Annotated in this window: 36 protein-coding genes; 20 read left to right on the plus strand and 16 right to left on the minus strand. The window is 67.4% G+C overall.

Translation table 11 applies throughout. The features are described 5' to 3' along the window. Positions 1-270 precede the first annotated feature (270 nt). Positions 271-1,122, minus strand: a complete 852-nt coding sequence (locus tag AC5P9F_RS19030) for a LysR family transcriptional regulator (protein WP_005413728.1) — start codon at positions 1,120-1,122, stop codon at positions 271-273. Positions 1,123-1,282: 160 nt separating this feature from the next. Here AC5P9F_RS19030 and AC5P9F_RS19035 point away from each other — a divergent pair, with 160 nt between their 5' ends. Next, entirely contained in the window at positions 1,283-1,636 is a 354-nt protein-coding gene (locus tag AC5P9F_RS19035; RefSeq protein ID WP_005409979.1) for an SMR family transporter, read from the plus strand. Further along, positions 1,636-1,959, plus strand: a complete 324-nt coding sequence (locus AC5P9F_RS19040; RefSeq protein ID WP_005409978.1) for a DMT family transporter — start codon at positions 1,636-1,638, stop codon at positions 1,957-1,959. The genes AC5P9F_RS19035 and AC5P9F_RS19040 overlap by 1 nt, the downstream gene beginning before the upstream one ends. A gap of 140 nt (positions 1,960-2,099) precedes the next feature. Here AC5P9F_RS19040 and AC5P9F_RS19045 read toward each other — a convergent pair whose 3' ends face one another. The 3 genes from AC5P9F_RS19045 to AC5P9F_RS19055 all read right to left on the minus strand — a co-directional run bounded on the left by AC5P9F_RS19045 (position 2,100) and on the right by AC5P9F_RS19055 (position 6,577). Beyond that, complete coding sequence (locus AC5P9F_RS19045; protein WP_005413727.1) at positions 2,100-5,048, minus strand: TonB-dependent receptor; 2,949 nt, start codon at positions 5,046-5,048, stop codon at positions 2,100-2,102. A 69-nt stretch (positions 5,049-5,117) separates the two neighbouring features. After that, positions 5,118-6,062, minus strand: a complete 945-nt coding sequence (locus AC5P9F_RS19050) for a FecR family protein (RefSeq protein WP_005413726.1) — start codon at positions 6,060-6,062, stop codon at positions 5,118-5,120. Further along, positions 6,059-6,577: a sigma-70 family RNA polymerase sigma factor gene (locus tag AC5P9F_RS19055; RefSeq protein ID WP_005409975.1), complete on the minus strand. Its 519-nt coding sequence runs from the start codon at positions 6,575-6,577 to the stop codon at positions 6,059-6,061. Before AC5P9F_RS19055 ends, AC5P9F_RS19050 begins: the two co-directional genes overlap by 4 nt. A 150-nt stretch (positions 6,578-6,727) precedes the next feature. Here AC5P9F_RS19055 and AC5P9F_RS19060 point away from each other — a divergent pair, with 150 nt between their 5' ends. Continuing rightward, positions 6,728-7,117, plus strand: a complete 390-nt coding sequence (locus AC5P9F_RS19060; protein ID WP_005413725.1) for a VOC family protein — start codon at positions 6,728-6,730, stop codon at positions 7,115-7,117. 195 nt (positions 7,118-7,312) lie between these two features. Continuing rightward, entirely contained in the window at positions 7,313-9,292 is a 1,980-nt protein-coding gene (gene betT / locus AC5P9F_RS19065; RefSeq protein WP_049471666.1) for a choline BCCT transporter BetT, read from the plus strand. A gap of 73 nt (positions 9,293-9,365) precedes the next feature. Here the strand turns inward: betT and AC5P9F_RS19070 are convergent, their stop codons facing one another. Both AC5P9F_RS19070 and AC5P9F_RS19075 read right to left on the minus strand, forming a co-directional pair. Further along, a complete protein-coding gene (locus tag AC5P9F_RS19070) occupies positions 9,366-11,993 on the minus strand; it encodes a TonB-dependent receptor (protein WP_164225621.1) in 2,628 nt (875 codons plus the stop codon). 333 nt (positions 11,994-12,326) lie between these two features. Further along, positions 12,327-13,304 (minus strand): zinc-binding dehydrogenase, encoded by a 978-nt coding sequence (locus AC5P9F_RS19075; RefSeq protein WP_005413721.1) that lies wholly within the window; start codon positions 13,302-13,304, stop codon positions 12,327-12,329. 431 nt (positions 13,305-13,735) lie between these two features. On the opposite strand from AC5P9F_RS19075, the gene AC5P9F_RS19080 reads away from it, so the two are divergent. The 4 genes from AC5P9F_RS19080 (at position 13,736) to AC5P9F_RS19095 (ending at position 18,078) form a co-directional block, all read left to right on the plus strand. Continuing rightward, positions 13,736-16,099 (plus strand): ribonucleoside-diphosphate reductase subunit alpha, encoded by a 2,364-nt coding sequence (locus AC5P9F_RS19080; RefSeq protein ID WP_005413720.1) that lies wholly within the window; start codon positions 13,736-13,738, stop codon positions 16,097-16,099. Positions 16,100-16,246: 147 nt separating this feature from the next. Next, on the plus strand, positions 16,247-17,287 hold the full coding sequence (locus AC5P9F_RS19085) for a ribonucleotide-diphosphate reductase subunit beta (RefSeq protein WP_099498068.1): 1,041 nt from the start codon (positions 16,247-16,249) through the stop codon (positions 17,285-17,287). 25 nt (positions 17,288-17,312) lie between these two features. Beyond that, a complete protein-coding gene (locus AC5P9F_RS19090) occupies positions 17,313-17,780 on the plus strand; it encodes a flavodoxin (protein WP_005413718.1) in 468 nt (155 codons plus the stop codon). After that, the gene (locus tag AC5P9F_RS19095) at positions 17,752-18,078 is read left to right on the plus strand and encodes a thioredoxin family protein (protein WP_005409967.1); all 327 of its coding nucleotides are present in this window, start codon (positions 17,752-17,754) and stop codon (positions 18,076-18,078) included. The genes AC5P9F_RS19090 and AC5P9F_RS19095 overlap by 29 nt, the downstream gene beginning before the upstream one ends. 113 nt (positions 18,079-18,191) lie before the next feature. Here AC5P9F_RS19095 and AC5P9F_RS19100 read toward each other — a convergent pair whose 3' ends face one another. Continuing rightward, on the minus strand, positions 18,192-19,523 hold the full coding sequence (locus AC5P9F_RS19100; protein WP_099498067.1) for an Nramp family divalent metal transporter: 1,332 nt from the start codon (positions 19,521-19,523) through the stop codon (positions 18,192-18,194). Positions 19,524-19,640: 117 nt separating this feature from the next. On the opposite strand from AC5P9F_RS19100, the gene mntR reads away from it, so the two are divergent. After that, on the plus strand, positions 19,641-20,111 hold the full coding sequence (mntR, locus tag AC5P9F_RS19105) for a manganese-binding transcriptional regulator MntR (RefSeq protein ID WP_005413716.1): 471 nt from the start codon (positions 19,641-19,643) through the stop codon (positions 20,109-20,111). 40 nt (positions 20,112-20,151) lie between these two features. Here the strand turns inward: mntR and AC5P9F_RS19110 are convergent, their stop codons facing one another. The 4 genes from AC5P9F_RS19110 to fabR all read right to left on the minus strand — a co-directional run bounded on the left by AC5P9F_RS19110 (position 20,152) and on the right by fabR (position 26,532). After that, positions 20,152-20,700 (minus strand): thioredoxin-like domain-containing protein, encoded by a 549-nt coding sequence (locus AC5P9F_RS19110; RefSeq protein ID WP_005413715.1) that lies wholly within the window; start codon positions 20,698-20,700, stop codon positions 20,152-20,154. Next, the gene (locus AC5P9F_RS19115; RefSeq protein ID WP_099498066.1) at positions 20,690-22,849 is read right to left on the minus strand and encodes a TonB-dependent receptor plug domain-containing protein; all 2,160 of its coding nucleotides are present in this window, start codon (positions 22,847-22,849) and stop codon (positions 20,690-20,692) included. The genes AC5P9F_RS19110 and AC5P9F_RS19115 overlap by 11 nt, the downstream gene beginning before the upstream one ends. Positions 22,850-23,109: 260 nt before the next feature. Further along, on the minus strand, positions 23,110-25,089 hold the full coding sequence (locus tag AC5P9F_RS19120; RefSeq protein WP_239502353.1) for an autotransporter family protein: 1,980 nt from the start codon (positions 25,087-25,089) through the stop codon (positions 23,110-23,112). 786 nt (positions 25,090-25,875) lie between these two features. Continuing rightward, the gene (fabR, locus tag AC5P9F_RS19125; protein ID WP_005409961.1) at positions 25,876-26,532 is read right to left on the minus strand and encodes an HTH-type transcriptional repressor FabR; all 657 of its coding nucleotides are present in this window, start codon (positions 26,530-26,532) and stop codon (positions 25,876-25,878) included. 92 nt (positions 26,533-26,624) lie between these two features. On the opposite strand from fabR, the gene AC5P9F_RS19130 reads away from it, so the two are divergent. Further along, positions 26,625-27,695, plus strand: a complete 1,071-nt coding sequence (locus AC5P9F_RS19130) for a ferredoxin reductase (RefSeq protein ID WP_033833196.1) — start codon at positions 26,625-26,627, stop codon at positions 27,693-27,695. Positions 27,696-27,706: 11 nt separating this feature from the next. Continuing rightward, entirely contained in the window at positions 27,707-28,855 is a 1,149-nt protein-coding gene (locus tag AC5P9F_RS19135; protein WP_005413710.1) for a fatty acid desaturase family protein, read from the plus strand. Positions 28,856-28,860: 5 nt separating this feature from the next. On the opposite strand, the gene AC5P9F_RS19140 is transcribed toward AC5P9F_RS19135, so the two are convergent. The 5 genes from AC5P9F_RS19140 to AC5P9F_RS19160 all read right to left on the minus strand — a co-directional run bounded on the left by AC5P9F_RS19140 (position 28,861) and on the right by AC5P9F_RS19160 (position 33,083). Then, positions 28,861-29,196, minus strand: a complete 336-nt coding sequence (locus tag AC5P9F_RS19140) for a tetratricopeptide repeat protein (protein WP_005409958.1) — start codon at positions 29,194-29,196, stop codon at positions 28,861-28,863. Beyond that, positions 29,196-29,771, minus strand: coding sequence for a flavin reductase family protein (locus AC5P9F_RS19145; RefSeq protein WP_005413709.1), 576 nt, complete (start codon positions 29,769-29,771; stop codon positions 29,196-29,198). Before AC5P9F_RS19145 ends, AC5P9F_RS19140 begins: the two co-directional genes overlap by 1 nt. After that, entirely contained in the window at positions 29,768-30,397 is a 630-nt protein-coding gene (locus AC5P9F_RS19150; protein ID WP_109337297.1) for a superoxide dismutase, read from the minus strand. The genes AC5P9F_RS19145 and AC5P9F_RS19150 overlap by 4 nt, the downstream gene beginning before the upstream one ends. A gap of 586 nt (positions 30,398-30,983) precedes the next feature. Next, positions 30,984-32,504, minus strand: coding sequence for a thioredoxin family protein (locus AC5P9F_RS19155; RefSeq protein WP_100438597.1), 1,521 nt, complete (start codon positions 32,502-32,504; stop codon positions 30,984-30,986). Positions 32,505-32,633: 129 nt separating this feature from the next. After that, positions 32,634-33,083: a GNAT family N-acetyltransferase gene (locus tag AC5P9F_RS19160; protein WP_049451603.1), complete on the minus strand. Its 450-nt coding sequence runs from the start codon at positions 33,081-33,083 to the stop codon at positions 32,634-32,636. Positions 33,084-33,149: 66 nt separating this feature from the next. On the opposite strand from AC5P9F_RS19160, the gene AC5P9F_RS19165 reads away from it, so the two are divergent. The 9 genes from AC5P9F_RS19165 to AC5P9F_RS19205 all read left to right on the plus strand — a co-directional run bounded on the left by AC5P9F_RS19165 (position 33,150) and on the right by AC5P9F_RS19205 (position 44,236). Further along, on the plus strand, positions 33,150-34,085 hold the full coding sequence (locus AC5P9F_RS19165; protein WP_099473584.1) for a TIGR03571 family LLM class oxidoreductase: 936 nt from the start codon (positions 33,150-33,152) through the stop codon (positions 34,083-34,085). A 125-nt stretch (positions 34,086-34,210) separates the two neighbouring features. Next, complete coding sequence (locus AC5P9F_RS19170) at positions 34,211-34,522, plus strand: DUF3817 domain-containing protein (RefSeq protein WP_005413704.1); 312 nt, start codon at positions 34,211-34,213, stop codon at positions 34,520-34,522. A gap of 153 nt (positions 34,523-34,675) precedes the next feature. Beyond that, complete coding sequence (locus tag AC5P9F_RS19175) at positions 34,676-35,872, plus strand: MFS transporter (RefSeq protein WP_062606205.1); 1,197 nt, start codon at positions 34,676-34,678, stop codon at positions 35,870-35,872. Continuing rightward, positions 35,869-37,062, plus strand: coding sequence for an isochorismate synthase (locus AC5P9F_RS19180; RefSeq protein ID WP_099596456.1), 1,194 nt, complete (start codon positions 35,869-35,871; stop codon positions 37,060-37,062). The genes AC5P9F_RS19175 and AC5P9F_RS19180 overlap by 4 nt, the downstream gene beginning before the upstream one ends. Next, positions 37,059-38,711, plus strand: a complete 1,653-nt coding sequence (locus AC5P9F_RS19185; RefSeq protein ID WP_261728387.1) for a (2,3-dihydroxybenzoyl)adenylate synthase — start codon at positions 37,059-37,061, stop codon at positions 38,709-38,711. Before AC5P9F_RS19180 ends, AC5P9F_RS19185 begins: the two co-directional genes overlap by 4 nt. Continuing rightward, entirely contained in the window at positions 38,711-39,343 is a 633-nt protein-coding gene (locus AC5P9F_RS19190; RefSeq protein WP_043035251.1) for an isochorismatase family protein, read from the plus strand. Before AC5P9F_RS19185 ends, AC5P9F_RS19190 begins: the two co-directional genes overlap by 1 nt. Further along, positions 39,343-39,600, plus strand: a complete 258-nt coding sequence (locus AC5P9F_RS19195; protein WP_005409947.1) for a phosphopantetheine-binding protein — start codon at positions 39,343-39,345, stop codon at positions 39,598-39,600. The genes AC5P9F_RS19190 and AC5P9F_RS19195 overlap by 1 nt, the downstream gene beginning before the upstream one ends. Continuing rightward, positions 39,597-43,487 carry an enterobactin synthase subunit F gene (locus AC5P9F_RS19200; RefSeq protein ID WP_164225735.1) on the plus strand — a complete coding sequence of 1,297 codons (3,891 nt, stop codon included), beginning with the start codon at positions 39,597-39,599 and terminating at the stop codon, positions 43,485-43,487. Before AC5P9F_RS19195 ends, AC5P9F_RS19200 begins: the two co-directional genes overlap by 4 nt. Next, on the plus strand, positions 43,478-44,236 hold the full coding sequence (locus tag AC5P9F_RS19205) for a 2,3-dihydro-2,3-dihydroxybenzoate dehydrogenase (protein WP_164225736.1): 759 nt from the start codon (positions 43,478-43,480) through the stop codon (positions 44,234-44,236). Before AC5P9F_RS19200 ends, AC5P9F_RS19205 begins: the two co-directional genes overlap by 10 nt. The last annotated feature ends 378 nt before the right edge of the window (positions 44,237-44,614 follow it).

Here is a 44,614-nt window from a genome sequence, read left to right on the forward strand (position 1 = left end):
ATTGATCGGTAGTGCCGGCCGCTGGCCGGCAACCACGGGACACTGGGATTGCCGGCCAGCGGCCGGCACTACCTCATCCAAGCGCGTCGGCCCACCACAGTGCGGCCGGTCCCGGCGGGGTGTCGCGACGCCACAGCAGTGCAATGACGCACAGGTGGCGGCGGTGTGCTCGGCGCTGGATTACGCGCTCGCCCATCATTGATCGGTAGTGCCGGCCGCTGGCCGGCAACCACGGGACACTGGGATTGCCGGCCAGCGGCCGGCACTACCTCATCCAAGCGCGTCGGCCCACCACAGTGCGGCCGGTCCGGGAGGCGTGTCGCGGCGCCACAGCAGGTCGCTGTGGATGCGCCGCGGCCACCCGGGCAGGGTCAGTTCCACCAGTTGCCCACGGTCGTAGCGCTGCACCAGCGCCCGCGGCAGTTCAGCCCAGCCGATGCCGTCCTCGGCCATCTCCATCACCATCAGGTAGTCGGTGGCGGTCCAGGCCAGGCCGGTGACCACGCGGGACTGATCGACTTCCGCGCTCAAGCGAACCTGCCGGTGCCGCGCCAGCTGTGCGGCGGCGCGTCGCCCGGCGCGGGCCAGCGGATGGTCGCGCGCCACGTATACCGACAGTTCGCTGTGATGGGCCAGCGGCCGGGCCATCAGGCCATCTGGATAGTGTTCCTGTCGCGGCAGCAGGCCCAGTGCGGCGCGACCACTGCCGACCAGCTCCAGCACGTCCTCACCCTCGGCATCCAGCCATTCCAGTTCGATCTCCGGGAACGCCTCGGCGAAGCGTTGCAGGATTCGTTGCTCTGGATCAAGCTGGTAGACATCGGAGAACACCACGGTCAGTCGCGCTTCGACCGGTGCGGCCAGGCGCACGCTCAACTGTTGCAGGCGCGCATCGGCAGCCAGGATCTCCTGCGCGTGGCCCAGTACCTGGCGCCCGGCCTCGGTCAGCTGCGGGTAGCGCCCGCTGCGATCGAACAGGCTCACGCCCAGGTCGGTTTCCAGGTGGGCAATGGCGGTACTGACCGTCGACTGGGTCTTGCGCAGCCGTCGCGCGGCGGCCGAGAACGAGCCCAGCGCCGCGGCTTCCACGAAGGCCTGCAGGGATTCAGGGGAGTAGGGCATATATCCATCGCTCCTGTCGATGGAATCCATTTTGATTCCACCGTAAAAGGCGATGATACTGGCCGCCGTCGCCCCTGTCTGCGGGGCGTTCCGGACCCTCCACGCTCGGCGTGGATCCATTGATGAGGCGGCGTGGTCCCCGCCCTGCAAGGAGCTTCACATGTCCCGTACTGTTCCCGCCCGTGGCGCGCTGGTCGCCTGGGCCTGCCTGACCGTGGCGATCGTCGCCGAAGTGGTCGGCACCTCGTTCATGGCCCACGCCGCCCGCGATGGCGGCTGGACCGGCTATCTGGTCATGGCCGGCGCGCTGGCGCTGTCCTACTTCTTCCTGGCGCAGTCGGTGCGCCGCATCGCGGTGGGCGTGGCCTACGCGGTATGGGAAGGCCTGGGCCTGACCCTGCTGACCGTGGTCGGCCTCACCGTCTTCGGTGAAAGCCTGTCGCTGCAGCAGCTGGCCGGCCTGGTGCTGGCGGTGGTCGGCATCGTCTGCGTCACTCTCGGGGAGGCACACTGATGAACACCCTGGCCCTGTTTTTCGTGATCTGTTCGGCGCTGATCGACGTCGCCGCCAACATGATGGTGGCCAAGTCGGAGGGCTTCCGCCGCTGGCGCTGGGGCGTTGGAGCGATCGTCATGGTCTGGATCGCCTTTGCCCTGCTGGGCCAGGCTGTGCGCTACATGGACCTGGCCACCGCCTATGCAATGTGGGGGGCGATCGGCGTGATCGGTACCGCCACCTGCGGCCGCCTGCTGTTCGGCAATCGCCTGCGTCCGATCGGTTGGGTCGGCATCGCATTGGTGACCGTCGCGGTACTGCTGCTGAGTACCGCGAAGTAACGCGTCGCCGTGCCAACCAAGGCTGGCATCTACCGGTGCGGAAGCGCTGTGCCAACCCAGGTTGGCACCTGCCAGAGCGTGAGCCGCCGCAGGCAAGCGCCCCGAAGGATCTCTCCGGGGCGTTGCTGTTTCTGCAGCAGTTAGAACCGTGCGGTGAAGTTCAGCCGCGTGGTGCGGCCCGGGCCCGGCATCAGGCTCATCGCCAGCGTGTCCATGTAGTAGGTGTTGCGCAGGTTGCTGACCACCAGTTCCACTTCGGCCTTCGGGGTGAACTGCCAGCGCGCATAGAAGTCATAGATCGCGGTCGGCAGGTAGATGTTCTGCAGGCCGGTCGAGCCGGTGGTGTTCCAGGGCTTGTCCAGTTCATGGGTGGGGCCGCTGTTGTAGGTGCGGCGGATGCCGGTATCCAATCGCTTGTCGAACAGGCGGACGCCCAGCGTGCTGTGGATCGAGTACTTCGGCGGGTTCTGCGCGTTGACGAACGAGGTGCCGAAGCCGCCGTCCACGCAGTCCGGTGTGGTGTCCAGCTTGCTCCACTTCGCATACGGGTCTTCGCGCAGGCGTTTGGCAGTGGCCGCATCGCAGGTGCGCGCGCGCTGGTAATAGCTGGCCGACAGGTCCAGGTAGGCAATGCCGGCGTCATAACCGGACTGCAGCTCGTAGCCCGACACCGTGTAGTTGTCGACATTGTCGACGTAGAAGGCCCAGTTGCTGGAATCGAAGCGGCGGGTGATGGCGTTGTCGATATCGTTCTTGAACCAGGCCACCTTGAACGCCAGCCGGTCACCGTCGCGCCACAGGTCCTGCTTCAGCAGGCTGAAGCCGATGTCCCAGGAGCGGTTCTTTTCCGGCTTCAGGTCGGCCACCGGCGCCGAGGTGCTGTTGCCCAGCGTCGATTCGAACAGGCTGGGCATCTTCCAGCCCTGCGCGTACTTCACGTAGAAGAACGTGTCTGCGTCGAGGTTGAAGCGCGCCTCGGCATAGGGAGCGAAGCCGTGGCCCGAGCGCCGGATCGCCGGCTTGTAGCCCCAGGCGGTGGGAATCTGCTTGGTATGGAAGCCATTGGCACCCCGCGGATCGCGGATGAATCCGTCGAAATCGTAGCTCTGGCCCAGCGTGCTGTCGCCGTACGGCGTGGCCCGCAGCGAGTCGTAGGTGTAGTTGCCCTGTGCATCCGGGTACCACTCCTTGTACCAGCCTGGCAGCAGCTGGCCGCCCTTGCTCAGGCGCGCGAAGGTATAGCGCAGGTCGCGCGATTCACTGACGAAGGCGACGCGGTTGCGGTCGCGGGTGCGGTAGTCGATGAAGCGGCCGCCTGCGGTCAGCGACAGCCAGTCCCACGGCTGCCATTGCAACGACGCCACCACGCTGGCCTCGCGGCGCGTGCCCGATCGCAGGTAACGGTTGTTGTTGTAGTCCACCGGCAGCACCGGCGAGTTCGGTGCGGTGTCTTCGTGCTGCAAGGACGCGCCATAGCGCAGCGTCCAGTCGCCCAGATCATTGCTGAAACGCGTGGTGTTGCTGCTGTCCACGCCCCAGCGCCGGGTTTTCACGTCCGACTGCAGCCCAGGGCCGTAGGTCTCGCCCAGCGTGTCGGGCATCTGGTCGTTGGGCACGTCCTTGAACAGCGGCGTGTTGGCGATATTGCTGTTGAACATGCGGCTGGTGGCCGTGGTGAACCACAGCGTGCTGCTCAGGTCCAGCCACGGGTGCGCCTCGGGGCGGTAACGATGGCGCAGCGAAGTGGCGTTGACCCGCATCTTCCCGGGCTCGAACTGGAACATGGTGTTGGCCTTGTCCACGTAGGTCACCCATTCGTTGGACTCGCCCACGCGGCCGATCGCCGACGGCATGATTTCGCCGAAGCTGGAGTTGAAGAAGCGGTGGCTCAGCTCCAGGCGCTGGTCGGGGTTGGGTGCCCAGGTGAATTTCAGCAGCGCCGATTCGTTGTCGGTGTGCGTGTTCAGGACTTCATCGCCCGGGTGGTACAGCTTGGAAACGGCCTGGCTGGACATGCCGGTACCGCCGCTGGACAGGTGCTGGTCGTCGTAGCGGTGGGCCCCGTTGCTGCCGGCGAAGTAGTTGCCCTGGCGGCGCCGTGCATAGGCCGCGACCAGCTGCCAGTCTTCGCCGCGCTGGGCGAAGGCCACGCTGCCGTTCCAGTCGCGCGGGTCGCGCAGGCTGTTGCGGTTGTCGCTGCCGCGCGCGATCTGCCTGAAGGTGCGGGTGCGGTCGATGCTGTTGTCGGCCACGCCGCCGCGCACGCGCAGTCCCCAGGCCTGGCCGTCATCGAGTATGTCCTCGGCCTTCAGCGTTTCCATGTAGACCACGCCACCGATCGCGCTGGCGGCATTGGCGGCCAGGCTCGGTCCCTTTTCGATGCTGATCGCGCTGATCAGGTCCGGGTCGAGGTAGCTGCGCTGCTGCACGCCGGCATAGCCGCGGTACACGTCGATGGCCTGCTGGCCGCCGTCGATGATCACCGGCACCCGGTTCTGACCTTGCAGGCCGCGGATGTTGACGTCCAGCGCACCACCATTGCGTACGTCTCCGGTGTGCACGCCGACTGCGCCGGCCAGCACATCGCCGATCGACTGGCCGCGGAAGCGTTCCAGCTGCTGGTGGTCCAGATGCACGCGCGAGCCGCTGTCGCGGTAGACGGCGTCGGCATCGGCCAGCCCCCACGGCGAAGCACCTTCGCTGGCCTGGCCGGCCACGCGCAGGGTGCCGATCTGGCGTACGCCGGCGTCGGTGGCCGGGGCGGCCTGCAGCACCACGCCGCTGGCATCACGCTGGAACGAAAGGCCGGTGCCGGTGAGCAGCTGTGCCAGCGCGGCCTCGGTGTTGAGCGAGGCCTGCACGCCACCGCTGTGCCGGCCGCGGGTCAGGCGCGCATCGGCAGCGATGGACAGGCCGGACTGCTGACCGAACGCGGTCAAGGCCTGGTCGAGCGGACCGGCCGGGATCTGCCAGCGAACGGCGGCGGCAGCATCCTGTGCGTGGGCGGCGGCCGGCAACAGGCACGGCGTGGCCAGGGCCAGGCACAGCGCGATGGCAAGCGGGCGAGGGGAAGGGCAGGGTAGTTTCATGGGGGCGGCGACATCCGCAATGGGTTCCCTTGTAGTGCCCGCCGAGCGCGCAGAAAGGGAACCGCGATTTCAACGCGGACGCACAACGGTCCACCATGGCCAGCGCTGCTCGATGCGGATCGGCAGGGCGCGCGCCAGCAGTTTCAGGGCCTGCAGGCTGTCCAGGCGCGGCAATACCGCGGTGACATTCAATGCGGACAGTGCCGGATCACAGCCCAGATAGCCCCGATGGTGACGGGCCAGTTCGTCGATCACCCGGATCAGTTGCGTGTCCTGCACCTGCAGGCGTCCGTCCTGCCAGTCGCCGCGCAGAGGATCGGCAGCGACCGTTGTGAGTCCCCCCATCGGTCCGATCTGCAGCGCACTTCCCGCAGGCACATCCAGCGCCGCGCCGAACATCGGCAGGCACCGCACCACGCCTTCGAACACGTCCAAGCGGCTGTGCTGGGCTTCGCGGCCGACCGCGAAGCGGGTGCCGATCGGCTGCAGGCGCGCGCCGGGTACATGCACGCTCAGGGGCAACCCGGTGAATGCTGGGTGGTGGCCGGTCTGCAGCAGCAGTTCGCCGCGCAGCAGATGCAGGGCGCGGTTGCCGTTGCCGATGTCGACGGTCACTTCGCTACCGGCGTTGAGCCACAACTGGCTGCCATCGGCCAGCGTCCAATGACCGGTGCGCCCGGCAGCGGTGCGTTGCGTCTGCAGGTGGCGCTGCGCCTGCAGCCCGTGCAGGCCGAGAAGCGAGACCGCACCGATGCCGAGCGCGCCGCCGAGACTGCGAAGTGCGCGGCGGCGGCGATGGCCGGCGGCATCGAGCGCCGTTGCTGCCGCCGGTGCCGACAGCGGTGCGAACGACTGCCAGACCGCCTCGACCCGGCGCCAGGCGTCGGCGTGACCGGCGTCGGCCTGCAGCCACGCACGCCAGTGTTGCTGGTCGTCGTCGCTCCAGCCCTGTTGGCGCAGCGCGAACCACTCTGCCGCCTGCTCCAGCACCGGGCCGGCCACTGCCGCGCTCATGCCGCCGCGTCGCCGGACAGGCGCAGGCAATGCAGCATCGCCTGCGCCATGTACTTCTTGACCATGCGCTCGGATACGCCCAGCTGTTGGCCGATCTCCGCATAGCCCAGTCCGGACAGCCGGGCCAGCAGGAAGGCACGCCGTGGCCGCTCGGCCAGGCCGGACAGCATGTCAGCGATGGCATGCAGGAGCTGCAGCGCCTGCGTGCGCTCCTCCGCAGAGGGATGCACCGGCTCCGGTTGTGCGGCCAGCGCGGTCAGATAGGCGCGCTCCAGGTCCGCGCGCTGCCAGTGGTTGACCAGCAGCGCGTGCGCGATGGTGCTGAGATAGGCGCGCGGCAGGCGCAGTTCGGACGGATCGACGCGCCGGCTGAGCAGGCGCAGGAAGGTGTCCTGGGTCAGATCGGCGGCGCAGTCGGCGTTGTGGGTGCGGCGGCGCAGCCAGCCCAGCAGCCAGCCATGGTGTTCGCGGTAGAACCCCGCCAGCGCGGTGCTGGAGGCGGCGGGCACGGCCATCGGCACGGGTCATTAATGAGAATGATTCCCATTATAGGGTGATCGGGCGGCGCACGACAAATCCTGCGCATGCCGCAGTAGGAGAGATCGCCGGATTTGCGATGCCCGGCGTGCTCGCCGACACTGCGGCTTTCCACAAGGAGTGCCCGCATGTTCAGCCACATCACCGTAGGAACGAACGACATGGATGCCGCGCGCCGCTTCTACGATGCCCTGTTCGCGGCGATGGGGGCACGTCCGGGTGTGTTCGACGAAAAGGGTCGGCTGCTGTACTTCAAGGATGGGCGGATGTTCGGCGTCACCGCGCCCATCGATGGGCAGCCTGCATGCCATGCCAACGGCGGCACCATTGGTTTCACCCTCGACAGTGCCGAGGCCGTGCGCGGTTGGCAGGATGCTGGCGTGGCCCATGGCGGTACGGCCATCGAAGACCCGGCTGGCATCCGCAGCATGGCCGGGCGCCAGCTGTTCCTGGCCTACCTGCGCGACCCGGACGGCAACAAGCTGTGCGCGGTGCATGTGGTGCATGTGATGTCGTGATTGGACAGTACGCGCGTGGCCGCGATGTACGCGGTCCGCGCGCGGCTGCGCTCGCAGGTACGCTTCGGCGCGCGCGTGATAACACGGAATGGCGGGCCGGGCCTGTGACCACAGGCCGCAACTTCATGCTCTGTCCACTGCGGTTCAGCCAGAATTGGTCGGCTAACCCTTTGATCTACCGGAGAACGCCGCCCCATGGATGTACTGGAGCCGCAACAATCCCCGGTGCGCACCCTTCGGCCTGTGTTCGCCTTCGCGGCGATCGTTGTCGTGGCGTTCGCGCTGTTCGTCAGCCTGTTCCCGCTTGGTGCGGGCCGCCTTCTGCTGAAGGCACAGGACTGGGCCGCACTCAATGTCGGCTGGTATTACCTGCTGGCGATGACCCTCTACCTGGTGTTCGTGGTCGGCGTGGCGCTGTCCAAGTACGGTGGCATCAAGCTCGGCGCCGACCATGACGAGCCGGAGTTCAGCTACCTTTCCTGGGCCGGCATGCTGTTCGCTGCCGGCATCAGCATCACCCTGTTCTTCTTCTGCGTTTCCGAACCGCTGACCCACTACCTGCAGCCGCCGCAGGGCGATCCGGCCGCGGGCGAGGCCGGCGCGCGCCAGGCCATGCAGCTGCTGTTCCTGCACTGGGGCCTGCACGGCTGGGGTGTGTTCGCGCTGGCGGCGATGGCGATGGCCTACTTCGCCTACCGCCACAACCTGCCACTGGCCCTGCGCTCGGCGCTGTACCCGCTGATCGGCAAGCGCATCAACGGGCCGATCGGCTACACCGTAGACGCGCTGGGCATTGTCGCTACCGTGTTCGGCATCGGCGCCGACATGGGCTTCGGCGTGCTGCATCTCAACGCCGGCCTGTCGCACCTGTTCAACATCCCGCATTCCAACCTGGTGCAGATCATCCTGGTGGTCAGCATGATGGGCGCGGCGGTGGCCGTGGCCGTCTCCGGCGTGGAGAAGGGCGTGCGCTGGATGGCCAACATCAACATGCTGCTGGCGATCGCGCTGGTGCTGTTCATGCTGTGCGCGGGCCCCACCCAGTACCTGCTCAGCACGCTGATGCAGAACCTGGGCGACTACCTGGGCAGCGTGGTCGGCAAGAGTTTTGATGTGTATGCCTACGGCGGCCGCCCCGAATGGCTGGGCGGCTGGACGGTGTTCTACTGGGCGTGGTGGATCGGCTGGGCGCCGTTCGTCGGCCTGTTCATCGCGCGCATCTCACGTGGCCGCACCATCCGCGAATTCGTGTTCGGCGTGCTGCTGATCCCGCTGGGCTTCACCCTGGCCTGGCTGTCGATCTTCGGCAACAGCGCGCTGGACCAGGTCCTGCACCACGGCCAGCAGCAGTTGGCACAGCTGGCGGTGGATGATCCACCGACGGTGCTGTATGCATTGTTGGATGGCTACCCGTGGAGCCGCACGGTGATCGCGGTGACGGTGCTGGTCAGCTTCATTTTCTTTGTGACCTCGGCCGACTCGGGGGCGGTGGTGTTGTCCACGCTGTCCTCGCATGGCGGTGCACCGGAGGATGATGGTCCGCGTTGGCTTCGCGTGTTCTGGGGCACGGTGATCGCGGTGCTGACCGCCGGGCTGCTGCTGGCTGGGAGCATCGATGCGCTGAAATCGGCGGTGGTGCTGGCCTCGCTGCCGTTCTCGGCGATCCTGCTGCTGATGATGTGGGGGCTGACCCGCGCCTTCAGTGACGAATCGCACCGCAAGCGCGCGCTGCAGTACCGGCCCTCGCCGCTGATCGGCGACGACCGCCATCACCAGGGCTGGCGCCAGCGCCTGAGCCAGGCCATGCACTTCCCGGTGCGCGACCAGGTCTACCGCTTCATGGACGACACGGTGAAGCCAGCGATGGAAGCGGTGGCCGAACAGCTGCGCGGGCAGGGCTGGGATGTGGCCACGCGCTTCGAGGCCGGCGACATGGAGCTGACGGTCAATCACGGCGAGCAGCAGGACTTCCTGTACCGGGTGATCCTGAGTGGCTACCTGACCCCGTCGTTCGCCGCCCAGCAGCTGCGCAACCAGCGCTACTACCGCGCTGAAGTGCATCTGTTCGAAGGCAGCCAGGACTACGACCTGGTGGGCTACAGCCGCAAGCAGATCATCAACGACATCATCAGCCAGTACGAACGGCACCTGCAGTTCCTGCACCTGAGCCGGTGATGCGGTGGGTGCGGACCGTTGGTCCGCACACCCCTGCAGAGCCGAGCCCATGCTCGGCTCTGCAGGTGGCGCATCAGAACCGGTAGCGCGCCCCCAGCGAAATGAACTGCCCGCGCAGGTTGTACTGGCTGATGTCGAAACCATTGGAGCCACCGGCCGGGTCGAACGGCGGGTCCTTGTCGGTCAGGTTCAGCACCGACAGCGACAGCGTGGTGTTGGGAATCCCTTCGTACGCCACGTACAGGTCCAGCTGGTGATACGGCTTGATGCGATCACGCAGGCCGGGGTTGCTGGTCGCTGTCGCCACGCGCTGGTCATAGCCGCTCACGTACTGCAGGCTCAGCGTGCTGCTCCAGTCGCCCACTGCCCAGTTCAGCGACGTAGTGCCGCGGGTGCGCGGCAGTGCGCCGTGGCGGTTGTTGCCGGCCCCTTCATACGGTGCCTGACCGGCCACCAGCGGCTGCTTGAAGCTGAGCAGATGGGTCCAGCTGCCGGCCACGGTGAAGTTGCCCCAGCCTTCGGTGCGGAAGGTGCGGTTGGCTTCCAGGTCCAGGCCCGAGGTGGTCAGTTCGCCCTGGTTGGCATACTGGTTGGTGATGAACTGGATGCGTCCCTGTGCATCACGCTGCACGCGGCCGGGGAACAGCGTCGGGTTGTCGACGATGAACTGCGCGCTGTCCGGCTTGACCAGGTTGTCCTGCTCGATGCGGTACCAGTCCAGGCCGATGCTGGTATCGCCATCGGGCGACCACACCGCGCCCACGTTGAAGTTGCGCGAGCGTTCGGCCTTCAGGTCCGGATTGCCGGTGCGGATGTTGGTCACGCCACGGCTGCCACCGGGCTGCAGCGGATCCAGCGGATCGATCACCGAGCCATAGCTGACGGTCTGGCCCGGCGCGATCTCCGGCAGCGACGGTGCACGGAAGCCACGCGAGAACGAACCGCGCAGCAGCAGGCTGTCCAACGGCTGCCAGCGCAGCGCCACCTTCGGCGAGAACGCGTTGCCGAAGTCGTCATAGTGGTCGCCACGACCGGCCACCTGCAGCTCCAGCGTGCGGTGCAGCGGCACGCTCAGTTCGGCGTAGGCGGCGCTGACCTGGCGCTCGCCGTTGACCACGTTGATGGCCGGGCGCAGTTCGGTGCCCGACAACACCTGCGCACTGGTGCGCGCGTCCAGTGATTCCTTGCGGAACTCGGCACCCCAGGCGAAGCCGACCGCACCGGCCGGCAGCTCCCACAGCGAGGTCGAGGCCTTCACGTTCAACGAATGCAGCTTGTACCAGCCCGGACGCTTGGTCTGCAGGCGCAGTGCATCCAGCGCGCCCGGCGTGCTGGACGGGTTGAGGAAGTTGTAGCTGCCATCGCGCAGGATCTGCTCGAACGCGTAGCGGTTGACGAAGTTGTCGACGTATTCGCGCTGCGCGCTCTGCGAGGTCAGCGCCGCCACTTCCCAGTCCCATCGCTCGCCGCTGCCACGCACGCCGGCCAGCGCACGGTAGAACACCTGCGTGTTGTCCTTCAGGCGCGGGCCGAGATCGAAGAAGGTGTACTCGAACGGCAGCGGCGCGCTGCCCGGGTTGTTCGGGTGGCCGACCGGCAGCACCGCCGGCACGTCGATCAGGGTGCCGGTGGCCGGGTTGTACGCGCGCAGGCCGGGGCCGACGGTCAGCGGCGCGCTGAAGATCTGGTCGGCCTTGTTGTGGCTGTACAGTACGTCGGCGAAGGCTTCGACGCTGTCGTTGAAGCGGTAGGTCGCGCTCAACGACGCCTGCAGGCGCTCGGCGCCGGGCTGCAGGGTTTTGAACGGCTGGGCGTTGAAGGCGCAGGCCTGGCCGGGCAGGGTGCTGCCGAAATCGCTGTACGGGCGCAGCTGGCTGCCATCCGGGCAGTTGGCGAACGGTTGCGGTGCGCGCGGGTTGGACAGCCAGTTGCCACCGGCGGTGGACCAACCGGCCAGGCGACCGCCGGGCTTGTCGCGGAAATCGCCGCTGCGGGTGTAGGCACGCTGGTCGGCGTCGAGGCGATCACGCTTGAGCAGGTCCAGCCCGAACAGCACGTTCCAGCCCTGCTGTTCAAGGTCACCGAAGCCAGCCAGCAGGCTGGCCTTGCGCTCGTTCAGGCCGCCCTGGGTGGCGGTACCGAAGCCGCCGCCGACTTCCACGCCCTGGAAGTTCTTGCGCAGGATGATGTTGATGACGCCGGCGATGGCATCGGAACCGTACACCGCCGAGGCGCCATCCTTCAGCACTTCGATGCGTTCCACTGCGCTGATCGGCAGCGCGTTGAGGTCGACGAAGGTGTCCTGGGTGTTGAGCGCGAAACCGAAGTTGGAGACGCGGTAGCCGTTGACCAGCACCAGCGTGTTCTTCGGAGACAGGCCACGCAGGCCGATCGAGGCCGAGCCGGCGGCGAAGCTGCCGGTGTACTGTTCGTCGAAGCTGTTGCCGGCATTGGCCGACAGGTTGCGCAGCACGTCGGTGAGGGTGGAGCGGCCGGTCTGCTCGATCTGTTCGCGGCTGACGATCTGCACCGGATTCGGCCCGGCGGTATCGCTGCGCTTGATGTTGGAGCCGGTCACCAGCACGGTGCCGAGGGTGGTGCTGTCCTTGCCGGTATCGGCGGATTCAGCGGCGCCGGCAGCGCCGGCGGTGAGGCCCAGCGCGATCGCGCCGGCAAGCAGGTTCAGGGTGGTGCGGTACATGGAAGCGACAACGCCGAACGGGGGAGGAGCCGTCAGTACCGCACGCAGGCACGTGCGCCTTCCAATGACGAAAGCGCATTCAGTTATACATCACAGGTTCTTAACGAAAGTCGGTGCCTCCGTTGGAGCAGACCCACTCGGTGGGTGCGGGACCGATCTTTGGTGGGTGCGGACCGTTGGTCCGCACACCCTGCAGGGTCACAGCCCTTTCCCTGTGGAAAGAAGCCTTATCCCCCCACGCTACGCGCGAGAGTCGACTGACAGTCGACTCTACCGGGACAGCGCCATTACCGGGACAGCGCCATTACCGGTGCAGCGCAATCCGCTGAGGCATCAAGGCCGCAGCAGCACCTTGCCATTGCGTCCCGAACCGGCGCCAGCCTTCGCTGCCTGGGCGATGTCGTCCAGTGCGAAGATCTGCTCCACCGGCAGGGTCAGTTCGCCGCTCGCCGCACGCTTCAGCAGTTCGCCGACCAGCCGGCGCTTGTCCTCCACCGCCATCGCCTGGCTGACCTTGCTGCCCCAGAAACCCTTCACCGTGGCTTCCTTGTAGATCAGGCCGCCGGCGGGAATGCGCATCGGTTCGCCGCTCATCACACCGAACGACACCAGCGTGCCGTGGTGGCCGAGCAGGTCGACCAGGTCACCGCTGGCGTCGCCGCCGATGGAATCCACCGCGGCCGCGGCCTGTGCTTCGCCGGTCGCTTCACGCACGCGATCCTTCCAGCCGTCCACCGAGGTGTCGAATACATGATCGATGCCCAGCGCCTGCAACTGCGCGACTGCATCGGCATTGCGCACCAGGTTGGCCACAAGCACGCCACGCGCCCGCGCCAGCATCGCCAGCGACTTGCCCACCGCGCCGTTGGCGGTGTTCTGCACGATCCACTGGCCCGGCTCGACGTGCAGGAACTCCAGCAGCATCAGCGCGCTCAGCGGCATGGCAATCAGCTGCGCGGCCATTTCGTCCGGGATCGCCTCCGGCATCGGAATCACCATGCGTGCCGGCGCAATGAACGCTTCGGCCCAGGTGCCGTGCACCGAGGCAGCGGCCACCCGCTGGCCGACCTGCAGGCCGTCGACGCCATCGCCGAGTGCATCGATCACGCCCAGTGCTTCACTGCCACCGATCGCCGGCAGGGTCGGCTTGTAGCCGTACAGGCCGCGCACGGTCAGCAGATCGTGGTTGTGGATCGAGGCCAGCACGGTGCGGATGCGCACCTCGCCGGGGCCGGGCTCGGGCAGCGGCGCATCGGCAATGGCAAGGACGTCGGCCGGGTTGCCGAAGGAGGGGTACTGGGCAGCGCGCATGGGCGGTGTTCCGGGGAAAGTTGATGTTGTACCGAACTGGGGACGCAGGCGCTGTCGACAAGGCGCCGCAGGTGCAACACGGCATCCTGCGACTGATCGTCGCGACATGTATTGATTACCGCATCTTGTGTTGACGAGTTCGGATATCCCCACTATGTTGTGGCCGTCACTCCCGGTCAGCCGCCGCCGCCGGACATGCAGCAAACGTCCCGCGGCCCGCCCCTGAGGCTCGCCGTGTCGACGCGGCCGCCATCGTGCGGACGCAGGTCGCCCCCACGGCCCGGATACCGGCCGCAGGCGCAGGCAGATGCCGACGACCTACGTTCCCGTGCCCTGGCAATCCCACCCGTTCGCCCCGTGCGCCGGTATCGCGTTCAGGGCCGCCATGGCATCGACCGCCAACGCGCGCGCGAGCCTGGAGTTTCACCACCATGACCGACAGTACCTTCCGCGTGGCCGATCTGGCCGGCGCTGGCGACGCCTTGCGCGCCGGTGGCGAGCGCGTGCCGACCTGGATCACCAAGGAGGCCGGCAACCGCCGCCTGCCGTTCGAGGCCGAACGCCTGCAGCGCAGCATCGACGCCGTGCATGCCGAGTTCCCGCAGCTGGACGTGAGCGACTACCGCCGCGTGGTGCAGGCGATGGTCGAGCGCAAGCCCAGCCTCAGCGCCGATGACCTGGTCGATCTGCTGATCCGCGAGGCCGAGTCGCGGGTGGACCTGGTCGCACCCGAGTGGGAACAGTTTGCCGCGCGCATCTACCTGCGCCGCCTGTACAAGCGCGCCAGCCGCAACCGCTTCTACGATGTCGGCCTGAAGTACGGCTCCTACGTGGGCCTGCAGGAAAGCCTGGCCGACCGCGGCATCTACAGCAACGACATCCTGCGCTGCTACTCGAAGGAAGAATTGCAGCAGGCCGGCGAGATGATCGATCCGGAGCGCGACCGACTGTTCGCCTACAACGGCCTGTACCTGCTGGCCACGCGCTATCTGGCCAGCGATCGCAGCCGCGAGGTCTACGAGCTGCCGCAGGAGCGTTGGCTGACCATCGCGCTGTACCTCATGCAGGAAGAAAAACCGCGTGAGCGGCGCATGCAGCTGGTCGGCGAGGCGTATTGGGCGCTGTCCAACCTGTACATGACGGTCGCCACACCAACGTTGGCCAATGCCGGCAAGGTGGGTGGGCAACTGTCCAGTTGCTTCATCGACACGGTGGATGACAGCCTGCAGGGCATCTATGACTCCAACACCGATATCGCCCGTGTGTCCAAGCATGGCGGCGGCGTTGGCGCATACCTGGGCTATGTGCGCAGCAGCGGCGCGCCGATCCGTGGCGTGGCCAATTCCTCTGGCGGCGTGGTGCCGTGGATCAAGCAGCTCAACAACACCGCGGTGTCGGTCGATCAGCTTGGCCAGCGCAAGGGCGCGGTGGCGGTGTACCTGGACATCTGGCACCGCGACATCGAAGCGTTCATGGACCTGCGCCTCAACAACGGCGACCAGCGCCTGCGCGCGCACGATGTGTTCACCTCGGTGTGCGTGCCCGACCTGTTCATGGAGGCGGTGGAGCGCCGCGCCGACTGGTACCTGTTCGACCCGCACGAGGTGAAGCAGGCCAAGGGCTGGTACCTGCAGGACTTCTACGACGAGACGCGCGGCGCGGGCAGCTTCCGCGACCGCTACGCCGAACTGGTGGCCGACGAGCGCATCAGCCGCCGCACGGTGAAGGCCATCGATCTGTTCAAGCGGATCATGCTCAGCCAGCTGGAGACCGGCAACCCGTTCCTGTTCTACCGCGACGAGGTCAACCGCCGGAACCCGAACAAGCACGCGGGCATGATCTATTCAAGCAACCTGTGCACCGAGATCCTGCAGAACATGAGCCCGACGCGGATGATCCAGGAGATCGTCAGCGGCGACCAGATCGTCACCACACGCCGTGCCGGCGATTTCGTGGTCTGCAACCTGTCCTCGATCAACCTCGGCCGGGCGATCAGCGCACCGGATGACCTGCTGGCCACCGATGTGCTGGAGCGCCTGATCCCGATCCAGGTGCGCATGCTCGACAACGTGATCGACCTCAATGCGTTGCCGGTGCGGCAGGCCACGATCACCAATCGCAAGTATCGCGCCATCGGCCTGGGCACGTTCGGTTGGCACCACCTGCTGGCGCAGCAGGCAATCCAATGGGAATCACCGGATGCCGAGGCGTTGGCCGACCGGCTCTACGAACGCATCAATTTCCTGACCATCCAGGCCAGCGCGCAGCTGGCGAAGGAGAAGGGCAGCTACCCGATGTTCGCGGGTAGTGACTGGCACAACGGGCGTTACTTCCGTGACCGCGACTACAGTGGCGCCGCGTGGGACAGCCTGGCCCACGAAGTGGCCACGCACGGCCTGCGCAACGGCTGGCTGCTGGCGGTGGCGCCGAACATGAGCACCGCGCAGATTGCAGGCTCCACGGCCTCGATCGACCCGATCTACAGCGCGTTCTACTACGAGGAAAAGAAGGACTTCCGGCGGCCGGTGGCGGCGCCGGGCCTGTCGCTGGAAACCTGGCCGTACTACGGGAAGGGTGCCTACAAGGTCGACCAGTTCGCCAGCGTGCGCCAGAACGCGCGCCGCCAGCGCCATGTCGACCAGTCGATCAGCTTCAACCTGTACGTGCCCAGCACCATCCGCGCCAGCACGTTGCTGGAGCTGCACCTGAGCGCCTGGCGCGAGGGCCTGAAGACCACCTACTACGTGCGCTCCAACGACATCGACATCAGCGAATGCGAATGGTGCTCCAGCTGATCGCCGGCGACCCACGGCAATGCCGGCCGCTGCCCGGCAACCCCGCGATCTACGGCAATGCCGGCCGCTGCCCGGCAACCCCGTGATCTTCGGTAGTGCCGGCCGCTGGCCGGCAACACGATAGAAAGAGAACGAAGGCAGAAAACCATGGCAACTCCCCTCGACCGCATCAAGATCCTCGAACCTCGCCATCCCAACCGCAGTACCGGCATCATCAACGGCCAGACCAGCGGCATCCTCAACTGGAACGACATTCCTTATCCGTCGTTCTATCGGGCCTACAAGGAACTGTCCACCAACTTCTGGATTCCCGACGAGGTCGACATGAAGCTGGACGCTCGCCAGTACGGTGAGCTGAACGCGCGCGAGAAGAACGCCTACGACTCGATCATCGGCCTGCTGGCCACGCTGGATTCACCGCAGACGCGCTTCATCTACAACGTCGCGGAGTACATCACCGACCCGGCCGCGCACGCCAATGCGGCGATCATCGGGCAGCAGGAAGTGATCCACAACGAGAGCTACAGCTACGTGCTGGCCTCGATCACCGACCTGCCGAACCAGAACCGCATCTTCGAGATCGCCCGCACCCACCCGACCATCATCAAGCGCAATGCACCGATCATGGGCGCGTATGACGACTTCATGCGCGAGAAGACCGCCGAGACCCTGCTGAAGTCGTTGATCCAGTCGTCCATCCTGGAGGGCATCAATTTCTATTCCGGGTTCGCGTACTTCTACAACATGGTGCGGCAGAATCGCATGAACGGCACCGGCAAGATCATCAGCTTCATCAACCGCGACGAGCTGGCGCATACCAAGTTCATCAGCGAGCTGATCCGCGCCATCATCGGCGAGAACCCGGAGCTGCAGACCAACGAGTTGACTGCCTATGTGCACCAGTCGTTCGAGCATGCCATCGAGCTGGAGACGCAGTGGTCGTCGGAGGTGCTGGATCGCATCGACGGCATCGACGTGGACGAAATGGTGCGTTACGTGAAGTACCGAGCCAACAAGATGGCCGGCATGCTCGGCATCGAGCGCCTGTACAGCGACACCACCGACAACGTGATGCCGTGGATCAAGGCCTACGCCGACAACTTCACTGAAACCAAGACCGACTTCTTCGAGATGCGCAATGCAAGTTACAAGAAGACCAACGTCGACAACGGCTTCGACGACCTCTGAGCCCAGCGCCGCGCTGAGCATCCTGGTGGTGGTCGCCTCGTTGAGCGGAAACACCCGCGAACTCGGCCGGCAGATCGTCGAGCGCTGCCGCGCCGCCGGCCATGCGGTGCACTGGCAGGAGGCCGACGACCTGCGCCAGGCGCCGCCACTGGCGGCCGACGAGGCCGACCTGGTGCTGCTGGGCTGCTGGACTGACAACGCCGGCCGCACGCCGTCGGAGATGAAGGCGTGGGTGGCAGGTATTGCCGAACGCGGCGAGCGGCCGCGGCAGCTGGCGGTGTTCGGCACCGGCGAAACGCAGTGGGGGCAGGAGTACTACTGCGGCGCCGTGCACCGCCTGATCCGCTACTTCCGCAGCGACTATCCGCCGCTGGAAATCGAACAGATGCCGCATGGCCAACGCCATGCCGGGGCCATCGAGGCCTGGACCGACGCGGTCCTGGCCCACTATTGGAGCAACACCGATGCAGATCATCGACGCCACCACGCCTGAGCAGTTCCAGCAGCTGCTGGCCGAACACCCGCGGGTGCTGGTGGATTTCCACAAGGACCAGTGCCCGGGGTGCCGGATGCTGGAGATGTCGTTGCACCGGGTGGCCAACAGCGTGGCGGGGCAGGGCACGACCCTGCTGCGCGTGCAGCTGGAAGTGCTGGGTGAGGCGTTCTTCAGGGAGCTGGGGCTGCGGCAGACGCCGACGCTGTCGCTGTTCCGTGACGGTGACGAACGTACGCGCCTGGCGGGGTTCCAGTCGCCGCAACAGATCGAGGCCGCGATCGCGTTGCATCTGTAGCGTGGAGATGGTGGGGTCGGATCCCTTGCCAGAGGCAAGGGCTCCGGCCCCGCATCGTGTAAAGGCATCCACGCATGGCGTGGATCTACCGGGTCCAACCCCTGGATCTGGCATCACCCGCCGCTGAAGGTATCCACCAGCAGCTTCACGTTCAATACCACGATCACCAGCGCGATCACCCAGGCAATCGCACCCAGCCAGCGCGGTGCGACCAACGCGCCCATCGTCATCTTGTCGGTTACGATCCGCACCAGTGGGATGATCGCGAACGGCAGCTGCATCGACAGCACCACCTGGCTCAGCACCAGCAGCTTTACCGCGCCCTGGTCGCCGAACAGCATGATCACCACCACCACCGGAATGATTGCCAGTGCGCGCGTGATCAGCCGCCGCAGCCACGGCGGCAGGCGCAGGTGCAGGAAACCTTCCATCACGATCTGGCCGGCCAGCGTGGCGGTTACTGTCGAATTCAAGCCCGACGCCAGCAGGGCCACTGCGAACAACGTCGCCGCCGCGCCCACCCCCAGCATCGGCGCCAGCAGCTGGTGGGCCTGTTCGATGTCTTCCACATCAAATCGGCCATTGGCATGGAACACCGCCGCCGCCAGGATCAGGATGCTGGCGTTGATGAACAATGCGAGGGTCAGCGCAAGGGTACTGTCGGTCACCGCCCAGCGCAGCGCGCTGCGACGGCCCTCATCGGTGCGCGGGTAGGCGCGGGTCTGCACGATGGACGAATGCAGGTACAGGTTGTGTGGCATCACCGTGGCACCAATGATGCCGATCGCGATATACAGCGCGTGCGGATCAGTCACCACCTGCGCGCGCGGAATGAATCCGCCCAGCACGTCCATCACCGGCGGTGCGGCCAGCGCGATCTGCACCATGAAGCAGCCGAAGATCACCATCAGCAGCGCGATCACGAAGGCTTCCAGCGCACGGAAGCCGCGGTTCATCAGCAGCAGTACCAGCAGCGTGTCCAGGGCGGTGATCACCGCGCCCCACAGCAGTGGCAGGTCGAACAGCAGCTTCAATGCGATCGCGGTGCCGATCACTTCGGCCAGGTCGCAGGCGATGATCGCCGCCTCGCACAGCGCCCACAGCGCCAGGTTCACCGGCTTCGGGTAACGCGCGCGGCAGGCCTGGGCCAGGTCCATGCCGGTGGCGATGCCGAGCCGCGCCGACAGCGCCTGCAGGATCACCGCCATCAGGTTGGAAATGAGGATGACCGACAGCAGCAGGTAGCCGAAGCGCGACCCGCCGGCCAGGTCGGTGGCCCAGTTGCCCGGATCCATGTAGCCGACCGAGATCATGTAGCCGGGGCCGAGGAAGGCCAGCAGGCGGAACCACCAATGGCCCTTGTCGGGCACCGCCACCGAGGCGTTGAGCGCGCCCAGGCTGGCCGGAGTGGAGGCCGAAGGGTCGCGGGGTGCCAGGGTGTTCATGGGTCCGAATATAGCTCCGGCTATAGTCATTAGCAATGTGAAACAATCGTCTTTATCGCGTTACTGGTCCAGAATTCAGGTTCAACACCGGATCACCCCGGAAGGACAGGCGCAGGCGTGGGCAAGACCGACGATTCGACATCGCTGAAAAGCACCCCCTTGATCGAGGCCGAGCGCCAGGTCGAGAGCTTCCGGCAAGTGCGCGAGGCGCACCGGATGGAGCTGGTGGAGGACTATGTCGAGCTGATCTCGGACCTGCTGGCCGACGGCGGCGAGGCCCGCCAGGTCGACATCGCCACCCGCCTGGGCGTGGCCCAGCCCACCGTGGCGAAGATGCTGCGGCGCCTGGCCCGCGATGGCTGGGTGGTGCAGCGGCCGTACCGCGGCGTGTTCCTGACCCCGGAAGGCGAGGCGCTGGCCCATGCCAGCCGCCAGCGTCATCAGACCGTGGAGCGTTTCCTGCTGGCGCTGGGCGTGGACGCGGATACCGCGCGGCGCGATGCCGAGGGCATCGAGCACCATGTGAGCGAGCAGACGCTGGCGTTGTTCGAAGCGTTCGTGCGCAAGGCCGAGGGCGGGGCGCCGTAACGGTAGCGCCGGGCCATGCCCGGCGGCATTTCGCGCGACCCTACAATCCAGGCGGGCAGCGTGCCTGTTCCTGCGCGCACGCCCGTTTCGTCCATTCCTTCAACACCGGCTGCAGGCCTTCATAGCGCCGGCCTTGCCAGCCATTGGCCAGCACCGTGCCGTCGGCATTGATCAGTACCAGATTCGGCGGTGCCAGCCCGGCCATTGCCTGCAGCGCCGGCATGCGCGCGGCGCGGCGTGGGTCCAGTACCGGCCACGGCATGTCCTGCGTGTGCATGTAGCGGCGCAATGCAGCGTCGCTCTCATCCAGGCTGACGTACACCACTTCGGTATCGGCGCCGGCCTCGCGCAACGCGTCGCGCACGCTGCGCAGCGTGGGTACGAAGGCATGGCACGGTGCACACCAGTCGGCGCCGAAGTACAGCGCCACCAGTTTCGGCGGCGGCGTCCACTGCATCGGTCGCAGCGAGCGCTGTTCCGGCCGCATCAGCGAGGCCGAAACCTGTGCGTGCAGGTCCGCAGCCACCGCCGGTGCGGCCAGCAGCGCGGCACAGGCCAGCAACAGCGCTCGCAGTGCTTCAGAACGCATAGCGCAGGTTGACGTACCACGAACGCGCGAAGCGCGGCCCGTAGACATAGTCGCTGTCACGCAGCGCGCCCATCTCCAGATCCTTCTGGCGCTGATCGAACACGTTCTTGACGCCTGCGGCTACCGACACTTCCTGCTGCGCCTGCGCGCCCAGATGCCGGTGCCAGCGCGCACCAAGATCGGTGACCAGGAACGAGCGCGTACGGTGCAGCTCGCCCAGCCGGTTGTTCAGCACCGCCATCGGGCCGGTGTGGCGCAGCGCGACGAAGGTTTCCCACGGCTCGGCGGGCATCCAGCTGAGCTGGGCCAGGCCGGTCCAGCGCGGGGTCTTCAGGTAGTCGCGGCTTTCGATCACGGTGTCGCCGCCATCGCCGGTGTCGTCGAAGATGCGCTGCGGTTCGCGGAAGCGTGAGCGGTACCACGAGGCACCGGCGGTCAGGCGCCACTGCGGCGACGGCTGCCAGCCGAGGTTGGTTTCCGCGCCCAGCACGTTGGAGCCGGAGGCGTTGTAGCGCAGCTGGCTCAGCTGTCCGTCATCGCCACGCTGGATCTCGCCCAGCGCGAAGGTGTCGCGGATGCGTGCATAGGAGGCCGTGGCATCCCAGCTCCACACCGGATTGGCCGGGTCCGAGCGCCAGTCGAAGCCGAACAGGGTGGTCAACGCGCGCTCTTCCTTCAGGCCGTCGGTGTTGCGCACGCGCACCTGTTCGCCACCCAGCGTGTCGACATGCACGTCCTCGACGAAGATCTCGGGAGCACGGAAGCCGGTGGCGATGCCGGCACGCCACTTCAGGTTGGGCGTGGCCTGCCAGGCCAGCGCGATGCGCGGCGAGAACACCGCGCTGTCCAGCTCCGAACTCTTGTCCACGCGCGCACCCAGCACCAGGTCGACGTTGTCGCGCAGGCTCCACTCGTCCTGGATGAAGGCGCCCAGGTTGTGGAAGGTCGCATCCTCCAGTACCGCAAGACGCTGCCCGTCACCGGTGCGGTTGTCGTCGCGCAGCACCTCGTGCTTGTACTGCACGCCGAAGGCCAGCGCGTGCGCACCCAACCGCCAGTTCAACTGGCTGTCGATGTAGTGCAGCGGGTTGTGGGTGCGGCCGTACTGGCGCCACGAACGCGAGGCCGCGCTGCCGGCCACGTTCGGGTCCAGCTGCGACGGGTCATAGCCCGGCGCGGACGGATCGGTGACTACGTCGCCCAGACCGCCATAGAAGCTGTCGCGGTCAATGTCGGCGAAGGCGTAGGCCAGGCGGAAATCGACGTCGGCATTGATTTCCTGGTCCCACGACACGCTGCCGCGGCGGTATTTCGTATCCAGCGATTCGGCGATGTTGGCCAGGTATTCCGGCTGGTCCAAGCGGTTGCCGCCACGCCGGGTTTCATCGGTCACCTGCAGGTCCAGGCGCAGCCGCGTGCCCGGCGTGGGGGCGTACCAGGCCTGCAGCCCGCCGACCTTGAGGTTCTTGCGTGTGATTTCGGTGTAGCCGTCACCGTTGTAGTCGATGCCGCTGTTCCAGTTGCGCTGGGCAATCACCGACAGGCCGGCGTCTGCTTCCTTGGCCACCAGGTCCAGCCGCACGTCGGCGTTCTTCTGCGGCGTGCCTTTCAGGACATCCACGCCGGCCTGCACATGCCCACCGCTGCGCGCCGGCAGCGGCGGAATGAGGTTGATCACACCGGCAACCGCACCCGGGCCATACAGCGCCGAACCACCGCCCTTGACCACTTCGATGCGGTCGACGAACCCGGCCGGGATCTGTTCCAGGCCGTACACGCTGCCCAGCGTGGACAGCAGCGGGATGCCATCGAACAACAGCTGGTTGTAGGCACCGGGCAGGCCCAGCAGCTGTACTTCGCTGGTATTGCAGTTCTGGCAGTTGCTTTCCACGCGCAGGCCGTTGATCAGCTCTGCGGCGCGCGAGAAGTCGGTGGCCGCGCGCAGCGCGATGTCTTCCTTGCGCAGCACTTCGGTGCGGATCGGCACGTCCGACAGCAGGCGTTCGCTGCGGGTGGCGGTGCTGACCTTGACCTGCACGCGGTCCAGATCGGTCGGCTTCGGTGTGGCGGCGAGTACGGGCAGTGGCAGGGTCAGGGCGATGGCGGCGGCCATGGGCAGCCGATGGAAGAGGGGGGTGGCAATGGGCATGAGGGCGTCGTCCTTGGGAGAGGAAAGGCGGCGAGGGCGACCTGGTCGACGGGTATGAAAGCAGAGGGTTATAGATATAGCAAATGCTATATAAATAAGTCAGTGCAATCACGAAGCCGAAAGCGGGATCAGAACATCGCGGACGACAGTGTTATAACATTACAAGTAAGCGCCAGAACCCTGCCGGATGTCATGCCCGGCAGGGTGCGAGGGGACTAAAGGAATTCCGCCCCAGGCCTGGGCCCGGGGCGGCGTTGGCCTTACCAGGCGGCGCGCAGGCCCACCTGGGCACCATGGTTGCGGTAGCCGCTGTCACCGCGCTGCACACGCAGGTCACCCCATGCGCTCCAACGTTGGCCCAGCTGCAGCTGGGCACCGGCCTGCACTTCGTAGCGGTTCTCCGGCGTCTTCGCGCTCAACGACTCGCTGTTGAAGCGCATGGCCTCATCGCGCTGGCCACGCAGCCAGTTCGCCGCAAGGAACGGCTGCACGCGGTTGCCCTGCAGCGTGCTCTGGCCAAACAGGCGCAGGCCGAGGCGGCTGTTGAGGCCGCCGCCGCGACCATCCTCGACCGTGGTGCCATTGTTTTCGACCAGACTGTCACCGTCGTAGTCGGTCCAGGTCAGCTGCGCCTGCGGCTGCAGGTACAGCGTGCTGGCCTCAGTGCTGCGGATGGCCCAGGCATAACCGGCTTCCAGCGATGCACTGCGGGTCCTGGAGTCGTAGGTCTCGCGGGCGATGCCTTCGCCCTGCACTTCGTTGTCGAAGCGCGCCGCCTGCAGCCAGCCGTCCACATACAGGCCGGCACTGCTCTGTGCATCCTGCACCCAGCCCAGGTAGACACCGGCCGACTTGCCCTTGACCTTGCCGCGGGTGCCATAACCGCTCAGCGTCGACACCGCCTGTGTGGTCGCCTCGCCGGTGCCGAGCATCACGCCGACCTGGCCGCGGCCATCGCCCCAGCGCCAGACATCGCTGCCCAGCTGCAGGGTATTGATGTGGGTACGGGCGTCGACCTGGCCGGCCACGTTGGCCTGCAGCTGGTCACGCCCGGCGCGCACCCAGGTACCGATGCGGGCGCGGTCGAAGCCGGGCTCGCCGCGGTCATGGCGGCGTAGCTGGAACATCTGCACGGCCGCGGCCTGGTTGGCCAGGTACGCGCCCGGCTCCGGACGCAGCACGGGGACCGGATCGACCGGATCGGTGGGATCGACCGGGTCCACAGGGTCGACCGGATCCACTGGATCCACCGGCGTGCACTCCGGCAGCGACGGATTGATATCGCACGGATTGCCGGTGTAGGCCGAGGTCAGGTACCAGTTGCCGTTGGCGGCGCCCGGCGATCCCTTGTGCAGGAAATACTCGTACATGCCGCCGATGGCGCGGCCCTGCAGGGTGAATCTGCCATTGCTGGCACCGTCCACCTGCACCAGCGGAATGCCGTTGACGGTCTGCGCGCCAGCACCGGCAATGTTGTTGACGGTGACCTGGGTGGTACCGCTGGTATCACCGGTCACGTGCATGCGCGAACTCGCTGCGCCGTCGCCGGCCAGCACGGTGTTGAAGTGCAGGGTGCCGCCATTGCCGCTGTAGTTGCCGTTGACGGTCAGCTGCGGATAGGCCGCGGTACCCGCTGCACCGAGGAAGATGTTGCTGCCTGCACCCAGGGTGAGGTTGCCGGTGTTGCTGTCGCCGGACAGCGTCCAGCGACCGCCCTGGTCGACGATGACGTCGGCCGGGCCGAGGATGCGGCCGGTGAGGTCGAGGCCGTCGAGGAAGCGCAGCGTGCCGCTGGCGGTATCGGCAATGGTGATGTCGCCCTTGAGCGTGGAGGTGCGGGCGGTGAGGTCGAAGTGGGCGTTGTCGCGGGTAGAGATGATGACGCCGTTGCTCCCCACCAGAGTCGCATCATTCTGTATCAACAGCGTATCCGGGCGGGATACAGAAGGCAGATGAGCGCCGAACAGAATGGCGCTGCCGTTGCTTGCTTCGACGTGTGAACCATCAACCATCACGCCCCAGTCGGCGAGATTCTCTTCGATGGTTGGGCTCGAGATGATCAGGATTCCAGCTGTGGCTCCGTTGACCGTCGAGCCATTGCGCAGCGAAACGGAGCCCGCACCGACAGAGACCCCATACGTACCGCCGGAAATGGTCGAACCGTCTACATCAGCGTAGCCGCCGGCGAGCACCTGCAGTCCGATGCGTGTGGAAGTGAGCGAGCTGTCGATCAACGACACTCTGGGGTAGGGGCGTCCATTGCCATCGACAGCGCCTGATCGTGCCAAACCAAGGGCCGGGCCGGTTGTGGCGCTCAGCACCGAATTGCGGAAGACCGCTGTTGAGCTCCGTACGAAATTGCCTGTGGTTGACGTGAAGCCAGCACCATCTGCGTTGATGATTGTCTGGTGTGTGCCGCCTGCAGAGAACGAGTCCAGTGCGCCCATGCGGGCGCCCAGAACATTGGCGGTTCCTCCATGGACGGAGAGATTCTGTCCCTCGAAGGCACTTCCTGGGGTAATGGTGACGGTCTGGCCTGGGCCGACGTCGACAGCATTTGCGGTGCCCATGGCGGCGAGCATCAATGAGCTGGCTACGGCCAGACCCAACCGCGAACGGACAAACGTGGAAGGAAACTTCGGCGTGAACTGCATCATGCGCATGGGTGTTTCTCCTTGAAGCTCATTGGGGTGGGACCTGCATCCGCAGGGCCGGAGGCGGCACTGTGCGGATCGGGTCTTGCCTGGGCCATGCAATTAATCTGAAACGACTGCAGCGGCACGTGCCGGGTTCAAACCCCGTTCAATAACTCACCAAACTGAATGGAGCGCGCGGTCTGAATAATTCAGCGTGCGTGAGATCTCAGTGAATGGCGCGTGCAGGATGTCCAACCTGCGCACTCGCGACACAGTTCTGTGATGGCGCCCACGGTTCACCGGCAGGGCGGTGCTGTGGGAGGCTGGAGTCGGGGTGGTGTGGGGCAGAGCCCTTTCCTGCGGAAAGGGATCCGGCCCAGAGGAGCTTGATCAGCCGCGGCGGAACGCGGCGGGGGTGCGGGCGCCGACGATGATCATGCGGATCATCGTGGAGATCTGCTCGACCAGTTCCGGATCCTTCTCCGGCGGCAGGTCCATGGCGGTGGCGCCCATCGCGAACACCAGCCGGGTGATGGCCTTGGCCACCAGTTCCGGGGCATGCAGTACGGCGCCATCCAGTGCGGCCAGACGCACCAGGTCGTGCTGCAGCTCTTCCTCGAAGTAGTGCAGTTCGCGTTCGACCGCGTGCTTGAAGTCGTCCGAGCCGACCGCGCCTTCGCGCAGCAGCACGTGCAGCAGCTTGTCGTCGGCGCGCAGCTGTTCCATGAAGGTCTCCACGGAAACGCGCACCACGCTGGTGGCGGTGGAGGTGGCGCGCTGCCGGGCCTCGCCGATGATGGTGCGCAGCGAGCGGCCGGCGGCGTCGATCAGCGCCACGGCCAGTTCATCCATGTCGCGGAACTGACGGTAGAAGCTGTTCGGCGCGATGCCGGCCTCACGTGCCACTTCGCGCAGGCTGAGCGTCGACAGGCTGCGGTGCGGCCCGATCAGTTTCAGGGCGGCGGCCAGCAGATCCTCGCGGCTCACCGTACGGCGGGCCGGGCTGTTGGCATCTTCGGGCGTCGACAAGGCGGTGGCGGCGGCCATGGGGGTTCCGGTGGGGCGAGGCTGAATCATACCCAATCCGGTTCAATATACACATGTATACACAGGTGTATGTGCGCCCGTATAGTTCGCTCATGAGCGCTGTCGTCCGTCCGTCCCTGTTCTCTCCGTACCGCTGGGTCTCGCCGTCGCTGTTCGATTTCTGGGCGGGCCAGCTCAATCCCCTGTGGACCCTGCGTGAGCCGGTGGCCCGCCTGGTCCGGCGTGAGCCGGCCGGCGAGGGCGCGGCGACGCTGGTCCTGCGCACCAACCGGCACTGGGCCGGCATGCGTGCCGGCCAGCACGTCACCCTCGGCGTCGAGATTGAAGGACGCCTGTGGCAGCGCAGCTACAGCCCCACCGCACTGGGTCGGCGCGAGCTGGCGATCACCGTCAAGGCGATCGACGGCGGCCGGGTCAGCCAGCATCTGGTCAACCACGCGCAGCCGGGCGAACTGTTCCGCCTCGATGCCGCCTTCGGCGAGTTCCATATGCCGGCCGCGGCGCCGGTGCTGCTGCTGGCGGCCGGCAGCGGCATCACGCCGATGCGCAGCCTGTTGCGCGACGCCTGCCAGCGCCCGCTGGCAGCGCCGGTGGACCTGTTCTACTGGGAGCGCACCGCCGCCCATCTGCAGTTCCGTGATGAACTGCAGGCGCTGGCCGCGGCCCATCCGAACCTGCGCGTGCACCTGCTGACCACCCGCGAGGGTGAGGTGCCGGCCGCGCGAATCGATACCCATGATCTGCAGGTGGCCGGCGATGACACGCCGCTGGCGCAGCGCCATGTGCTGGCCTGCGGCCCGGACGGCTTCGTTGCTGCCGCGCGTGAGCGCCTGGCGCACCAGGTGGCTGGCTTCCAGGCCGAAGCCTTCACCCCGCCGGCGCCGCTGCGCGATGCCAGCAGCGAAGGCGAGGTGTCGCTGACGCTTGCGCGCAGCGGCCGCCAGCTGAGCGTGCCGCGTGGCCGCTCGCTGCTGGAAAGCCTGGAAGCCCATGGCATCAAGCCCAAGCATGGTTGCCGCATGGGCATCTGCAACACCTGCACCTGTGATCGCGTCAGTGGCGCCACCCGCCATCTGCGCACCGGCGACCTGCAGTCCGAATCGGCACAGCCGGTGCGGATCTGCGTGAGCGCACCGACCACCGACCTGACTTTGGATCTCTGAGGACGCCTGCCATGACCCGCGCTACCGACCGTGCCCTGAGTACTGCCGAGATGCATGCCTTCGGTGAGGAACTGGACGCGATCCGCGACCGTGTGATCGGCAGCCTCGGCGCCTCCGATACCCGCTACATCCGCCGCGTTGCCGCCGCCGTGCGCTGGTTCGGCGTGGGCGGCCGTGGCCTGCTGTTCCTTGCGGCGTTCTCGCCACTGTTCTGGATGCCGCTGCTGTGGCCGGCCGCGATCACCGGCACGCTGCTGCTGGCGCTGTCGAAGATCCTGGAGAACATGGAGCTGGGCCACAACGTCATGCATGGCCAGTTCGACTGGACCGGCGACCCCAAGCTCAACGGCAACACCTACGAGTGGGACATCGTTGCCACCGCCGACAACTGGCGCAAGACCCACAATTTCCGCCACCACACCTACACCAACGTGCGTGGCATGGACGATGACATCGGCTACGGCCTGCTGCGCATCTTCCCGGAACAGCGCTGGAAGCCGTTCTACCTGCTGCAGCCGATCATCGCCCCGATCTTCGCGCTGCTGTTCCAGTGGGGCGTGGCCGCGCAGGACCTGCGGCTGGGCCGTTGGCTGAAGGGTCGTATCAGCGGCCGTGCGATGTGGATGCAGACCCGCCCGGTGGCGCGGAAAATGGCCCGCCAGGTGCTGAAGGACTACGTGTTCTTCCCGCTGCTGGCCGGCCCGTTCTTCCTCACCGTGATGCTGGGCAACATGGTGGCCAACGGCCTGCGCAACATCTGGACCTACGTGATCATCTTCTGCGGCCACTTCACCGCCGAATCGGAAACCTTCCCGAAGGAATGCCTGCGCAATGAATCGCGCGGCCACTGGTACCTGCGCCAGCTGCGTGGATCGTCCAACATCAGTGGCGGCTTCCTGATCAACGTGCTGTCGGGCAACCTCAGCCACCAGATCGAGCACCACTTCTACCCGGACCTGCCGGCCAACCGCTATGCGGCCATCGCCAAGGAAGTGAAGGACATCTGCCGCCGCTACGGCCAGCACTACAACAACGGCTCGCTGCCGCGCCAGTTCGGCCAGGTGGTCTGGCGCATCCTGCGTCACGCGTTCCCGAGCAAGCCGCGCCGCCTGCCGATGTCGGACATCATGTCCGCACCGGCATCGGCCAACGCGGGCTGATCGACTCAGCCCGCTTTCGCCAGGTCCGCCTGCTCGCGGTCCAGGCGTCGCAGGAACACCTGCATTTCCTTGCGTGCCTGCTGGTCGCCCTTGCTGCCGGCCACGCTCAGGCCGCGTTGCCATGCTTCGCGCGCCGCCTGCGGCTGGCCACTGGCCAGCCAGGCCTTGCCCAGCAGCTTCCACGCCGCCGAGTACTGCGGATCAAGCACCACGCAACGGCCCAGATGGGTGGCCGCGCGCACCGGGTTGCCGGCATCCAGCCAGCCCTTGCCCAGGCCGAAGCGCAGCAGCGCGCCGTCCTTGCCGGCGGCGAGCATGCATTCCAGAGCTTCGATGTTCATCAGCGCACCTCCACCAGCAGCTCGGCCGGGCCTGGCTGGAAGCGGCCGCGATGGAACAGCAGCGGCGCGCCGCCGTTCTCGTGCACGTCGATGATGCGGCCGGCCAGCAGCAGGTGATCGCCCACCGGCCACTGTGCGTGGCGGGTACAGGTGAGATGGGCGACCGCACCGGCGATGCGCGGTGGGGCGTCCTCATCGTCATCCAGCAATGCCAGGCCGTCGAAGCGGTTGCGTACGTGCGGATCGGCAAAGCGCCGGGCCAGCGCTTCCTGGTCGGCCGCCAGCACGCTGATCGCAAAGCGGGTGGCGCGCTGGAAGGTGGACAGGCTCTGCGCGTGCAACGCCAGGTTCCACAGCACCAGGGGCGGCTGCAATGACACCGGCACGAACGAATTGATGGTCAGGCCGATGGGCTTGCCCTGCGCATCGCGTGCGCAGACGATGGCCACGCCGGTAGGAAAGTGGCCGAGCAGCCGCCGCAGGGCACGCGGCGGCATCTCGACCGACGGCACCGGGGCCGGGGCGGGGAACACCCCCGCCCACGGCCCGGCGTACGGCAGTGTCTCGCCGCTCATGAGGCCCTGGCCTGGCGGTAGCGCCGGCCGACCTCGGCCCAGTTGATGATGTTGAAGAACGCACCGATGTAGTCCGGGCGACGGTTCTGGTAGTGCAGGTAGTAGGCGTGTTCCCAGACATCCAGTGCGAGGATCGGGCTGTTGCCGGACAGGCCCACGGCTGCACCCATCAGCGGGCTGTCCTGGTTGGCGCTGCTTTCCACCTGCAGGCGGCCATCGCGATCGCTGGTCAGCCAGGCCCAGCCGCTGCCGAAGCGGGTCTGCGCCGCCTTGGTGAAGGCGTCCTTGAAGGCATCGAAGCCGCCAAGATCGCGGTCGATGGCGGCGGCCAGCTCACCATCGGGTGCACCACCGTGGGGGCTGAGCACGGTCCAGAACAGGCTGTGGTTGGCGTGGCCACCGCCGTTGTTGCGGACCGCGCCACGCTGGGCCTCGGGCACGGCATCCAGGTTGGCGATCAGCGCCTCGACCGGCTGCTCGGCGATGCCGGCCTGCTCGATGGCGGCGTTGAGGTTGTTGACGTAGGTCTGGTGGTGCTTGCTGTGGTGGATCTCCATCGTGCGCGCATCGAAATGCGGCTCAAGGGCGTCGTAGGCGTAGGGGAGCGGGGGAAGCGAGTACGACATCGAAGCAATCTCCGTGGGGAAGGCCAGAGGGCTGGCCGTGGGGAGATCGTTATCGCACCTCAACATTGGTTGAGGTCAAGGGGCGGGATTGAAATGCGTGCGCGTTCATCGCTTTGATTCTTCCTGGTAGGCAGGGGCTGATGGGTCAGCGCAGGACACGCCGTGAACCCATCCATGGGGGCTCGATGGCGCCATCCATGGCGCCAACGGTCCTGCGCTGACCCATCAGCCCCTGCAGGACAGCTCCCTGCGCTTGCGCGGAGACGGAGTCAAAGGCAGGAGCAGGAGCGGCATGGTAGTGCCGGCGGCTGGCCGGCATGCGGGCAAGGTCGGGTTGCCGGCCAGCGGCCGACACTACCAGAACCCGCTTTTCGAACCTCACCGGCGCGCTGATGTGCTGCCCGCGCTCGCAGGAAACCGTCCGATGGCGGGGGAAGGGGCTGGCCGGGACCGTTGGCGCCATGGATGGCGCCATCGAGCCCCCATGGATGGGTTTACGGCGTGTCCCGGCCAGCCCCTTCCCCCGCCATAACCGATATCAACAAAAGCGCCGGCAGGCGAACCAGCCGCCAGCGCTTTCATCAACTCAACTCAACCAGTCCTTGCACGCACCATCAACCTGTTCGCCGCACGCCTGCTGCATCCGCTGCTGCAGCCGCGCCAGCGTCTCCGCACCCTGGTGCTTGCCGCTCCACGCCTTCAACTGCCCGGCCAGGCGCTCGAAGCGCTGGCGGGTGCGCTGGTGGTAGCCCGACGGCTGCGCTTCCAGTTCGGCGATCAGTGAGGCGGTGGCCTGCTCGATGCGCGGTGCGTCGTCCGGTGCCAGCTTCAGCAACCCTTCCACGTACAGCACGCCCCACTGCACGCGGGTGGCCGGGCCCTGTGCACCGTCGTAGGCGCGCTTCAACCACTCCAGTGCACCGGCGGTATCGCCGCGCTGCTCGGCCAGTTCGGCCAGCTCGGGCATGTAGTAATACGGCTGTTCGCTGCGCTTCAGCTCGGCCAGCAACAGCGCCTCGGCACCGGCGTCGTCGCCAACCTCGCGCAGCGCATGGACCGCGCTGCTGATCGTGGCCTGGCGCGCATGCGCATCGGTGGCGGCGGCATCGGCAGAGGCCACGCGCTGCTTGACCCGATCAACCAGGGCCGCGGGCAGTGCACCCTTCGGCTGCTGCTGGCGGGCCAGCGATACTTCGGTCAGCGCACGCGACAACGCGTCGTCGGCGCGATCACCGCGCTCGGCATCTGCGCGCTCCAGTGCGACCAGCAGCTGCTGTCCCAGCGTGTTGCTGGTGGCCGGCCCGGCACTGGCCTGCTTGACCAGTTGCACGCCCGCATAGCCCAGCAGCTCCCGGTTGCGGCGCACTTCCGCCGGTTGCGCCAGCACCGCCTGCAGCAGCTCGCGTACTTCGGTGGGTGAGGCATCGGGCTTTTCGGCCGTTGCCAAGGCAAGCAGAGCGAAGCGGCGCTGCAGGGCGGCATCCGGTGCCGCCTTGGACAACTGGCGCAGTACGACCTGGCTCTTGCGCTCGCCGGCGAGGCGGTTGGCGTCCACTTCCCAGCCGTAGTCGCCCAGCACCTGCCAGTCTTCGGCGGCCAGGCGGTCCGGCGTTGCCAACGCGGTGGCCAAGGTGGCGGCGACGGCACTGCGGCGGCCTGCGGCAACGGTCAGTGCACGGGTCAGTTCGGCGGCGTCGTTGCCGCCGGCCACGCGGGTGATTTCGTTGCGCTGTGGGTCCAGCACGATCAGGGTCGGATAGCCGCGTACGCCGAAGCGCTCGCCCCAGGCCTGCGCACCTTCCTCGTCGCCATCCAGATAGACGGGCACGAATTTGCTGGTCAGCGCGATGAAGGCCGGGTCCTTGAACAGGCCGGCCTTGAGCTGGTTGCACGGCGGGCACCAGACCGCGCCCCAGTACAGCAGCACCGGCTTGCCGCTGTCGGCGGCTTCGGCGAAGGCATCGTCCACATCGCCCTGGCGCCAGGCGATGGCGGACGCCGGCGCGGGTGCCTCGGCGGAGTTGGCGGTGGAAACCGGGGCCGGGGTGCAGGCGCTCAGCGCCGAAGCCAGCAGCAACACGGAAAGCGCGACGCGCATCGGCAGCATCTCGAAGGGCAGGGTGACAGGCCATTGTAGGAACCGCCGGGGAGCCCGCTGATTCAGTTTGCTCATGACGGGCGTGCTGCAGGGCATGACGCCCACCGGGCATTGCCGGGCAACGCCGGGCGGATGCCTTCAGGCCGCTGCCCGCACCATCTGCTGATACACCAACCCATTGAACTCGCCGACGTCACCGTCCAGCGCAAAGCCATAGCGCAGGTAGGTCGGTACCGCATTGAGCGAGGCGCGCACGGTAAGGACCGGCTCGCGCACCTGTGGAAGCACCGCCTCGAACAAAGCATGGCCGATGCCCTGGCCCTGGCAGGCGGGATCGACGAACAGCATCGCAAGATGCCGGCCTTCCTTCAGTTCGATCACGCCGACGACGCGACCGTCCTGCTCGGCCACCAGGATGTGGTTGTCACCGTGCAGGCGCGCGCCGAACGCTTCGGCAGCGGCGACACTGCCGAAGGTGGCGATGCCGGCCGCGCTGAGCGAAGGCGCGACCGCCGCAGTGAACGCAGCCAGGCACACCGCACTGATCGCGGGCAGGTCATCGACGTGGGCAGGGCGGATCGTCGGCATGCAGTGTTCTTCCGGTAGTGGGCGGCGCGTCATCGTTGCCGCAGGCCTGCACGCTAAGCTGGCGGCATGAGTGAGTTCAATCCTGCTTACGCTGCCTTGTTTCCGCAACAGGGCCTGAGCCTGGGCCTGATGACGCCTGTCGCCGCGCATGGACTGGCCGATCCGCATGAGGCGCGGCGCATTGCGCGACTGGCCGATGATCTGGGCTTTGCCGCATTGTGGACGCGTGATGTACCACTGATGGTGCCGCAGGGTCCGGACGCGACAGCAAGCGCGCTGGATGACCCGTTTCTGTGGCTGGGCATGCTGGCTGCCGCGACCGGACGCATCGTGGTCGGCAGCGCGGCCATCGTGCTGCCATTGCGGCAGCCGCTGCAGGTGGCGAAGTCGGCCTTGAGCCTGGACCGGATCAGCGGCGGGCGCTTCGTGCTGGGCCTGGGTTCGGGTGACCGACCGGAAGAGTTCGCCGCATTCGGTGAGGATCTGGAGGGCAGGGCGGCGACGTTCCGTGAGCGCTGGACCTTGTTGCGGGCGGCGCTGTCACCGGAGGCCGATGAGCGGACGGCCGTACTGCAGGCGACGGGTGGCTTCGACGTGCTGCCGGCGCCGGCAACCCGCATCCCGATGCTGGTGGTGGGTACCGCGCGGCAGAGCCTGCAGTGGATCGCGCGCGAGGCCGAAGGCTGGGCCACCTATCATCGCGACGAGGCCGCACAGGAAGGGCGCATCGGCCTGTGGCAGCAGGCGCTGGTGCAGCGTGGTGGGCCAGCCAAGCCGTTCGTGCAGTCGATGCTGCTGGATCTGCAGGCCGATCCGCAGGCGCCAGCCGAGCCGCTGCCGCTGGGCCTGAAGGTCGGCCGCGATGGCCTGCGTGACTACCTGCTGCGCGTGCATGCGCAGGGCGTGGCGCACGTGATGTTCAACCTGGTCGACAACGGGCGGCCGATGGACCTGGTGCTGCGCGAGATTGGTGAGCACGTTCTGCCATACACGCTCCGGTAGGTGTCCACCTTGGTGGACACGCTCCAGCAGTCGAGCACGGTTCGACTCTACATGGGGTTCGCATCTGCGTATCATTCGCATTTGATACCCCCATGCCGGAGCCCCGCGTGACCCAACATTCCCCCATGCACCCGACCGGACGTCTGTTCGCCGCGGTCGCTTTCATCGAGGCCGTGACCTGGGCCGGCCTGCTCATCGGCATGTGGATGAAGTACGGCCCGATGGCCAACGTGGCGCTGGTGAAGCTGTTCGGGCCGCTGCACGGCGTGGCCTTCCTGGTCTATGTGGCAGTCACCCTGTTCGCGGCGGTGCGCCTGCGCTGGCCGTGGTGGGCCAGTGCCCTGGCGCTGCTGGCAGCCATCCCGCCGCTGGTGACGCTGCCGCTGGAGTGGTGGTTCAAGCGCCGTGGCCTGCTCGGCCTGCATGCAATGCGCTGAACCCACTGTTGCGCGCCCATTCAAGAGAATGGGTATCAAATGCAAATACGAGCCGTTATCATTTAAGGGTGGCGTCCGGTCCTGAGCAGGGCCGGTGCCGGGCGGGGTGCGCAGGCGTGCCCGGCCATCCTTTCCTGTTACGGCTGGTGTTCCATGCACGCACGTCCCGTCGTTCCCGGCTTGCCGGCGCTGGTGTTGGCTGCCCTGATCGGCACCATGGCGATGATGTCCTTCGTCGCCGTGATCGGCCCGGTGGTCCGCATGCTCGGCTTGTCCGAGTGGCATGCCGGCCTGTCGGTCACCGCCGCAGGCGTGTTGTGGATGCTGGCCGCGCGCCCCTGGGGCCAGCTCAGCGACCACATTGGGCGCAAGCGCGTGCTGATCCTGGCGATGAGTGCCTATACGGCGGTCTACATCGCACTGGCGGTGTTCATCGACGTCGCCCTGCAGGCGGTGCCGCCGGTACTGGTGTCGGTGCTGGTGCTGGTCGGCGCGCGCGGCTTGATCGGGCTGTTCTACGCGGCCGTGCCGCCCACGGCCGCTGCGCTGATTGCCGACAAGGCACCGACCGGGCAGCGCGCCAGTTTCCTCGCCCGGCTGGGCAGTGCCAACGCGCTGGGCATGGTACTGGGTCCGGCCGCTGCCGGCTGGCTGGCCTATACCAATCTTTCGCTGGCGCTGTACGTGGCCGCGTTGCTGCCGTTGCTGGCACTGGCATTGCTGGCCTGGCGGCTGCCGGCTACACCACCGGTGGTGGGCGCGTCCGCACAGCGCCGCACGCCGATGAGCCGTCTCGACGCGCGCCTGCGCCTGCCGCAGCTGGCAGCGTTCATCGCGATGGTCTCGGTGACCATCGCGCAGGTCACGGTCGGCTTCTTCGCGATTGATCGCCTGGGCCTGGATGCGGCGGCCGGTGCACGCATGGCCGGCATCGCACTTACCGCCGTTGGTGTCGGCCTGATCCTGGCGCAGGCGCTGGTGATGAAGCTGGAGGTACATCCACGCCGTTGGATCGTCCTTGGCGCCCTGATTTCCGGCATTGGCTTTGCTTCGGTGGCGGGCGTGCAGCAGGGCTGGCAGTTGCCGGCGGCGTACGCGTTGGCCGCGTTTGGCATGGGCTTCGTATTCCCCTCGTTCCAGGCGCTGGCCGCCGATGCGGTGGAGGCGCACGAGCAGGGCGCCGCCGCCGGCACCGTCGCTGCCGCGCAGGGGCTGGGCATGGTGGCCGGGCCGATGCTCGGCACGCTGTTGTATCGCGGCGGGCCGAGCCTGCCTTACCTGCTGGTCGGTGCGCTGCTGCTGTTGCTGTGCGCGCTGGCTGCAGCGCATCGGACGAAGGAGACCCCATGAACGATTCCCTGATGCAGGGCGCGTGGCCGGAGGCTGCGCCAGCGTCACTGGACAGCACCGACGACGCGTCGCTGTTCCTGCTGCAGCATGCCGGCCAGCACGTGCATGCACGCGGCTGCCGCGCCACGCTGCCGGCCGGTGCACTGGCGACATTGGCAGAACGCGTCTCGGCGTTCTTTGCCCGGCAGCGTGGCGGCCCGGGCCTGCTGGTTGGCGCAGTGCCGTTCGAACCGCGTGCGGACGATGCGCTATTCCAGCCCGAGCGCCTGCTGCCGGCACTGGCACTGCAGCCGCAGGCCGCACCGCCGCTGGACGGTTCCCTGAAGGCCGAGCCTGCGCCGCAGGACTATGCGTCAGCGGTTGCCGCGGCGGTGCAGGTACTGCGCGCGCCCGATCTGAACCTCCAGAAGGTGGTGCTGGCGCGCAGCCTGCTGGCACGCACCCGCCAGGCGCTGTCTCCGGACGTGCTGCTGGCACGCCTGGGCGCAGATCCGTCGGTGGCGACCTACGCGGTGCCGTTGCCGGTGGAGCTGGGCCAGGCACCGGCCTGGCTGGTGGGGGCGACGCCGGAACTGCTGCTGCGCAAGCGCGGCGCCGAGCTGTTGTCGCATCCGCTGGCCGGTTCCGCGCGGCGCAGCGCCGATGCCGCCGAGGACGAGCGTGCGGCGCAGGCGCTGCTGGCCTCGACCAAGGACCACGACGAGCACCGCCACGTGGTCGAAGCCATCGTCGAGGGCTTGGCACCGTACTGCAGCCACATCGATGCGCAGCCGCGCCCGGTGCTGCATGCCACCGCCAGTATGTGGCACCTGGGCACCCGCATCCACGCCACCCTGAAGGATCCGCAGGCGTCTGCCGCCGAACTGCTGGCGCAGCTGCACCCCACGCCGGCAGTCTGCGGTACGCCACGGTTGGCGGCGCTGCAGCGCATCCGCGAGCTGGAACCGGTGCCGCGCGGCTTCTACGCCGGTGCCGTGGGCTGGTTGGACGCGCAGGGTGACGGCGACTGGTACGTGGCGATCCGCTGCGCGCGCCTGCAGGGCACGCAGCTGCGCCTGTATGCCGGTGCCGGCATCGTCGCCGAGTCACACCCCGAGGCCGAGGTGGCCGAAACCGCAGCGAAGTTCGCTGCCCTGTTGAACGCGCTGGGTGTCCATGAATCCGCGCCCGCCATCGAGCCTGCCGCATGAGTACCTCCACTGACTCTTCCCGCCTGCCGCTGCAGCAGGTGTGGCCCGACACGCTGGTGGCGCGCTATCGCGAAGCCGGTCACTGGCGTGGCGAGACCTTCCCGGGTTTCCTGCGCGAGCGTGCAGAACGCTATGCCGATGACATCGCGGTGGTCGCCGGCGACGTACGCCTGAGCTATGCGCAGCTGTGGCATGAGGCAGGCCGCATCGGTGCGGGCCTGCTGGCGCTCGGCCTGCAGCCTGGCGAACGGGTGCTGGTGCAGCTGGGCAATACCGCCGGGTTCATCACCACGGTCTGCGGCCTGTTCCGCGCCGGCCTGGTGCCGGTGTATGCGTTGCCGGCGCACCGCATCACCGAGCTGGTCCACTTCGCCAACAAGGCGGAAGCCAGTGCCTACATCACCACCACACTGCACGATGGCTTCGATCATCGCGGGTTGGCAAGGGCGCTGCAGGCCGAAGTGCCGGCGGTTCGCCATGTGGTGATCGACGGCGATGCGGCGGAGTTCATCGCGCTGGAGGCACTGCAGGGCGATCGCAGCCAGCTGCCGTCCGATCCGGACCCGCAGTCGGTGGCGTTCCTGCAGATATCCGGAGGCAGCACCGGGCTGTCCAAGCTGATTCCGCGTACCCACGACGACTACATCTACTCGTTCCGCGCCAGCAATGACCTCTGCGGCATCGACCGCGACAGCGTCTATCTGGTCGCGCTGCCGGCCGCGCACAATTTCCCGATGAGTTCGCCGGGCTTCTTCGGCGCACTGTATGCCGGCGCCCGCGTGGTGCTCAGTCCCGGCCCCGGTCCGGATGCGGCCTTCCCGCTGATCGCCCGCGAGCAGGTGACCTGCTGCGGGCTGGTGCCGCCGCTGGCGTTGCTGTGGGCACAGGCCGCCGCCACCAGCAAGCATGACCTGTCCAGCCTGCACGTACTGCAGGTAGGCGGCGCCAAACTGGTGCCGGAAGCCGCACGGCGGGTGATCGATGGCCTTGGCTGCACGCTGCAGCAGGTGTTCGGCATGGCCGAAGGCCTGGTCAACTACACACGGCTGGATGACCCGGAGGAACTGATCGTGGCCTGCCAGGGCCGGCCGATCAGTCCGGATGATGAAGTGCGCGTGGTCGATGACCATGACCAGCCGGTGGCCGAAGGCGAGGTAGGGCATCTGCTCACCCGTGGGCCGTACACCATCCGCGGCTACCACAACGACGCGGTGGCCAATGCGCGCTCGTTCACCGACGACGGCTTCTATCGTACCGGCGACCGTGTGCAGCAGCTGCCCGGAGGCTACCTGGTGGTGCAGGGCCGCGCCGGTGACCACATCAACCGTGCCGGAGAGAAGATCTCCGCCGAAGAGATCGAAGATCACCTGCTGGCCCACCCCGGTGTGTTCGACGCCGCCGTGGTCTCCATTCCCGATGAGTACCTGGGCGAGCGCAGCTGCGCCTTCGTGATTCCGCAGGGCGAGCCGTTCAAGGCGCCGGCGCTGAAGTCCTGGATGCGCGGGCGCGGCCTGGCCGCGTTCAAGGTGCCCGACCAGGTCGTGTTCGTCGACAGTTTCGATACCACCGCGGTCGGCAAGATCAGCCGCCGCGAACTGCGCGCGCAGTTGCGTGCGCGTCATCTGCAACAGACAGGAGGAACGCGCTGATGGCGCTGCCCCGTATCACCGATTACCCCTTGCCGACCGCCGCTGAACTGCCGCAGGCACGCGGCCCGTGGCGCCCGCAGCGCGATCGTGTCGCCTTGCTGGTGCACGACATGCAGCGCTACTTCCTGGCCGCATTCGACGCCGGCAATGCACCGCTGCGGCCGGCCGTGGACAACATCGCACGCCTGCTGGCGCATTGCCGCGCGCACGGTATTCCGGTGTTCTACACCGCCCAGCATGGCGACCAGGATCGCCGTGACCGTGGCCTGCAGGCCGACCTGTGGGGACCGGGCATGCGCCGCAGCGCCGACCATGAACCGATCATCGACGCGCTGGCACCGCAGCCGGGCGAGCACGTGCTGGTCAAGCACCGTTACAGCGCGTTCCAGCGCAGCAACCTGGAGACGCTGATGCGGGTGCGTGGCCGCGACCAGTTGCTGGTGACCGGCGTGTACGCCCATATCGGCTGCACGGCGACCGTGGTCGAGGCGTTCCAGCGTGATATCGAGGCCTTCATTGCCGCCGACGCCGTGGCGGACTTCTCGCGCGCCGATCACGATCAGGCGCTGCACTGGATCGCGCGCACCAGCGGGGTGCCGATGACCACCGACCAGTTGCTGGAGGTGCTGTGATGGCTGCCACCGCTGAGATGCTGGATCTGGAGCGCATGCGTGCCGACGTGGCGCGCGTTCTGGAATGTACGCCTGCCGAGATCGGTGACGACGACAACCTGATCGACCTGGACCTGGACTCGATGCGCATGCTCGGCCTGGTCCTGGCCTGGGGCAACACCGGCCTGCCGATTGAGTTCTCGCAGTTGGCCGAGCACACCACGCTGCGCCAGTGGTGGAACGTGGTGCAGACGCTGCAGGCCGCGCAGAACGCATGAACGCCGCTGCGCTGGCCACGCCGGTGGCATTGACCGAGGCCCAGACCGGACTGTGGTTTGCACAGCGGCTGGCGCCGGACAATCCGTCATTCAATACCGCGCACGCGGTGTGGATCGATGGCCCGCTGGACGTGACCGCGTTCGTTGCAGCGGCAGACCAGGCTGCGTTCGAAGCCCAGGCCTTTGCGCTGCGCTTTGCCGAAGGGGCCGATGGCCAGCCGCTGCAGTGGCATGACCCGGCACACGTGCCGCTGCTTTCGGTGCGTGATGTTTCCGCCGAAGCGGATGCTGCCGCTGCGGCACGCAGCCTGATGCACGCCGACCGGCTGAGCCCGGTCGACCCCGCCCGCGACCGGATCAGCCAACAGATGCTGCTTGAGCTGGGCGGGCAGCGCTGGGTCTGGTACCTGCGGGTGCATCATCTGGCGGCTGATGGCTATGGCATGGCGCTGTTCACCGATCGCGTGTGCGCGTTGTACGCCGGCCGCATGGGTGAGCCACTGCCGGGGCTGGCGGGCGTGCTGGCCGATGATGCCGCTTATCGTGCCGACCCGCGCCGCACGCAGGCCGGGCAATGGTGGCGTGAGCAGATGCAGGGCGCACCGGCAGGCGGGGGCCTGGCCGGCACGCTCGCGGCCAGTGACGACGCGCTGCGCTGGGTGCAGCCGCTCGATGCGGCCTTCCGTGAGCAGCTGCTGCAGGCATCGGTGCGTTGGCTGCAGCCCTGGCCGGATGTGCTGGCCGCGTTGTCGGCCGAATACCTGCGGCGGATGAGCGCGGCCGATGAAGTGGTGCTGGGCGTGCCCTACATGGGGCGGCTCGGCAACGCGTCGGCGCGGGTGCCGGCGATGGTGATGAATGTGTTGCCGCTGCGCGTGGCGGCCGGCGAGGGCAGCGTGGAGGCCTTCACCCGCGGCCTGGGCCTGCAGCTCAGCCAGGGTCGCAAGCACGGCCGTTACCGCGGTGAGCAGCTGCGCCGGGACCTGGGCCTGGTCGGCGCGCAGCAGCGCCTGCACGGTCCGTTGGTGAACGTGCAGCCGTTCTACAGGCCGCTGGCGCTGGCCGACGTGCAGGCGACGCTGGAGGTGCTGTGCACCGGGCCGGTGGATGACCTGACGCTGGGCTTCCGTGGCGATGGCCAGGCGCTGCTGGATCTGGAAATCGAGGCCAATCCCGCGCTGTACAGTCGCGAGGATGTCGAGGCGCACGCGGCGCGGCTGCTGCATTTCGTATCGGCGGCGCTGCAGGCTGACGATATCGCAGCCGTGCCCCTGGCGACGCCCGAGGAGGCGCAGCAGGTGCTGCAGGAATTCAATGCCACCGCGCACGCGCTGCCGGAGACGACCCTGGTCGAGCTGCTGCAGCAGGGCATGGATCGGGACCCACACGCGCCTGCGCTGGTGTTCGGCGACGCTGCTTTGGATTACGCAACGCTGGAAGCGCGCAGTTTCGCGCTGGCGGCGCAGCTGCGGGCGATGGATGTCGGCCCGGGCAGCGTGGTGGCGGTGGCATTGCCGCGCTCGCTGGAGCTGGTGATCGCGCTGGTCGCGGTGCTGCGCGCAGGCGCGGCCTATCTTCCGCTGGACCTTGCCCATCCCGATGAGCGGCTGGCGCGTATTCTCGCCTCGGCACAGCCTGTGTGCGTACTGGCTGCGGCCGAGGATTCGGCGCGCATGGCCGGCGTACCGGTGCTCGCGCCGGAGCAGTGGACCGCGCTGAGCTTCGCCGCGCCATGGGCCGATCCGGCGCCCAGCGATGCGGCGTATGTGATCTATACCTCCGGTTCGACCGGCGAGCCGAAGGGCGTGGTCATCGAACATCGTGCCATCGTCAACCGCCTGCTGTGGATGCGCGAGCACTACGGCATCCGTGCCGACGACCGCGTGCTGCAGAAGACCCCGGCCACCTTCGATGTCTCGGTCTGGGAATTCTTCCTGCCGCTGCTGTGTGGGGCCACCCTGATGGTCGCCGGGCCGGACGCGCATCGCGATCCCACCGAACTGGCGCGGCTGATCCGCGAGCATGGCATCACCACGGCGCATTTCGTGCCATCGATGTTGGATGCCTTCCTCGCTGCACCGGCCTCCGAAGGGCTGCAGCTGCGACGGGTGTTCACCAGTGGCGAGGCGCTGGATGCTGCGTCCCGCGACCGCTTCCACGCGCGTGTGCACGCCGAGCTGCACAACCTGTATGGCCCGACCGAAGCTGCGGTGGACGTCAGCTACTGGCCGGCGTCGGCGCAGGATCGTTCGCGGCCGGTGCCGATCGGGTTCCCGGTCTGGAACACCCGCCTGTACGTGCTGGACGCCCGGATGCAGCCGGTGCCGGTGGGCGTGGCCGGTGACCTGTACCTGGGTGGTGTGCAACTGGCACGCGGCTATCTCGGTCGCGATGACCTGACTACCGAGCGCTTCCTTGCCGATCCTTTCCTGCCGGGCGAGCGTATCTACCGCACCGGCGACGTGGCACGCTGGCGGCGCGATGGTGCGGTCGAGTACCTGGGCCGCAGCGACCACCAGGTGAAACTGCGCGGCCTGCGCATCGAGCTGGGCGAGATCGAGGCGGCACTGCGCGAGCTGCCTGGCATGGATCGGGTGGAAGTGCTGCTGCGCCAGGATGCTCCCGGCGATGCGCGTCTGGTGGCCTATGTTCCAGCGGCGCATGCCGACGCCGTGACGCTGCGCAGCCACCTGGCCACGCGTTTGCCGGACTACATGGTGCCCTCGGCCTTCGTTGGTGTGGACCACTGGCCGGTGACCGCCAACGGCAAGCTCGATCGCAACGCGTTGCCGAAGCCACCGCAACTTGAAGTTGCCGGCTTGGCGCCGCGCACGCCGCTGGAACAGGAGCTGGCGTTGATGTTCGCACAGGCGCTTGGGCGTGAGGCGCCGGTGGCAGTGGATGCAGATTTCTTCAGTCTCGGCGGTGATTCGTTGTCGGCGGTGCACCTGCTGCTGGCGATCGAGCAGCGCTGGCGCTGCGATCTGGGTCTGGGTGCCTTGTTTGCCCAGCCCACCGTGGCCGCGCTGGCAGTTCGCATTGCCGAGCCGCCCGCGCTGGCCGATCACGCACTGGGGCCAGTGATCGCGCTGGCCGCGACCGACGCTGCCGGGCCCACGCCGCTGTTCGTGCTGCACCCGGCCGGGGGGATCGCCTGGAACTACCGCACCCTGGCCCGGGCACTGCAGCCGGCACGCCCGGTGTATGGCCTGCAGTCGCCGGCCCTGGACGCGCGGCAGCCGCTGCCGAGCAGCATCGAGGCGATGGCCAACGACTACGTACAGCGCGTGGTCGCACTGCAGCCGAAGGGGCCGGTGCATCTGCTGGGCTGGTCGGTGGGCGGCATCCTGGCCCAGGCGATGGCGGTGCGCCTGCATGAGATCGGCCGCGAGGTCGGCGAGCTGGTACTGCTGGACGCTTATCCCAGCGAGTGCTGGCGGGCCGAGCCGGAACCCGATGCCATCGCTGCATTGCGGGCACTGCTGGCGATTGCCGGCCACGATCCGGATGCGCATCCGGAGCTGGACAGCCGTGAACGCATTCTGGCGTTCCTGCGACGTGGCGGTAGTGCACTCGGCAGCCTGCCGGATGTGGTGCTCGATGGCGTGGTGCGCGCAGTGACCGGCACCAATCGACTGATCCGCGAGCACATCCACCAACCGTTCGACGGCACGCTGGTGCACGTCCGCGCGGGCCGGGATCACCAGGCGCGGCCACAGCTGCAGTCGGCGTTGTGGCGGACCCACGCGCGCAAGGTGCAGGCGCTGGAACTGCCGTTCCTACACGCCGAACTTACCGGCCGCGATGCGGTGGCGCAGCTGGCGCCATGGTTGTCGGCGCGGCTGCGCCAATGGGACGAGCAACAGGAGATCGCAACATGCAGTTGACCGGTTTTGAAGGCCGCGTGGCATTGGTGACCGGTGCCTCCGGCGGCATCGGCGAGGCACTGGTACGGCTGTTGGTCGAGGCCGGCTGCACGGTGGTGGCGACCGATCGTGAGGCGCCACACGTGGCCGATACGCGGGTCAGGTCGTTCGCACTCGACGTGACCGACAGCGCAGCGGTGGACGCCCTGGTGGATCAGGTCGAATCCAGCATCGGGCCGATCACGCTGGCGGCCAGCGTGGCCGGCGTGCTGCACGTGGGCAGCGTCGCCGAGACCGGCGACGCCGACTGGCGCCGGGTGTTCGCGGTCAACGCCGACGGCGTATTCCACGTTGGGCGCGCCTTGGCGCGGGTGATGTCGCCGCGCCAGCGGGGCGCGATCGTTACCGTCAGTTCGAATGCGGCCGGTGTGCCGCGGCATGGCATGGCGGCGTATGCCGCGTCCAAGGCCGCCGCCACCATGTTCACCCGCTGCCTCGGGCTGGAGCTGGCGCCGCTGGGCATCCGCTGCAACATCGTCGCCCCGGGGTCCACGTTGACCCCGATGCAGACCGGCATGTGGCAGGACGAGCGCGGTGCCGAGCGGGTAATCGCCGGTAACCTGGAGACCTACAAGGCCGGCATTCCACTGCGCAAACTCGCCACCCCGGAGGACATCGCGCACTCGGTGATGTTCCTGCTCTCCGAGCAGGCCGGGCATGTGGCCATGAGCGACCTGTACGTCGACGGCGGCGCCACCCTGCGCGGCTGAGCCCCGACCGCCGCCTGCCGGCAATGGTAGGGCCGGCCGCTGGCCGGCAATCCATGGCCCCGGTAGTGCCGGCGGCTGGCCGGCAATCCATAGCCCCGGTAGTGCCGGCCGCTGGCCGGCAATCCATAGCCCCGGTAGTGCCGGCCGCTGGCCGGCAATCCATGGCCCCGGTAGTGCCGGCCGCTGGCCGGCAACCCACAGCTCCGGTAGTGCCGGCCGCTGGCCGGCAATCCATAGTCCCGGTAGTGCCGGCCGCTGGCCGGCAATCCATAGCCCCGGTAGTGCCGGCCGCTGGCCGGCAATCCATAGCCCCGGTAGTGCCGGCCGCTGGCCGGCAATCCATAGCCCCGGTAGTGCCGGCCGCTGGCCGGCAATCCA

The organism is Stenotrophomonas sp. YJH_SMC_4 (genome assembly GCF_059371575.1).

Bases quoted from the DNA above. Each gene is read 5' to 3' on its own strand.
- AC5P9F_RS19030 (WP_005413728.1), bottom strand. From the start codon at position 1,122: ATGCCCTACTCCCCTGAATCCCTGCAGGCCTTCGTGGAAGCCGCGGCG.
- AC5P9F_RS19035 (WP_005409979.1), top strand. From the start codon at position 1,283: ATGTCCCGTACTGTTCCCGCCCGTGGCGCGCTGGTCGCCTGGGCCTGC.
- AC5P9F_RS19040 (WP_005409978.1), top strand. From the start codon at position 1,636: ATGAACACCCTGGCCCTGTTTTTCGTGATCTGTTCGGCGCTGATCGAC.
- AC5P9F_RS19045 (WP_005413727.1), bottom strand. From the start codon at position 5,048: ATGAAACTACCCTGCCCTTCCCCTCGCCCGCTTGCCATCGCGCTGTGC.
- AC5P9F_RS19050 (WP_005413726.1), bottom strand. From the start codon at position 6,062: ATGAGCGCGGCAGTGGCCGGCCCGGTGCTGGAGCAGGCGGCAGAGTGG.
- AC5P9F_RS19055 (WP_005409975.1), bottom strand. From the start codon at position 6,577: ATGGCCGTGCCCGCCGCCTCCAGCACCGCGCTGGCGGGGTTCTACCGC.
- AC5P9F_RS19060 (WP_005413725.1), top strand. From the start codon at position 6,728: ATGTTCAGCCACATCACCGTAGGAACGAACGACATGGATGCCGCGCGC.
- betT (WP_049471666.1), top strand. From the start codon at position 7,313: ATGGATGTACTGGAGCCGCAACAATCCCCGGTGCGCACCCTTCGGCCT.
- AC5P9F_RS19070 (WP_164225621.1), bottom strand. From the start codon at position 11,993: ATGTACCGCACCACCCTGAACCTGCTTGCCGGCGCGATCGCGCTGGGC.
- AC5P9F_RS19075 (WP_005413721.1), bottom strand. From the start codon at position 13,304: ATGCGCGCTGCCCAGTACCCCTCCTTCGGCAACCCGGCCGACGTCCTT.
- AC5P9F_RS19080 (WP_005413720.1), top strand. From the start codon at position 13,736: ATGACCGACAGTACCTTCCGCGTGGCCGATCTGGCCGGCGCTGGCGAC.
- AC5P9F_RS19085 (WP_099498068.1), top strand. From the start codon at position 16,247: ATGGCAACTCCCCTCGACCGCATCAAGATCCTCGAACCTCGCCATCCC.
- AC5P9F_RS19095 (WP_005409967.1), top strand. From the start codon at position 17,752: ATGCAGATCATCGACGCCACCACGCCTGAGCAGTTCCAGCAGCTGCTG.
- AC5P9F_RS19100 (WP_099498067.1), bottom strand. From the start codon at position 19,523: ATGAACACCCTGGCACCCCGCGACCCTTCGGCCTCCACTCCGGCCAGC.
- AC5P9F_RS19110 (WP_005413715.1), bottom strand. From the start codon at position 20,700: ATGCGTTCTGAAGCACTGCGAGCGCTGTTGCTGGCCTGTGCCGCGCTG.
- AC5P9F_RS19115 (WP_099498066.1), bottom strand. From the start codon at position 22,849: ATGCCCATTGCCACCCCCCTCTTCCATCGGCTGCCCATGGCCGCCGCC.
- fabR (WP_005409961.1), bottom strand. From the start codon at position 26,532: ATGGCCGCCGCCACCGCCTTGTCGACGCCCGAAGATGCCAACAGCCCG.
- AC5P9F_RS19130 (WP_033833196.1), top strand. From the start codon at position 26,625: ATGAGCGCTGTCGTCCGTCCGTCCCTGTTCTCTCCGTACCGCTGGGTC.
- AC5P9F_RS19135 (WP_005413710.1), top strand. From the start codon at position 27,707: ATGACCCGCGCTACCGACCGTGCCCTGAGTACTGCCGAGATGCATGCC.
- AC5P9F_RS19140 (WP_005409958.1), bottom strand. From the start codon at position 29,196: ATGAACATCGAAGCTCTGGAATGCATGCTCGCCGCCGGCAAGGACGGC.
- AC5P9F_RS19145 (WP_005413709.1), bottom strand. From the start codon at position 29,771: ATGAGCGGCGAGACACTGCCGTACGCCGGGCCGTGGGCGGGGGTGTTC.
- AC5P9F_RS19150 (WP_109337297.1), bottom strand. From the start codon at position 30,397: ATGTCGTACTCGCTTCCCCCGCTCCCCTACGCCTACGACGCCCTTGAG.
- AC5P9F_RS19155 (WP_100438597.1), bottom strand. From the start codon at position 32,504: ATGCTGCCGATGCGCGTCGCGCTTTCCGTGTTGCTGCTGGCTTCGGCG.
- AC5P9F_RS19160 (WP_049451603.1), bottom strand. From the start codon at position 33,083: ATGCCGACGATCCGCCCTGCCCACGTCGATGACCTGCCCGCGATCAGT.
- AC5P9F_RS19165 (WP_099473584.1), top strand. From the start codon at position 33,150: ATGAGTGAGTTCAATCCTGCTTACGCTGCCTTGTTTCCGCAACAGGGC.
- AC5P9F_RS19170 (WP_005413704.1), top strand. From the start codon at position 34,211: ATGCACCCGACCGGACGTCTGTTCGCCGCGGTCGCTTTCATCGAGGCC.
- AC5P9F_RS19175 (WP_062606205.1), top strand. From the start codon at position 34,676: ATGCACGCACGTCCCGTCGTTCCCGGCTTGCCGGCGCTGGTGTTGGCT.
- AC5P9F_RS19180 (WP_099596456.1), top strand. From the start codon at position 35,869: ATGAACGATTCCCTGATGCAGGGCGCGTGGCCGGAGGCTGCGCCAGCG.
- AC5P9F_RS19185 (WP_261728387.1), top strand. From the start codon at position 37,059: ATGAGTACCTCCACTGACTCTTCCCGCCTGCCGCTGCAGCAGGTGTGG.
- AC5P9F_RS19190 (WP_043035251.1), top strand. From the start codon at position 38,711: ATGGCGCTGCCCCGTATCACCGATTACCCCTTGCCGACCGCCGCTGAA.
- AC5P9F_RS19195 (WP_005409947.1), top strand. From the start codon at position 39,343: ATGGCTGCCACCGCTGAGATGCTGGATCTGGAGCGCATGCGTGCCGAC.
- AC5P9F_RS19200 (WP_164225735.1), top strand. From the start codon at position 39,597: ATGAACGCCGCTGCGCTGGCCACGCCGGTGGCATTGACCGAGGCCCAG.
- AC5P9F_RS19205 (WP_164225736.1), top strand. From the start codon at position 43,478: ATGCAGTTGACCGGTTTTGAAGGCCGCGTGGCATTGGTGACCGGTGCC.